The sequence below is a fragment of the Frateuria defendens genome, from assembly GCF_001182895.1.
Classification (GTDB): Bacteria; Pseudomonadota; Gammaproteobacteria; order Xanthomonadales; family Rhodanobacteraceae; genus Frateuria_B; species Frateuria_B defendens.
The window spans coordinates 1-54,707 of the sequence record NZ_LFQR01000058.1; the positions used below are offsets into that span (position 1 = coordinate 1).

The window sequence follows — 54,707 nt, forward strand, 5'->3', positions numbered from 1 at the left end:
CTGCCGCCCAGGCTCCTAGGCGATTCGGCCAACCTGTTCTCCACGTCGCGCCACTTGGTGCAGACCACCTCCCTCCTGCGCTATCCGGTATTCGTCAAGGACGACGATTACCGTGGCTCCCCAGATATGACCAAGCATCCGCTGCTGCGGAAGTACCTGCTGGAGCACTTCGCGGCGGAAGTCGAAGAACTGAAGGATGCCGTGTTCGTTGGCCTGGGGCCGCAGGTCCAGAAGGTGCTTGATGCTTGATCGCCTGATCCAGGAGCGGGTTCTGAAACCCGACCGGGTGATTGGCGGCATGCTGCACCCATCCGGCAACTGCACCTACCGGATCAATTACCTCATTGGGGACAGAAGCGCGCCGGTCCCCCACGCCACCAACCCTGTGCCTTACGACCAGGGCCGGCGAGCATTTCGGGAGCGGTTCGTCACCGCCTGATCGAACGTCGGATGAGTGGATGCGGACGCGGGTTCAATTCCGCAAATGGGAATCGAACTGGCGTCCTGTCTGATGCACTTGGCTGGTGACCCCGGCCGGGCAGAACTGGTAGGATTGTTGGCAGTTGGGGCTGGATTCCGCACCTTTCCGCAGGAGTTCGCAGCGGTTCTAAGGCGCTGAGTTACATAGGTTTGGCGCAGGGTTCCACCCCACCACCAATCCCAAGGCCCTTGCACTGCAAGGGCCTTTTTTTCATGGAAGCGCCTCGGATAATTCCTACACGACGCAGGGGCGTCCGCTGCCAGACCGCCAGTGGAACGAACGGGCAAAGTGACCGCGGGTTCCTTGCCCGTCGTTCGTCCAACGACAGGAAGTGTGGCGAAGGCAGGACGCCTGGCGTGGACGCGGCGAGGTCCCAACCTTCTGGACGCTCAGCCCCCGAGCGGACCGTGGCATCTTTCGGCGCCGTTCTGCGGCGCCTTTTTCTTTGTGACGCAAACGTACTAGGATGCCCGGCCTGCCGGGCGGCGGGGCCTTTGCTCCGACACGTCCCGATGAACCGGCCCAGGTGGCGAAACTGGTATACGCAAGGGACTTAAAATCCCTCGGCCTCGCGGCCATGCGGGTTCGATCCCCGCCCTGGGCACCACGTCTCATGGGTCGCCGGCGCCCGGCCTGCGCGGCGCGGAAGGAGGCTGTGCGGTTGATGCGTCCGGGCGCGCCGGAGCGCCGCCCGTCATCGCCAGGATTGCCGGCCGCGTGGATCAGGCCGAACGGTTGTGCGCGCGCATGGTGCGCTGCTTCTCGCGCTGCCAGTCGCGTTCTTTCTCGGTGTCGCGCTTGTCGTGCGCCTGCTTGCCGCGGGCGAGGCCGATCTCGACCTTCACCTTGTTGCCCTTCCAGTACATCGCGGTGGGCACCATGGTGTAGCCCTTGCGCTCCACCGCGCCGATCAGCTGGTCGATCTCCTCGCGATGCAGCAGCAGCTTGCGGATGCGCCGGTCGTCCGCGACGACGTGGGTGGAGGCGCTGATCAGTGGCGGGATCGAGGCGCCGAACAGGTAGATTTCGTTCTGCCGGACGATCGCGTAGCTGTCGCCGAAGTTGATCCGCCCGGCGCGCAGTGCCTTCAGCTCCCAGCCCTGCAGCGCCACGCCGGCCTCGTAGCGCCGGTCGATGTGGTACTCATGGCGGGCGCGCTTGTTCAGCGCGATGGTTCCGCCGGCGTGTTTGTCCTTGTCCTTCGCTTTGGCCATGTCCGGTAAACTTCGGGCCTTGTTGCCCTGTGCAGATCCGGCTCCGCGCACATGCGGGAGGAGCCGGACCTGTTGATGATGAAGAAGAGGCTATCGTGATCGAAATCCGCCGCAGCGCATTGGTGGGGTACACGCCGGCGCAGATGTTCGAGCTGGTCAACGACGTTGAAGCATACCCAAAGCGCTTCGGCTGGTGTTCCGGCGCGCAGGTGCTCGAGCGCGAAGGCAATGTGCTGGTGGCCCGGCTCGATCTCAAGTTCGCCGGGCTGCGGCACAGTTTCACGACCCGCAACACCCTCGATCCGCCGCAGCGCCTGAAGATCAGCCTGGTGGAAGGGCCGTTCCACAGCCTGGAGGGGCTGTGGGAGTTCGTGGCGCTGGGCGATCGCGGCTGCCGGATCAGCGTGGCGCTGGACTTCGCCTATTCGGGCCTGGCAAGCGGTGCCCTCAAGCTCGGCTTCCAGGGCCTGGCCAGCCGCATGGTCGAGGATTTCTGCCGCGCGGCCGAGCGCATCTATGGCTGAGCGGGTGGGCGTGGAGGTCGTGCTTGCCTTGCCGGATCGCCAGCTGTCGTGGCGCGGGCAACTCGATGCCGGCGCCACTGTGCGGGATGCGGTCCAGGCTTCCGGCTTGGCGGCGGAGCAGGGCGATGCGGTCGACCTTTCGCGGGTAGGCGTCTTCGGTCGCCGCGTGGAGCCCGATCAACCGCTTCGCGACGGCGACCGCGTCGAAATCTACCGCCCGCTGGCGCTGGATCCGAAGGAGGCCCGCCGGCAGCGGGCCCGTCGGCCCTGAGCGTCAGGGCTTGCTCGCCCCCGAGTCGCTGCTGCCGCTGCTGTTGCCACTGCCACTGCCACTGCCACTGCCACTGCCACTGCCACCACTGTCGCTCCCGCTCCCGCCGTTGCCGCCGGAAGTGTTTTTGTCGCCGCGGGTTTCGTTGACCGGATAGTCGGTGTGGTACTTCTTGCTGTCCTTGAGCAGCTGGGCGTTGTCCTGGGCGAAGAAGTCGCCTTCCTGGCGCACCAGGGCGTCGTTGTTGAAGGTCAGCGTGAGCGTGCGGATCTTCACCGGGCCGCCGCGATGCTGCTGGGTGGAGACGTAGTCCCAGCGATCCTGGTCGAACGGCGAGCTCACCGACGGCGAGCCGAGCAGTACCAGCACCTGGCGCTTGGTCATGCCGGGCTTGAGCTGATCGACATTCTTCTTGTCGAGCAGGTTGCCCTGCTGCACGTCGGGGACATAGACCAGGCGGCAGCTGGCGAGCGACAAGGCCAGCATGGCGAAACCCAGCGTGCGAATCAGCTTTTGCATGCGTGTTGCGTCCGGATCGTGAAGAGGGTCGATGATACACTAACGCCTTGCTGGCGCTGTCGTTGCGGGGTGGTCGGATGGAACAGGAATCGAGAGAATTGCGCCGAGCCGGGCTCAAGGTCACCCATCCCCGCATGCGCATCCTGCAGTTGTTCGAAGAGGACAATGCGCGCCATCTCACCGCCGAGGATGTCTACAAGAGACTGCTGGCCGACCAGGAGGACATCGGCCTGGCCACGGTCTATCGCGTGCTGACCCAGTTCGAGGCCGCCGGCATCCTCATCAAGCACAACTTCGAAGGCGGGCAGGCGGTGTACGAGCTCGATCGCGGCCAGCACCACGATCACATGATCGATGTGGACAGCGGAAAGGTGATCGAGTTCGTCAGCGAGGAGATCGAGCGCCTGCAGCACGAGATCGCCGACCGCTACGGCTACATCATCGAGGACCACAGCCTGGTGCTGTACGTGCGGCCCAAGAAGCGCGGCTCGTTATAAAGGCGGATCGGGCGGAGCGGCGGCGAAGCGGCCGGATTCGCCGCCAGGGAACTCGACCTACGGCCGAAAGGCACATAACGCCGGTGCTCCGGCAATCGCTATGGGCATGGGCAAGAAAAAAGCCGCAAGCGGACTCCTGTCCACCTGCGGCTGACCCCGGAGCCCGCGATGCCCGGCACTGGCGAGTTGCTCGCACTGCCTGGCGGCATCCTGACCCGGCGGAACGGCATCCTGCCGTTCTTCGGGGCTACCGTCCCCACGGTAGCCCCGGCTCATCACCTCGCGGTGATGGCTCCCCCACATCGATGGGTCGATCCTAAACGAGTCTTTCACGTCTTCGGTATTGGAAAAATTCCTATGCCAGGCGGCCGGCATCCGAGGTGCCGTGATTGCTGCGCAGCATGATGCGAAGGTGCGTGCCCTGGACGCCCGGTCGCAGCCGGAACAGGCCGCCGAGCGAGGTCACCCGGTCGCGCATGCCTTGCAGGCCATGCCCGCCGCGGGGCAGCCGCGGTGGCAACCCGATGCCGTCGTCGCGGATGTCGAGCAGGGCCAGCATGGTCCCGTGCCGCGGGCCGATCCGCAGTCGCAGCCGGAACTCGCTGGCCCGGGCATGCTTGACCGTGTTGGTGGCGCTCTCCTGCACCAGGCGATAGATCGCCGTGCGGGTATCGTCGTCGAGCAGGCGCGGGTCGCCGTGGAAGTCGGTGACGAAGACGATGCCGGCCGTGGCCAGCAGGTCGCGGATGGGGCCTTCGTCGAGGGCGCGGAACAGGCCGAACTCGTCCAGCACGGCGGGGCGCAGGTCGTCGAGCAGGCGGTGCAGCGCGCGGCGCATGTGGGCCAGGATGAGGTTGAGCGAGAGGCTGACGTCCTCCAGGCCGGCGTTCTTCATCCGGGCCTGGGCCAGCTTGATGTGGGTCTGGATGGCGGTGATGTTCTGCCCCAGTTCGTCGTGCAGCTCCGCGGCCATGTGGCGACGCTGGGTTTCCTCCGCATGTAGGTTGCCGCGGGCGGCGTCGCGCAGCTGCCGGGCCAGTTGGTCCAGCCGACGGTTGACGGCGCCCAGGTAGACGTTTTGTTCGCTCACGCGCTCGCTGCTGCGGCGGAGCGCGTCGCTGGCGGAGCCAAGCATCAGGGCGCCGGTGCCGGCCACGGCCAGGAACAGGTAGCTGGTGGCGCTGGGCGCGACCTGGTGCGTTTCGAAATCGGCCACGGCCATCGACAGGTTGGTGACCAGCAGGGACAGGCAGGCGCCGCGCCAGCCGTGGCGGAAGGCGAAGAACAGCACTGGGGCCAGCGAGAGCACCCGGGCGAACTGGGGCTGCGGCGCGGCGTGCCGGGACAGCATCAGCAGTATCGCGATCGCCGGCAGCATGACCAGCATGCCGTCCATCACCAGCGAGGCCAGGGCCTTGTGGGAGGGCGGCGCGCGCAGCAGCATGACCAGCAGCGGCGCCACCAGCAGCACGCCCAGGTAATCGCCGAGCATGGACTGGCCGAGCATCTGAGCCATCGCCCCCGAGGTCTCCGCATCGTGCAGCAGCGACAGCAGCACCGCGTCCGTGGCGGTGGTGGCGGCCACCACCAGGACCGCCGACAGCAGCAGGCGGGTGGTGTCTTCCGGGGTGCGCAGGCTGGCGTGCAGGTTGGCCCGGCGCAGCAGCCCCAGGCCGATCGCGACCACCAGCGGCTGCGGCAGATCGCCGGCCAGGAATTCGATCCAGCCCAGCGGCATGCCGGCGTGCAGATCGATGACTGCGGTGGCGGCGATCTCCGGCCCGAGCAGCCAGAACCACTGGCGCATCGGCACCAGCAGCAGGGCGCTGAAGCGCAGGCCGAACGGCAGGATCCAGTAGAGGTGCTCGGTCGGCCGCAGCAGCAGCCACAGGGCGACGTAGGCCGCGCCGAGCAGCGGGCCCGACTCGGGCAGGGTGAGGGTTCTCGGTTGCATGCGCGGATGGTACATGGGCATGCTCGGGGGTATGGCGCATGGCGCGCATGGGTAGATATGGACATGTACAGCATCGTTCTTGTCGACGATCACGCGATCGTCCGCGAGGGCTTCAAGCGCTTGATCGAGATGGAGCCGGACCTGGAGGTCGTGGCCGAATGCCGCTGTGCGGACGATGCGGTGGAGGCGGTCAACCAGCGCCATCCCGACCTGGTCGCACTGGACCTGTCCCTGCCCGACGGCAGCGGCCTGCCGTTGATCGAGCACTTGCGCAGCGTGTCGCCGCAGACGCGCATCGTGGTGCTCAGCATGCACAACGGCGAGCCGTACGTGTCCGAGGCGCTGCGCCGCGGCGCCAGCGGCTACGTGACCAAGGGCGTGGCGCCGGAGGAACTGGTAGCCGGCCTGCGCGCGGTGATGGCGGGCGAGTGCTACTTGAGTTCCGACCTGCGCCAGCGGCCGAGCGACGCGCTGGACCCGCTCAGCCGGCTCACCGTGCGTGAGCGCGAGGTGTTCCTGCTGCTGGCGGCGGGGCGGGCACCCAAGCAGGTGGCGGCCGAGTTGGGGGTGGGGCAGAAGACCATCTACATCCACCGCGCCAGCTTGATGGGCAAGCTGGGCGCGGGGTCGGAGCTGGATCTCTATCGCATCGCGGCGGCGCGTGGCTTGCTGCCGGCGCGGCAGTGAGACGGATCGCTGCGGACGGCGCGCAGCGATCCGCTGTCCATGGCGCTGTTGCACCATGGCGACCAGCAGAACCCACATCGACACAGCCGTCCGTCATGCCGGCGCAGGCCGACATCCCGTGACGTTGCACTGACGAGGCGGCGACGGCGCCACGGCACTTGGCTGGATCGGGGCGACAAGGCATCCCGCGGCAGGCATCTGCCAGCCCCTTCGGATGGCCGCCCGCATTCAGGCCGTCTGCGCGCGTTCCAGCATCTGCTTGGCGTGGGCGCGCGTCTCGCGGGTGATCTCCACGCCGCCGAGCATGCGCGCCAGCTCGTCGCGGCGGCCCTGGGCGCTCAGCTTCTCGATCGCGGTGCGGGTGCTGTCGCCGTCGCTTTGCTTGACCACGCGCAGGTGGGCATGGCCCTGCGCGGCCACCTGTGGCAGGTGGGTGACGCACAGCACCTGGCGGCTGCCGCCCAGCGCGCGCAGTTTCTGGCCGACCACCTCCGCCACGGCGCCGCCGATGCCGGTGTCGACCTCGTCGAAGACCATGCTGCCCACGGTGTCCTTGCCCAGCGTGGCGACTTCGATCGCCAGGCTGATGCGCGCCAGCTCGCCGCCGGAGGCGACCTTGCGCAGCGGCCGCAGCGGCTGGCCCGGGTTGGCGCTGACCAGCAGCTCGCAGCGCTCGCGGCCCTGCGCATCCGGTTCGTCGCCGTCGACGGTTTCCAGCGAGGCTTCGAGCCGGCCGCCGGCCATGCCCAGCTCCGCCATCAGCGCGCTGACTTCCTCGCCGAGGCGGGCCGCCGCCGCATGCCGTGCCTGGGACAGCGTTCCGGCGGCCTTGGCGTAGTCGTGCCGGAGGCGCTCGCGCTGCGCCTCGACCTGTAGCAGCGCCTCGCCCGCGCCTTCCAGCTCGGCCAGTTCGGTGCGCAGGGCGGCCAGCTTGTCGTGCAGTTCGTCCACCGGCAGCCGGTGGCGGCGACCCAGTTCGTGCAGGTGCGCGAGGTGGGTGTCGACCTGGGCGTAGCGCTCCGGGTCGAGGTCCACGTCCTGCGCGTAGCGGCCGAGGCCGTCGGCCGCTTCGGCGAGCTGGATCTCGGCGCCGGCGAGGAGCTCCTGCAACGGGGCGAGCCGGTCGTCGAGCGTCGCCAGCTTGCCGAGCTCGGCCTGGGCGCGGCCCAGCGCGCGGCGCAGGGCGAATTCGCTGTCGCCGTCGAGCAGCTCGACCACGCCGGCCGCGCCTTCGGCCAGCCGGCCGGCGTTGGCGAGGCGCTTGTGGCTGGTTTCCAGCTCGGCCAGCTCGGCGGGCGGCAGTGCCCACTGCTCCAGCTCGTCCAGCTCGTGGCGGAGCAGCTCCAGGCGCTGCCCGCGGTCCTCGCCGCCGCTCAGCTTGCGGACGCGCGCGCCGAGCTCTCGCCACTGTGTGGCCAGTTCGCGCACCTGGGCGACCAGGGTCTCGTTGCCGGCATAGGCGTCGAGCAGGGCGAGCTGGTGGGCGCGCGCGAGCAGGGCCTGGTGCTCGTGCTGGCCGTGGATCTCCAGCAGCAGCGTGGCCAGCTCGCCGAGCTGGCTGGCGTTGGCCGGGCGGCCGTTGATCCAGGCGCGCGAACTGCCTTCGGCGCGGATCACCCGCCGCAGCTGGCAGGCGCCGTCTTCGTCCAGCTCCTCGCGGCGGAGCCAGTCGCGGGCTTCCGGCAGGCCGGCGAGGTCGAACTCGGCGGCGAGTTCGGCGCGGTCGCTGCCGGCGCGCACCATGCCGCTGTCGGCGCGGGCGCCGGCCAGCAACATCAGGGCGTCGACCAGCAGCGACTTGCCGGCGCCGGTCTCGCCGCTGACTACGGTGAGGCCGGGGCCGAAGGCGATCTCGGCTTCTTCGACGACGGCGAAATGGCGGACGTAGAGCGAGGTAAGCATGGCTCGGGATACGTTGGGGTCGGTGGATTGTAAGGGGCGGAGGCGTTTTGCAGGAGGTCGCCGTGGCGCCCGGAGGCGGCCCGCCGGCCGCGTCCCCGGCGGGCGCGGGGGTGGTTCCTTGCAAACTTGCGTCCTACACCTTATTTCTTGCTCGTCTCACGGATTGCCACAGTGCATGTTTCCTTCCTCCGGCCCTGAACTCGACGCCCGCGCCCGGCGCCTGCTGCGCACGCTGATCGCTCAATACCTGGTCGATGGCGAGCCGGTGGGGTCGCGCACGCTGTCGCGCTCGTCCGGGCTGGACGTGAGCCCGGCGACGATCCGCAACATCATGGCCGATCTCGAGGAGGCCGGGTTGCTGGTCTCGCCGCATACCTCGGCGGGACGGGTGCCGACGCCGCGCGGCCTGCGCCTGTTCGTCGACAGCCTGATCGAATTGCAGCCGCTGCATCCGGACGAGCGCGTGCGCCTGCAGCGCGAGCTGTCGCCGGCGCCGGCGACCACGCGCGACCTGCTTGGCAGCGTTTCCACGCTGCTGTCGGCGATGACCCATTTCGCCGGCGTGGTCAGCGTGCCGCGGCAGGCCGACTTCCCGCTGCGCCACATCGACTTCGTGCCGCTGCCGGACGCGCGGGTGCTGGTGATCCTGGTGTTCTCCGACAACCAGGTGCAGAACCGCATCGTGCAGCTGGCCAAGCCGCTGGACGGGCGTGAGCTGGAGCAGGCGGCCAACTACATCAACGAGCACTTCGTCGGCCTGCGCGTGGACGACATCCGCGCGCACCTGCTGCGCGAACTGCGCGAGGCCAGCAGCGAGCTCAAGCGGCTGCTGGCCAGCGCGGTGGACCTGGCGGCGGCCTCCTTCGCGCCGCAGGTGAAGGACGAGGACGTGCTGGTCAGCGGCCAGACCAACCTGATGACCTATGCGGAGCTGGCCGACCTGGGCCGGCTGCGCGAGCTGTTCGAGGCGTTCCAGCAGAAGAACGAACTGCTGCAGCTGATGGAGGTGTGCGCCCGGGCGCCGGGCGTGCGCCTGTTCATCGGCGAGGAATCGGGCTTCGCCGCGCTGGACGGCTGCAGCGTGGTGACCGCCAGCTACGGCGCCCAGGGCCGCATGCTGGGGGCGGTGGGCGTGATCGGGCCGACCCGCATGGCCTACGACCGGGTGATCCCGGTGGTGCAGGCCACCGCCGATTTGCTGAGCGACGCCTTGAATCGGGCGGCGACGGCCTTATAAAGCCCCGCGGGAGGCGGGATTCCCCGCATATATCGATCGTCGGCACCAGTGGCTGGCGTAGGTTTTTTGTTGGAGTGAAGGCATGCAGAACAACGATCAGCAGGCGTCCCAGGAGACGCAGACCGGCCAGCCGGCAGCGGCCGATGCCGCCGACGTGGAGGCGCTCAAGGCCCGCGTCGCCGAACTGGAAGCCAGCAACGCCGAGCTGCGCGAAACCGTGCTGCGCGAAAAGGCGGAGCTCGAGAACCAGCGCCGTCGCCTGCACCGCGACGTGGAGCAGGCGCGCCGCTTCGCCAACGAGAAGCTGCTCAATGAACTGCTGCCGGTCTACGACGGCCTAGAGCTGGGTCTGGCGACCGAGGCGGGCGACGCGGCCGCGGTGCGCGAGGGCATCAGCCTGACGCTGAAGTCGCTGCTGAAGATCGCCGAGGGCAACGGCCTGGTGCAGATCGACCCCCGCGGGCAGCCGCTCGATCCGGAGCGCCACCACGCGGTGAGCATGGTCGAGGCGCCCGGGCAGGCGCCAGGCACCGTGGTCAGCGTGCTGCAGAAGGGCTACCTGCTGAACGACCGTCTGCTGCGCCCGGCCCTGGTGGCCGTGGCGAAGGAATGACCGGAACCGCCCCGGCGACAAGCCTGAACGGGCGCCGGCGGCGGTCATTCCGGGCCCTCGGGGCCGGGCCGCGACGCGATTGAATCGACGGACGCCGGCCCCCACTTGACAAACATCGCGGTCGCAAGAGCCGCTCACAAGAATCGAATTCGGAGTAGAGAGACATGGGTAAGATCATCGGCATCGACCTGGGCACCACCAACTCCTGCGTCGCCGTGATGGACGGCAGCACGACCAAGGTGATCGAGAACGCGGAGGGCGACCGCACCACGCCGTCGATCGTCGCGTTCACCAAGGACGGCGAAGTGCTGGTCGGCGCGCCGGCCAAGCGCCAGGCGGTCACCAACCCGAAGAACACCTTCTACGCGGTGAAGCGCCTGATCGGCCGCAAGTTCACCGACGCGGAGGTGCAGAAGGATCTCCACATCGTGCCCTACGGCATCCTGGCGCACGACAACGGCGACGCCTGGGTGCAGACCTCCGACAGCAAGAAGATGGCGCCGCAGGAGATCTCGGCCAAGGTGCTGATGAAGATGAAGAAGACCGCCGAGGACTATCTCGGCGAGACGGTCACCGAGGCGGTGATCACGGTGCCGGCCTACTTCAACGACAGCCAGCGCCAGGCGACCAAGGACGCCGGCCGCATCGCGGGCCTGGAGGTCAAGCGCATCATCAACGAGCCGACCGCGGCCGCGCTGGCCTACGGCCTGGACAAGAAGGGCGGCGACCGCAAGATCGCGGTGTACGACCTGGGCGGCGGCACCTTCGACGTGTCCATCATCGAGATCGCCGAGGTGGACGGCGAGAAGCAGTTCGAGGTGCTGGCCACCAACGGCGACACCTTCCTCGGCGGCGAGGACTTCGACCTGCGCGTGATCGACTACCTGGTGGAGGAGTTCCAGAAGGACCAGGGCATCGACCTGCGCAAGGACCCGCTGGCCCTGCAGCGCCTGAAGGACGCGGCCGAGCGCGCCAAGATCGAGCTGTCCTCCTCGCACCAGACCGAGGTGAACCTGCCGTACATCACGGCCGATGCCTCGGGCCCGAAGCACCTCAACATCAAGCTCACCCGTGCCAAGCTGGAGGCGCTGGTGGAGGACCTGGTCAAGCGCACCATCGAACCGTGCCGCACCGCGCTCAACGACGCCGGCCTGCGCGTGTCCGACGTCGACGAGGTGATCCTGGTCGGCGGCCAGACCCGCATGCCCAAGGTGCAGGAGGCGGTGAAGGACTTCTTCGGCAAGGAGCCGCGCAAGGACGTCAACCCCGACGAGGCCGTGGCCGTGGGCGCGGCGATCCAGGGCGGCGTGCTGGGCGGTTCGGTGAAGGACGTGCTGCTACTCGACGTGACCCCGCTGTCGCTGGGCATCGAGACCATGGGCGGCGTGATGACCAAGCTGATCGAGAAGAACACCACGGTGCCGACCAAGGCCTCGCAGACCTTCTCCACCGCCGACGACAACCAGACCGCGGTGACCGTGCACGTGCTGCAGGGCGAGCGCGACCGCGCCAGCGCCAACAAGTCGCTGGGCAAGTTCGACCTCCAGGGCATCGAGCCGGCCCCGCGCGGCATGCCGCAGATCGAGGTGACCTTCGACATCGACGCCAACGGCATCCTGCACGTGTCGGCCAAGGACAAGAAGACCGGCAAGGAGCAGAAGATCGAGATCAAGGCCGGCTCGGGCCTGTCGGACGAGGAGATCCAGCGCATGGTCGCCGACGCCGAGGCGCACCGCGAGGACGACAAGAAGTTCCAGGAACTGGTGGGCACCCGCAACAAGGCCGACCAGCTGGTGCATGCCACCCGCAGCGCGTTGAAGGAGCACGGCGGCAAGGTGCCGGGCGACCAGCTCAGCGCCATCGAGGGCGCGCTGTCGGATCTGGAGAAGGTCAAGGACGGCGACGACAAGGCCGCGATCGAGTCCAAGATCGAGAAGCTCGAGCAGGTGGCGCAGGCGCTCTACGCCGCGGCGCAGGGCGGTGCCACGCCGCCGCCGGCCCCGGGCGAGGCGCAGGCGCATGCGGCGGCCGACGACGTGGTCGACGCCGAGTTCACCGAAGTCAAGGACGACAAGAAGTAAGTCGTCGCGATGGTCGGCACGACCGATCCATGCAGCCCGCGCCCGGAAACACCGGGCGCGGGCTGCGCGTTGAATGGGGAACGGAAGCGCGCCGGCATGCTGGCCGGCAGTGGCTTCGAATCGAGAAGTACCGATGAGCAAGCGTGATTATTACGAAGTCCTCGGGGTGGAGCGCAGCGTCACCGAGGTCGAACTGAAGAAGTCGTTCCGGCGGCTGGCGATGAAGTACCACCCGGACCGCTGCCCGGACGATCCGGCGGCGCAGGAGAAGTTCAAGGAGGCCAAGGAGGCCTACGAGGTGCTCGCCGACGCGCAGAAGCGCGGCCTGTACGACCAGTACGGCCACGCCGCCTTCGAGGGCGGCATGGGGGGCGGCGGTGGCGCCGGCTTCGGCGACGTGGGCGACATTTTCGGCGACATTTTCGGCGACATCTTCGGCATGGGCGGCGGTCGCGGCGGCCGCCAGCGGCGGGGCGCCGACCTGCGCTACATCATGGAGCTCGATCTCGAGGAAGCCGTGTTCGGCGTCGAGAAGAAGATCGAGATCCCCACCCAGGTCAACTGCCACCACTGCAACGGCAGCGGCTCGGCCGACGGCAAGACGGCCACCTGCCGCACCTGCAACGGCCATGGCCGGGTGCGCATGCAGAACGGCATCTTCTCGATCCAGCAGGGCTGCCCGACCTGTGGCGGCAGCGGCCAGGTGATCGAGAACCCGTGCAAGGCCTGCCACGGCGAGGGCCGCCTGGAGGAGGCTCGCACGCTGTCGGTGCGTATTCCCGAGGGCGTCGACAACGGCGACCGCATCCGTCTCACCGGCCAGGGCGAGGCCGGCGCCAGCGGCGCGCCGGCGGGCGACCTCTACGTCGAGGTGCGGGTGCGCGAGCACAAGATTTTCCAGCGCGAGGGCAACGACCTGCATTGCGAGCTGCCGATCCGCTTCTCGCAGGCGGCACTGGGCGCCGAACTGCAGGTGCCGACGCTGGAGGGCGACGTGGCGATCACGGTGCCGCCCGAGACGCAGACCGGCCAGCAGTTCCGCCTGCGCGGGCGCGGCGTGAAGTCGGTGCGCAGCGGCCGCCATGGCGACCTGATCTGCCGCGTGGTGGTGGAGACGCCGGTGCGCCTGACGCGCCAGCAGCGCGAGCTGTTCGAACAGCTGGAAACCACCTTCGCCGACGGCAAGGCGGAGGAGCACACCCCGCGCGCCAAGACCTGGGTGGACGGCGTCAAGCAGTTCTGGTCGCGGGTCACCTCGTGAGACCTCCGCGCGCGCCCCTTTTCGCCGGCCGTCGCCACAGGAGTCGTGCATGAGCCATCCCGTTCGCGTCGCCATCAACGGCGCCACCGGCCGTATGGGGCGGGTGCTGATCGAGCTTTTGCAGCACGACCGGCGCTTCGAGCTGGTCGCCGCGCTCGCGACGCCCACGAATGCGCTGCAGGGCACGCCGGTCGCGCCGGGCAGCGCGGTGCGCTACGCGCACGACTGGTCGCAGGTCGGGCCGCTCGACGTGGTGGTCGACTTCAGCGGCCCCGGCGGCCTGGCCGCGGCGCTGGCGCATTGCGAGGTGCACGGTGTGGCCCTGGTGTGCGGCACCACCGGCCTCGACGCCGCGTTGGCGCAGCGGCTGGACGCCGTCTCAGAGCGCATCGCGCTGCTGCGCTCGGCCAACTTCAGCCTCGGCGTCGCCGTGCTCGCGCGCCTGCTGCGCGAAGCGGCGGCGGCGCTGCGCGAGTGGGACCTGGAGATCGTCGAGGCGCATCACGGCCGCAAGGAGGATGCGCCCTCGGGCACCGCGCTGCTGCTCGGCGAGGCCGCCGCCGCGGCGCGCGGCACCACGCTGGCCGAGGCGGCGACCTATGCGCGCGAGGGCCGCACCGGTCCGCGCGAGGCCGGCACGATCGGCTTCGCCGTGGTGCGCGGCGGCGACATCGTGGGCGAACACGCCGCGATGCTGATCGGGCAGGGCGAGCGCGTGGAGCTGTCCCACCGCGCCACCGACCGCTCGATCTTCGCCCGCGGCGCGCTCGAGGCCGCGTACTGGCTGGCCGGCAAGGCGCCGGGCGCCTACGGGCTCGATGCCATGCTGGGCGATCGCATCGGGCGTTGATCCTTCGGCGCGGTGCCGCCGTCGGCCTGCTTGCCGCGGTGGGCGGCAGGCAGGCTCCCGGCCCGCTCGCCCTGTCGCGCGATGACTCGGCCGGGTACGCTGCACATTCCGCCGCCGTGAAGCCCCGAGCGCCATGTCCTGGTCCACTTTTCCGCTGCTGGCCGTCGCCGGCTCGCTCAGCCTGCTGGCGTCGGCGCTGCATGTCGCCGTCCTGTTCGGTGGGCCTGCGTGGTATCGCCGCTTCGGTGCCGGCGAGCGGATCGCGCGGCTGGCGGAGGCCGGGCATTGGTACCCGGTCGTGGTCACCAGCTTCGTGGCGTTGATGCTGCTGGTCTGGGCCGGCTATGCCTTCTCGGGCGCCAGCCTGCTGCCGCGGTTTCCGCTGCTCAAGCCGGCGCTGTGCGCGATCGCTGGCGTCTACCTCTTGCGCGGTCTGGTCATCGTGCCGATGGTGTTGTTCGCCTTCGACCGCGTGACCGGCTTCTGGGTGTGGAGTTCGCTGGTCTGCCTGATTTACGCCGCCGCCTATGGGCTGGGACTGATCCAGGCCTGGCCGCGGCTCTGAGGCGCCGCGACGGGCGGCCGTCACTTGCCGCGCGCGGAACGCCTCGCTACCATGCCGCCCGTTGTCATTGGGGAGTAGCCATCCTCACCGCGAAGGCGCATGGCCTTCGTTCCCCCGAGGAATCCGCGTCAACAGACTTGAGGCATCGCCTCATGGCGCGGATGGCCGCTGCGGCATGCTGCATGCCGCAACGCGCCCGGCGAGACCTTTGGCCGCGACGTGCTCACCCCGGCCGGGCGAGCCGCGTCGTCGCGCCAATGGTTTCCGCTCGCCCGGCCCGGTTCGTCTCATGCTGACAGCGCTCCTGTTCCTGGTTTCCGCCGGCGCGATCTATTTCGCCTGCGAGTATTTCGTCAACGGCATCGAATGGCTCGGACGTCGTTTCAACCTCGGCGCCACCGCCGTGGGCACCGTGCTGGCCGCGTTCGGCACGGCCCTGCCGGAGAGCGCGGTGACCTTCGTCGCGGTGATGCTCGGGCGCACGCCGGCGCAGCGCGACATCGGCGTCGGCGCCGCCCTGGGCGGTCCGCTGGTGCTGGCCACCATCGCCTATGCGGTGGTCGGTGTGGCGCTGTGGTGCAATCGCCGCCGCCTGCGGCGCGTCGACCACGCGGTGCGCGTCGACCACCGGCGGCTGGCGCATGACCAGTCGTGGTTTCTGGCCATCTTCGTGGTGAAGTGCGGGCTTGGTCTGGTCGCGTTCGCGGTCAAGCCGTGGTTGGGCGTGGCCTTCCTGGTCGCCTATGCGCTCTACGTATGGCGCGAATTGCGCGACGGCGACACCGCGCCGGAAGAGGAGGAGCTGGAGCCGCTCAAGTTCCAGCCGACCGCGGAGCAGCCGGCGCTGTCGCGCATCGTCGCGCAGAGCGTGCTGGCGCTGGCGGTGATCGCCGCCGCCTCGCGCCTGTTCGTGGGGCAGATCGAGGCGATCGGCGAGGCGCTCAAGCTCTCGCCGCACCTGGTGGCGCTGGTGCTGAGCCCGGTGGCGACCGAGCTGCCGGAGACCATGAACGCGCTGATCTGGGTGCGCCAGGGCAAGGAGCGCCTGGCGCTGGCCAACATCTCCGGCGCGATGATGATCCAGGCCACCGTGCCCAGCGCGCTGGCGCTGTTCGCCACGCCCTGGATGTTCGATGCGCCGCTGATCGTGGCCGGCGTGCTCACCATGGCCGCGATCGTGTACCTGCTGTGGCTGTTCCGGCGCGGTCGCGTGGATGCGCGCTGGCTGCTGCCGGCCGGGCTGATGTACGGCGTGTTCGCGGTGTTCGTGGCCTGGTATTCCGGCAGCAGGCTCTGAGGCCGAGCCTTCAGTGCATGCGGAGCAAGCCGAAGCAGGCGGCCACCAGCAGCAGGGCCAGCGCGAGCATCGAGGCCAGGCCGAGGAAAACGCCCAGGCCCATGCGGGTCCTGCCCTGCGCGAGCAGGACGATCGCCGCGACCAGGATGGCGACGAGCGGCAGCGGCAGCAGCATGCCATACAGCAACGGCACGGCCATGCCCAGCGCGACCAGCAGCACGCTGCCGCCGAGGCCGATCGCCCAGGCCAGGCCAAAGCCCTTGGCGAGGGAGCCCTTGGGGTTGCGCGGCGGGTCGCCGGGCAGGGGCGGCGGCTGCTCGCTCATGGCGCGCCTGCCCTTTCGGCGTAGTCGCGTTCGATCTCGCGGCGCAGGCGCGCGAGGGTGTCGGCCTTGCCGTCGCGGTAGAACAGGTTGAAGGTATCGAACGGCACGATGCGGCCGTCCGGCTGCGCGATGTGCACGCAGGACTTCTTCACCGCGCGCAGGTCGAAGCTGTGGGCGTCGATGAACTGCATGATCAGCACGCGGAACACGTTGCGATACGACAGGTCCGCCGGCGCCTGCACCTGCGGCAGGCAGCACAGCAGGTCCGACAGCGAGCAGGCCTGCGACGCGGGCGAGTGGTTGGTGGCGAAGAGCTCGAACACGTGCGCGCGCAGCGCCTCGTCGCGCTCCACCACGATGGTGTTGCGGCCCTTGCTCACCAGTGTCTCCGGCGAGACGAAGCGGGTCAGCGGCTGCACTTGGCCGCCGAGCTTGAGCGCGTAGGCCATCGCCAGGCAGTCCGGGTTGCACGGCACGGGGATCAGGTCATCGGGCTGGAACAGCGGGCTCTGCTCGAGGATGCGCCGGCGCACCTCGCTCAAGGTCAGCCGGTCGTGTGCCGGATCGTAGCCGTCCAGGCGGCCGGCGGCCTGGATCGGCTGGAAGGTGACGCCCCGCACGCAGGGCTGGGTCAGGGCGAAGTCGATGATCTCGCCGAGCTCGTGGTCGTTGAGCCCTTTCTTCACCGTTACCACCAGCGTGGTGGAGATGTCGTGGGTTGAGGTGTTCCAGCGCCTTCAGCCGCACCTCGCGCAGCCTGGCGCCGCGCAGGTCGCGGTGCACCGCCTCGCGCAGGGAGTCGAATTGCAGGTAGAGCTCGAAGCCTGGCTGGTAGTCGGCCAGGCGGGCGGCGAAGTCCGGCTCCCTGGCAATGCGCAGGCCGTTGGTGTTGACCATCAGGTGGTGGATCGGCCGCCGCCGCGCCGCGTCGAGGATGGCGAAGAACGCCGGATGCAGGGTGGGCTCGCCGCCGGAGATCTGCACTACGTCGGGCTCGCCCTCGTTCGCCACCACGGCGTCGAGCATGCGCTCCACCGTGGCGAGGTCGCGGAAGCCCGGCCGGTGCGGGCCGCTTTCGGCGTAGCAGATCGGGCAGCGCAGGTTGCAGTGGTCGGTGATCTCGACCAGGGTGAGGCAGGAGTGCTGCATGTGCTCGGGGCACAGGCCGCAGTCGTAGGGGCAGCCGAAGTGCTGCGGCGTGTTGAAGCGCTGCGGCAGCTCCGGCGGCTTGACGTAGACCTCGCGGCATTGCCGGTAATACGCCGCGTCGTCGGCCAGCAGCACGCGCTCGCGGCCGTGCTGGGGGCACCATTTCTCCAGGTAGACGCGTTCGTCCTTGATCAGGATCTTCGCCTCCACCCGCCGCAGGCAGGTGGCGCAGACCGACACCGCGCTGTCGTAGAACAGGTACGGCCTTACCTTGGCTCCCATGCCTTGCGCCCCCTCGTGCGCAGCGATGCGGCGATACGCGGAATGTCGCGACGGTAATAGCACAGCCCGGCCAGGCAAAGCAGTTGCAGTCCGGACAGGGCGCCGACATAGGCGTAGGGCAGGGGCTTGATGAACTCGACCAGCAGGCGGAAGGCCAGGTAGCCGATCATGAAGGCACGGAAGCGGTCGCCGGGGTGGCCCAGCGCGTGGCGGTAGCGGTGGATCAACCCGTATTGCGCGAGCAGGAAGGCGATCTCGTAGAGCTGGGTGGGATGCCGCGCCACTCCGTCGCCGAAATCGACACCCCACGGCAGCGAGGTCGGGTTGCCGTAGGTGTGATCGTCCAGCCCGGCGAGGAAGCAGCCGATGCGGCCGATGCACATGCCCACGGTCAACGGAAGCACGAAGGCGTCGCCGGTCGAGCGCCGCACGCCGGCGATGCGCTTGGCGAGCTCCACGCCCACCAGGCCGCCGAGCAGGGCGCCGATGATGGACTTGCCCTCCAGCAGGTGGCCGAGATCGGGAAAATCGGCGAAGGCCCGCAGCGGGTCGTCCAGCCAGAACGCGAGCTTGGCGCCCAGCGCCGCGCCCACGATGGCGCCGACGCCGACCGACACCACGTCGTCCTCGCGCTCGAAGGCGGCGGGCGCCAGCCGCTTGCGGGTCCACAGGAAAGTGCGCAAGCCGGCCGCGTAGGCCAGCATCTCGAACACGGTATGCAGGGCGACGGGCGGCATCGGCGCGCCCGGGTCAGTCCCGGTGCGCGGCGTTACGGTCGCGGTCGGCGCCGAAGCGGCGGTCCAGCGAGCCGAACAGCTTCTTGAAGACGCGCGAGAACTTGCCGCGCTTGGTCTTGCGCAGCTTCTCCTCCTCGCTGGTGAGCCAGGCCACCTGGATCACCCGGCGCTCGCCCTCGTAGGGCAGGTGGCCGTGGAAGGAGTTGTCGCAGCGCTTGAACACGGCGAACTCGCCGTACAGCGGCTTGAGTTCGGGCGCCAGCAGGGCGTCGATGTCGTCGATCTTGCCGAGGAAGCGCAGGCAGCCGTCGCTGCTGTCCGGCCACATCGGGTTCAGGTAGAGCAGGGCGGTGGCGACCTTGGAGCGGCTGTCGGTGTGGATGGTGCCGTGGCGCTTGTTGAGCGAGCGGCACAGCGTCACCAGGGTCGGGTAGTCGCCGAGGTTGGCGATGCCCAGGCGCTTGCCGATCGCGTCGGCGAACTCGGGCGCGGTCAGGCCTTCCACCAGCGCGTTGACCGAGGGGCCGCAGTCGCTCGGGTCGTAGGGGAAGAAGCCGGCGCCCGCATAGCGGGGAAAGTCGCGGTCCAGGTCGCTGCGCGCCTCGTCCGGCAGCTGGCCGTGCGCCACCAGGAACGGGAACGGCTCCAGCCGGACCTCGGTGTCGGGACGATCGAGGCGGGCGGGGTCGAGCAGTACGGTGGCGAGCATGGAGTGTCGGTATCCGGCACGGAAATCGGGGGCAGTTTAACGCCATTGTCATGCCGGGGCGTTTTCGCGCGTTGGCGGCGGCTGCGACCGCGTGTTCATGCTCCATCCGGTGGACAAAAAGGGGCGTCGCACCTATCATTGTTTCCCGCCCGAGACTTCCACGACCCAAGGTCCACAAGCCTGCTTCCGCAGCGGCTTGCGGACCTTGCTGTACCTAAAAGGCGGCCATCCCCATGCCCATTTCCGCTCTGCTCGCCCTCGAAGACGGCAGCGTGTTCCACGGCCACGCCGTGGGCGCTACCGGCGAAACCGTCGGCGAGGTGGTGTTCAACACCGCGATGACCGGCTACCAGGAGATCCTCACCGATCCCTCGTACGCGCGCCAGATCGTCACCCTCACTTACCCCCACATCGGCAACACCGGCGTCAACGCCGTCGATGCCGAATCCACCGCGGTGCATGCCGCCGGCCTGATCGTGCGCGACGTGCCGCGCCTGGCCAGCAACTGGCGCAGCACGGAAAGCCTGCCCGATTACTTGAAGCGCCACGGCATCGTGGCGATCGCCGGCATCGACACGCGCCGGCTCACCCGCATCCTGCGCGACAAGGGCGCGCAGAACGGCTGCCTGGTGGCCGGCGAGAACCTCGACGTGGAGGCCGCGCTGGCCAAGGCGCGCGCCTGCCCGGGCCTGAACGGCATGGACCTGGCCAAGGTGGTCAGCGTCGACAAGCCCTACGGCTGGACCGAGGGCGTGTACGACCTCGACCGCCAGGCCTTCAACCAGCCCGGGCGCCGCTTCAAGGTGGTGGCCTACGACTACGGCGTGAAGCACAACATCCTGCGCCTGCTCGCCGAACGCGGCTGCGACATCACCGTGGTGCCGGCGCAGACGAGCGCCGCCGAGGTGCTGGCGATGGCCCCCGACGGCGTGTTCCTCTCCAACGGCCCCGGCGACCCGGCGGCCTGCGACTACGCCATCGAGGCCACGCGCGTGTTCCTCGACCGGAAGATCCCGCTGTTCGGCATCTGCCTGGGCCACCAGATCATGGGCCTGGCCGTGGGCGCCAGGACGCTCAAGATGAAGTTCGGCCACCACGGCGCCAACCATCCGGTGAAGGACCTGGACGACGGCCGCGTGCTGATCACCTCGCAGAACCACGGCTTCGCGGTGGACCCGGGCACGCTGCCGGCCAACGTGCGCGTCACCCACACCTCGCTGTTCGACGGCTCGCTGCAGGGCTTCGCACTCACCGACCGCCCGGCGTTCTGCTTCCAGGGCCATCCGGAAGCGAGCCCCGGCCCGCACGACATCGATTACCTGTTCGACCGTTTCGCCACGCTGATGCAGGAGACCCGCTGAGATGCCCAAGCGCCATGACATCAAGAGCATCCTGATCATCGGCGCCGGCCCGATCGTGATCGGCCAGGCGTGCGAGTTCGACTATTCCGGCGCGCAGGCCTGCAAGGCGCTGCGCGAGGAGGGCTACCGGGTGATCCTGGTGAACTCCAACCCGGCCACCATCATGACCGACCCGGAGATGGCCGACGCCGTCTACATCGAGCCGATCACCTGGCAGGTGGTCGAGCGCATCATCGCCAAGGAGCGCCCGGACGCGGTGCTGCCCACCATGGGCGGCCAGACCGGCTTGAACTGCGCGCTCGACCTCGCCGATCACGGCGTGCTGGAGAAGTACGGCGTCGAGCTGATCGGTGCCTCGCGCGAGGCCATCCGCATGGCCGAGGACCGCGAGCTGTTCCGCGTGGCGATGGGCGAGATCGGCCTGGAGTGCCCGCGCGCGGAGACCGTGCGCAGCTTCGAGGCGGCGGTGGAGGCGCAGGCCAAGGTCGGCTATCCGACCATCATCCGCCCGAGCTTCACGCTCGGCGGCTCCGGCGGCGGCATCGCCTACAATCGCGAGGAGTTCGAGGAGATCGTCAAGCGTGGCCTCGAGCTCTCGCCGGTGCACGAGGTGCTGGTCGAGGAGTCGGTGCTGGGCTGGAAGGAGTTCGAGATGGAAGTGGTCCGCGACAAGGCGGACAACTGCATCATCGTGTGCTCGATCGAGAACCTCGACCCGATGGGCGTGCACACCGGCGACTCGATCACCGTGGCGCCGGCGCAGACGCTCACCGACAAGGAATACCAGCGCCTGCGCGACGCCTCCATCGCGGTGCTGCGCAAGATCGGCGTGGACACCGGCGGCTCCAACGTGCAGTTCGGCATCGACCCGGCCAACGGCCGGGTGGTGGTGATCGAGATGAACCCGCGCGTGTCGCGCTCCTCCGCGCTCGCCTCCAAGGCCACCGGCTTCCCGATCGCCAAGATCGCGGCCAAGCTGGCGGTGGGCTACACGCTGGACGAGCTCAAGAACGACATCACCGGCGGCCTCACGCCGGCCTCGTTCGAGCCGACCATCGACTACGTGGTCACCAAGATCCCGCGCTTCGCCTTCGAGAAGTTCCCGCAGGCCGACGCGCGCCTCACCACGCAGATGAAGTCGGTGGGCGAGGTGATGGCGATCGGCCGCAGCTTCCACGAGTCGCTGCAGAAGGCGCTGCGCGGGCTGGAGATCGGCAAGACCGGCCTCAACCCCACCGGGCTGGACCTGTCCAGCAACGAGGATCTGGCCACGCTGCGCCGCGAACTGCGCGAGCCGCGGCCCGAGCGCGTGTTCTACCTCGCCGATGCGTTCCGCGCCGGCCTCTCGCTGGAGGAAGTGCAGGGCTTGAGCCACGTCGATCCATGGTTCCTGGCCGCCTTCGAGGACATCGTGCTGGCCGAGGCCGAGGTGAAGGAACAGGGCCTCACCGCGCTTGACGCCGCGCGCCTGCGCGAGCTCAAGCGCCTGGGCTTCTCCGACGGGCGCCTGGCCGAGCTGGCCGGCACCGACGAGGCCGCCATCCGCCACCTGCGCCATACGCTGGGCGTGCGCCCGGTGTACAAGCGCGTGGACTCCTGCGCCGCCGAGTTCGCCACCACCACCGCCTACATGTATTCCACCTACGAGGAGGAATGCGAGGCGAACCCCACCGACCGCGAGAAGATCATCGTGCTCGGCGGCGGTCCCAACCGCATCGGCCAGGGCATCGAGTTCGATTACTGCTGCGTGCACGCGGCGCTCGCCCTGCGCGAGGACGGCTTCGAGACCATCATGGTCAACTGCAACCCGGAGACCGTCTCGACCGACTACGACACCTCCGACCGCCTGTACTTCGAGCCGCTGACGCTCGAGGACGTGCTCGAGATCATCGCGCTGGAGAAGCCCAAGGGCGTGATCGTGCAGTACGGCGGCCAGACGCCGCTCAAGCTGGCGCGCGCGCTGGAGGCGGCCGGCGCGCCGATCATCGGCACCTCGCCGGACTCGATCGACCTGGCCGAGGACCGCGAGCGCTTCCAGCACATGATCCAGAAGCTCGGCCTCACCCAGCCGCCGAACCGCACCGCGCGCAACCCCGACGAGGCGCTGGCGCTGGCGCGCGAGATCGGCTACCCGCTGGTGGTGCGCCCGAGCTACGTGCTGGGCGGCCGCGCGATGGAGATCGTCTACGGCGACGCCGACCTCGCGCGCTACATCCGCGAGGCGGTGCAGGTGTCCAACGATTCGCCGGTGCTGCTGGACCGCTTCCTCGACCACGCGGTCGAGGTGGACGTGGACATCATCGCCGACATCGAAGGCAACGTGCTGATCGGCGGCATCATGGAGCACATCGAGGAGGCCGGCGTGCATTCGGGTGACTCCTCCTGCTCGCTGCCGCCGTACTCGCTGTCGCCGGAGGTGCAGGACGAGTTGCGCCGGCAGGTCGGCCTGATGGCGCGCGAGCTGAAGGTGATCGGCCTGATGAACACCCAGTTCGCCATCCAGGGCGACACCGTGTTCGTCCTGGAAGTGAACCCGCGCGCCTCGCGCACGGTGCCGTTCGTGTCCAAGGCCACCGGCGTGCCGCTGGCCAAGATCGCCGCGCGCGCGATGGCCGGCCGCTCGCTGGTCAGCCAGAACGCGACGAAGGAAGTGATCCCGGGCTACTACTCGGTGAAGGAGGCGATCTTCCCGTTCCTGAAGTTCCAGAACGTGGACCCGATCCTCGGCCCCGAGATGCGCTCCACCGGCGAGGTGATGGGCGTGGGCCGCAGCTTCGGCGCCGCCTTCGCGCGCGGCCACGACGCCGCCGGCATCAAGACGCCGACCCAGGGCAAGGTGTTCGTCTCCGTGCGCGACGCCGACAAGGACCGCCTGTTGCCGGTGGCGCAGGACATGGTCGCCCGCGGCTTCACCCTGGTGGCCACCGCCGGCACCGCGTCCTACCTGGACGGCCACGGCGTCGTCTGCGAGCGCATCAACAAGGTGCTCGAGGGGCGGCCGCACGTGGTCGACCTGATCAAGAACGGCGAGCTTGCCTACATCGTCAACACGACCGAGGGCAAGCAGGCGATCGCCGACTCGTTCTCGATCCGCCGCGAAGCGCTGCAGCATCGCGTCACGTATTCCACCACCGTTGCAGGCGCGCGCGCCCTGGTGCATTCGCTGGATTTCCACGGCGCCGGCGAGGTGAACAGCCTGCAGGAACTGCACAAGGAGTTGAGCGCATGAATCGCGTCCCCATCACCAAAGCCGGTTCGGAACGCCTGCGGGCCGAGCTGGATCGACTGAAGTCCGTCGAGCGCCCGCGCATCATCGCCGCCATCGCAGAGGCGCGCGCGCACGGCGACCTGAAGGAAAACGCCGAGTACCACGCCGCGCGCGAGCAGCAGAGCTTCACCGAGGGACGCATCGCCGAGCTGGAAGCGGCGCTGTCCACGGCGGAAGTGATCGACGTGGTGCGCCTGGGCGCGGGCAGCAAGGTGGTGTTCGGCGCCACCGTGGAGCTGGAGGACGAGGACAGTGGCGAGACGGTGACCTACCAGATCGTCGGCGACCTCGAGGCCGATATCAAGCGGCGCATGATCGCGGTGTCCTCGCCCATCGCGCGCGCGATGATCGGCAAGACCGAGGGCGACAGCTTCGAGTTCCAGGCGCCGAACGGCGTGAAGCATTACGGCATCATCGGCGTGCGCTACGAGTGAGCGGGCGGGGCGCGGAGCCTTCGGGCTTCGCGCCTGGCCGAGCGGGCGGTCGCCGCACCGGACTTGCCGCCATCGCCGGGCAAACGCCGGGCAACAAAAAAGGGCCGCTCTCGCGGCCCTTCTTCGTGGCGCATCGCAGCTGTGATCAGCGCTGACGAGCCTTGAAACGCGGGTTGCTCTTGCAGATCACGAACACCTTGCCGCGACGGCGCACAACCTTGCAGTCGCGATGCCGCTGCTTGGCGGACTTCAAAGAGGAAAGCACCTTCACGGCCAGCTCCTAAGAACAAATAGGGAAAACACAAGCTGGCTAGTATAGCCGGCCCATTGACAGCTCACAAGCCCATGGCGGCCTTGGCGCCGCTCAGGGTCTCGAGGAAGCGCGCCACCACCGCCGAGTCGTCGTCGCGGCGGCTCGCCGCGGCGAGCAGGAGATAGGCGTCCGGGTCCTCCAGCGGCACGTAGCTTACTCCGGCCAGGCGCACGACTTGCATGGTGGCGGGCACCAGTGCCAGGCCCATGCCGGCGGCCACCAGGGCGATCACGCCGTTGAGCTGCTGCGCCTGCTGGTGGATGTGCGGGTGGAAGCCGGCCCGGGCGGCCAACTGCACCAGGCGGTCGTAGAGCGTCGGGGCCAGCTCCCGCGGTTGGATCACGAAGCCCTCGCCGGCGGCTTCGTCCAGGCGCAGGCTGGAGCGCCCGGCCAGCGGATGTCCGGAGGGCAGGGCGAGCAGCAGGCGTTCGCGGTCGATCATGTGCAGGCGCAGGGCGCGCGCATCCGCTTCGTGGCGGGGGAGGTCGCGGACGAAGCCAAGGTCGATCTCCCCGGCGCGCAGCGCGGCGAACTGGTCCTCCGTGTACATCTCGTGCAGCCGCACGCGCACGTTGGGCGCCAGCTCGCCGAAGCGCAGCAGCGTTCGCGGCAGGGTCGGGTGGAACGACACCGAAACGGTGTAGGCGAGCCGCAGCTGTCCGTTGAAGCCGGCGGCGGTTTCGCTCACCAGGCTGCGCATCTCCTCCGCCTTGGCGAGGATCTGCCGCGCCTGCTCGAGCAGCACCGAGCCGGCCTCGGTCAGCGCCACGTTGCGCCGGTCGCGGTCGAACAGCCGCACGCCGAGGTCGAGCTCCAGCGCCTGGATCTGCTGGGAGAGTGGCGGCTGCGAGATGTGCAGGCGCTGCGCGGCGCGGGTGAAGCTGAGCTCTTCCGCGACCGTCACGAAGTAGCGCAGTTGGCGGAGATCGAACATATATAAATTTCGGATAAATGCTCGGGGAAATATATATTGGATTCGAGGCCGGGGCGCTCTTATCCTTTGTTCGTCCCGCCACTCCCCCTCCCCCTTGGTGGCGGTGACCCTCGCCCCGTCGGCGACGCTCTTCCCCCGGTACTCGGCTTTCCCCCTCCCCCTTGGCCAGTACCGATGCGTCGTCGGCGGGGCGCTTCCCTATCTGCGCCCTGCCGCAAGGTCGCCTCACAGCGTCGCGGCGAGGCGCGTGCCCTGGTCGATGGCGCGTTTGGCGTCGAGCTCCGCCGCCACGTCGGCGCCGCCGATCACGTGCACCCGCCGGCCGCCGGCGATCAGCGCATCGGCCAGGTGGCGATCCGGCACCTGGCCGGCGCAGATCACCACGTTGTCGACGGGCAGCAGCTGCGGCGCCCCGTCCACCGTGATGTGCAGCCCCTGCGCGTCGAAGCGTTCGTAGGCGACGCCGCCCAGCATCGCCACGCCCTTGGCCTTGAGCGTGGTCCGGTGCACCCAGCCGGTGGTCTTGTTGAGGCGGGCGCCGGGGCGCCCCTCGCTGCGCTGGAGCAGCCAGAGCTGACGGGCCGGCGCTTCCGGCTGCGGCGGGGCAAGGCCGCCACGCTGCGCCAACTGCGTATCCACGCCCCATTCGCGGCTCCAGCGGGCGACGTCGGTGGTCGGCGAAGGCGCGCGTTCGACGAGGAACTCGGCCACGTCGAAGCCGATGCCGCCGGCGCCGATGATCGCCGCCCGTGCGCCGACCGGTGTGCCATGGGCCAGCACGTCGAGGTAGCCCAGTACGCGCGGATCGTCGCTGCCCGGAAAGCTCACGCGCCGCGGCGTCACGCCGGTGGCCACCACGATCTCGTCGTAGCCTTCGCCCTGCAATTGAGCGGCATCGACCCGGCGGCCCAGTTGCAGCGTGACCTTCAGTTCGGCCAGCTGGTGGCGGAAGTAGCGCAGGGTCTCGTGGAACTCCTCCTTGCCCGGAATCCGCTTGGCGTAGTTGAACTGGCCGCCGACCTCGGCCGCCTGGTCGAACAGCGTCACCGCATGGCCGCGTTCGGCGAGCGCGGTCGCGCAGGCGAGGCCGGCCGGGCCCGCGCCGATCACCGCGACGCGCTTGCGCCGTGCGGCCGGCTCCAGCGCGAGTTCGGTTTCGTGGCAGGCGCGCGGGTTCACCAGGCAGCTGGCGCGGCGGTTCTGGAACACGTGGTCGAGGCAGGCCTGGTTGCAGGCGATGCAGGTATTGATCGCCTCGCTGCGGTCCGCGCGCGCCTTGGCCGGCCACTGCGGGTCGGCCAAGAGCGGGCGCGCCATCGACACCATGTCGGCCTCGCCCGCGGCCAGCACCCGCTCGGCCACCTCGGGCATGTTGATGCGGTTGGTGGTGATCAGCGGGATCGCCACCTCGCGCTTGAGGCGCTGGGTGACCCAGCTGAAGCCGGCGCGCGGCACGCTGGTGACGATGGTGGGCACGCGCGCCTCGTGCCAGCCGATGCCGGTGTTGATCAGGCTGGCGCCGGCGGCTTCGATGGCCTTGGCCAGGGCGACGATCTCGTCCCAGTCCTGGCCGTCCTCGACCAGGTCGAGCATCGACAGCCGGTAGATGATGAGGAAGTCTGGCCCGACCGCCTCGCGCATGCGCCGCACGATCTCCACCGCGAAGCGCATCCGCCTCGCGGCGTCGCCACCCCAGGCGTCGCTGCGGCGGTTGGTGCGCGCGGCGATGAACTGGTTGATCAGGTAGCCCTCCGAGCCCATCACCTCGACGCCGTCGTAGCCGGCCTCGCGAGCCAGCTGGGCGCAGCGGACGAAGTCGCGCAGCGTGCGCTCCACGCCGCGGGCGGACAGCGCGCGCGGCGTGAACGGCGTGATCGGCGACTTGAGCCGGGAGGGCGCCACCGAGAGCGGGTGGTAGCCGTAGCGGCCGGCATGCAGGATCTGCATGCACAGGCGCCCGCCTTCCGCGTGCACGGCGCGGGTCAGCTTGCGGTGCCGCGCCACGTGCCAGGGCATCGACAGCCGTCCGCCGAAGGGCTTCAGCCAGCCCTCGACGCTGGGCGCGATGCCGCCGGTGACGATCAGCCCCACGCCACCGCGCGCACGCTCGGCGAAGTAGGCGGCGAGCTTGTCGTAGTCGGCGGCCTGGTCCTCCAGCCCGGTGTGCATAGACCCCATCAGGATGCGGTTGGGCAGGGTGAGGTGACCCAGCTCGAGCGGGGCGAACAGGTGCGGATAGCGCATGCGGGGGAGGCTCATTCAAACGATTGTATGAATGTGGAACCTGGTCGGCCGAGGCGTCAAGGTGCGGCGCAGCGAGTGCGGCCGGGGTGACTCGTGGCGTGCGTGGGCCGCCCGCCGCCGACGCGCTACCATGTCGGTTTGCCTTGCCCGCCAGGAGAAACCATGAACCGTGCCGCGCCCGTTCCCGTGCTGACCATCGACGGCCCCTCGGGGTCGGGGAAGGGGACCGTGAGCCGGCTGGTGGCCGAGCGGCTGGGCTGGCGGATGCTGGATTCCGGTGCGCTGTACCGCGCGATCGGCTACGCCGCGGGCATGGCCGACCTGGACCTGTCCGACGCCGAGGCGATGACCCGCTGCGCGCAGACCACCAAGATCCGCTTCCATCCCAGCGCGGACGGCCACGACACCCATATCTTTGTCAACGGCCACGACGCGACCGACGAACTGCGCACCGAAACGGCCGGTGCGGCGGCCTCGGCGATCGCCTCGATTCCCTCGGTGCGTCAAGCACTTGTGGAGCTTCAGCTGAGTTTCCGCAAGGCGCCGGGGCTGGTCGCCGACGGGCGCGACATGGGCACCGTGATCTTCCCCGACGCGCCGTTCAAGGTGTTCCTCACCGCCAGCGCCGCCGAGCGTGCGCGCAGGCGGCATAAGCAGTTGAAAGAAAAGGGGCTCAAGGTTACACTTACAGACCTTCAGCGCGAGATTGAAGCGCGTGACGCCCGCGATGCATCGCGGACCGTGGCGCCGCTCAAGCCCGCCCCCGACGCGGTACTGCTGGATACCACCGGCATGCCGATCGAGGACGTGGTCGCGAACGTATTGACCGTCGTGCAGCGGTAACCTGGCCGCCGACGGACTTGGTGCCCCTGCCGCGGCAGGGGAGCGTGGTAACGGTGCCGATGGGGCCAGCCCCCGAGACACCCACAACCGGTGGGCCGCTTTCCCTTTGCGCATACATCCGACGGCGCGCATCGGGCACGGCCTTTTCTCATTTCTGGAATCAACATGACCGAAAGTTTTGCCGAGCTGTTTGAACAGAGCCAGCAGGCCATTGCCAAGCTGAAGCCGGGTGCCATCGTCACCGGCATCGTGGTGGAAATCCGCAACGACGTCGTCGTGATCAACGCCGGCCTCAAGAGCGAAGGCATCGTCCCCATCGAGCAGTTCAAGAACGAGGACGGCTCGCTGGAAGTGCAGGTAGGCGACGAGGTGAAGGTTGCCCTCGACGCCCTGGAGGACGGCTTCGGCGAGACCAAGCTCTCCCGCGAGAAGGCCAAGCGTTCCATGGTGTGGGACGAGCTGGAAGAGGCCTTCGACAAGGAGGCGACCATCTCCGGCAAGATCTCCGGCAAGGTCAAGGGCGGCTTCACCGTCGACATCAAGGACGTCCGCGCATTCCTGCCGGGCTCGCTGGTCGACGTGCGTCCGGTCCGTGACCCGGTCTACCTCGAGGGCAAGGACCTCGAGTTCAAGATCATCAAGCTGGACCGTAAGCGCAACAACGTGGTGGTCAGCCGCCGCGCCGTCGTCGAGACCGAGTTCTCCGAGGAGCGCGAGAAGCTGATGGAGCGCCTGACCGAGGGCGCGGTGGTCAAGGGCGTGGTGAAGAACCTCACCGACTACGGCGCGTTCGTGGACCTGGGCGGCATCGACGGCCTGCTGCACATCACCGACATGGCGTGGAAGCGCGTGCGCCATCCGTCCGAGGTGGTCAACGTCGGCGACGAGCTGGAAGTGCGTGTGCTCAAGTACGACCGCGAGCGTAACCGCGTGTCGCTGGGCCTCAAGCAGCTGGGCGACGATCCGTGGGTCAACATCTCGCGTCGCTACCCGGTCGGCAGCCGCCTGTTCGGCAAGGTCTCCAACGTCACCGACTACGGCTGCTTCGTCGAGATCGAGCCGGGCGTCGAGGGCCTGGTCCATGTGTCCGAGATGGACTGGACCAACAAGAACGTCAACCCGGCCAAGGTGGTGCAGGTCGGCGACGAGACCGAGGTGATGGTGCTGGACGTGGACGAAGAGCGTCGCCGCATCTCGCTGGGCATCAAGCAGACCCGCTCCAACCCGTGGGAAGCCTTCGCCGCCATGCACAAGAAGGGCGACAAGGTCTCCGGCCAGATCAAGTCGATCACCGACTTCGGCATCTTCATCGGCCTGGACGGCGGCATCGACGGCCTGGTGCACCTGTCCGACATCTCCTGGCAGGCCTCCGGCGAAGACCTGGTGCGCAACTTCAAGAAGGGCGACGAGGTCGAGGCCGTGGTGCTGGCGGTGGATCCGGAGCGCGAGCGCATCTCGCTCGGCATCAAGCAGATGGAGCAGGACCCGCTCGGCCAGTTCATGGCGCTCAACACCCGCGGCACCATCGTCAACGGCACCGTGAAGGAAGTGGACGCCAAGGGTGCGCTGATCGACCTGGGCGAGGGCGTGGAAGGCTATCTGCGCGCCAACGACATCGCCAAGGAGCGCATCGACGACGCCACCCAGCACCTGAAGGTGGGCGACAAGGTCGAGGCCAAGTTCATCGGCACCGACCGCAAGAGCCGTCAGCTGCAGCTCTCCATCCGCGCCAAGGACGAAGAGGAACTGCAGGACGCCATGGCCGAATACTCCTCGGCCAGCGGTGGCACGACCAAGCTCGGCGCGCTGCTCAAGGAGCAGCTCAACAAGGCCGACTGACCGTCGGTTCGCAAGAAGCCTGAAGCGGGGCGGCGGTCGTTCGCCGCCCCGCTGTTTCACGTCAAGGACATAGGGGACCATGACCAAATCCGAATTGATCGAGGCGCTCGCGCGGCGTCAGACCCATCTTGCATTTGGTGACGTGGAGCTCGCGGTCAAAAGCCTGATTGAGCAGATGAGCCAGGCCCTGTCGCACGGCGAACGTATCGAGATTCGTGGTTTCGGCAGCTTCTCCCTGCATTACCGGCCGCCGCGCATGGGGCGCAACCCCAAGACCGGCGATGCGGTGGCCTTGCCCGGCAAGCATGTCCCGCATTTCAAGCCCGGCAAGGAACTGCGCGAGCGCGTGAACCAGTCGGTGCAGCTCCAGGACGCCTGAGTGTCCGTTCCGAATTATCCGAGGCAGGCGGCGCGAGCCGGTCCTGCCTTCTTTTTTGTCCGTCGCGCGGCGCTTGGCGGGCCGGGCAGCGCCTGTGCCGGTCTTCCGCATTCGGGTAAAGTCCGCTTCTATGCGACTGCTTGCCTTGCTCATTCTCCTGTTGTCGATCGGCGCCGGCGTGGTGGTCGGCGCGCTCAATGCCGATCTCGTCGGCTACGACCTCGCCTTTGCGCAGGTGCAGTGGCCCAAGGGCGCGGCCTTGCTGGTGGCGCTGGTGTTCGGATGGCTGCTCGGCGGGCTGACCGCCTGGCTGGGCACCCGCCTCGGCCATCGCCGTGCCCGCCGCCGGGCGCGCCGGGCCGAGTCGGGCAACGGTACGTCGGCGGGTCCATGACGGCGCTCTATGTGATGGCACTGCTGGTGCCGGTCGCGTTCCTCAGCGGCTGGTTCGGCGCCCGGCGGGCGGTCGCGCACCGCTCGGGCATGCGCGTGAGCGAGTTTTCCTCGGACTACTTCCGCGGCTTGAACTACCTGCTCAACGAAGAGCAGGACAAGGCGATCGAGGTGTTCCTGCGATTGGCCGAATACAACCGCGACACGGTGGAGACGCATCTCGCGCTCGGCAACCTGTTCCGCCGCCGCGGCGAGGTGGACCGGGCGATCCGCCTGCACCAGCACCTGGTGTCGCGTCCGGGCCTGACCGACGCGATGAAGACGGTGGCGCTGCTGGAGCTGGGCGAGGACTACATGCGCGCCGGCCTGCTCGATCGCGCCGAGGCGCTGTTCTCCGACCTGGTGGCGATGGACGCGCACGCACCCTCGGCACTGCGCCACCTGGTGGCGATCTACCAGCACGAGCGCGACTGGCACAAGGCGATCGACCACGCGCGCCGGCTCGAGGCAATGACCGGCGAGAGCGAAGCGCCGATGATCGCGCAGTTCTACTGCGAGCTGGCCGACCGCGCGCGGCAGCACGGCGCCCGCGCCGAGGCGCGCGAGCACCTGCAGCAGGCCTTCCAGTGCCAGCCCGACTGCGTGCGCGCCTACATGCTCACCGGCCGCCTGCATGCGGAAGCGGGCGAGCACGTCGAGGCGGCGGAGGCCTACGAAGCGGCGGTGGCGGCCGACGTCGCCTTCGTGCCGGAGATCTTGCCGCCGCTGCTCGACAGCTACGCGCGCACCGGGCAGATGGCGCGGGCCGAGCGCTTCCTGCGCGACATCCTGACCCGCTACCACGGCATCTCGCCGGTGCTCGCGCTGGCGCACCTGTACGAACAGCGCGACGGCGAGCGCACGGCGGTCGAGTTCCTCACCTCGCAGTTGCGCCAGCGTCCTTCGGTGCGTGGCCTGATGGCCCTGATCGATGCCACCATGGACAAGGTGGAGGGCGAGGCGAGGGAGAACTTCCTGATCCTGCGCGATCTCACCCGCAAGCTGCTCGAGGGCCAGGCGATGTATCGCTGCAGCCGATGCGGCTTCGGCGCCAAGGCACACCACTGGCAGTGCCCGAGCTGCAAGAGCTGGGGCACGATCCGGCCGATCCATGGCGTGGCGAATGAGTGAGGCGGTGGCTTTCGCCTGGCCGCTGACGGGATGGCTGCTGGCAAGTTTCCTTCTCGCGCTGGTGTGCGTGCGCGGCGCCATCGCCTATGCCCATCGACGCGGCATGCTGGACCAGCCGGGGCAGCGTCGCTCGCACACGGTGCCGACGCCGCGCGGCGGCGGCATCGGCGTGGTGGTCGGCATGTTGCTGACGGCGCCGTCGGCATTGGTGTTCCTGGGCGCGGCCTGGCCGGTATCGGTGGCCGCCGCGCTGGGCGCGGCACTGCTGCTGGTGGCGGCCGTCGGCTGGTGGGACGACCACCGGCCGCTCGGCGTGCGCCTGCGGCTGCTGGTGCAACTGGCGGCCACGGCCTTGTTCTCGCTGGCGCTGTTGCGGGCCACCGAGGGCGCATGGCTGTGGCTGCCGCTGCTCGTGCTGGCCGGCGCCTGGAGCATCAACCTGCACAACTTCATGGACGGCATCGACGGCCTGCTGGCCCAGCAAGCCATTTTCGCCAGCGCGGGGATGGGCCTCCTGGCCTGGTTCGCCGGGCAGCCGGCGCTGGCGGCCGCGAGCTTCTGCCTGACTGCGGCGAGCATGGGCTTCTGGCTGTACAACCGGCCGCCGGCGAAAATTTTCATGGGCGACGTGGGCAGCGGCAGCATCGGCCTGTTGCTGTTCGCGTTCGCCGCGATGCTGTGGCGCGCGGCTTCGCATCTGCTGTGGCCGGCCCTGCTGCTCTGCTCGGCCTTCGTGGCGGACGCCAGCCTGACCCTGCTCACACGCTTTCTTCGCGGCAGGCGCTGGTATGCTGCGCACCGCGAGCACCTCTACCAGTGGGTGGTGCGCAGTGGCCGCAGCCATGCAGGGAGCGATCGCCTTTATCTGTATTGGAATCTGCTGATCGCGGCGCCGGCCGCGGCCATCGCGGCGTGCGTGCCGGCAGCGGGATTGCCGCTCTGCGTGCTGGGCTATGCAACGGCCTTCATCGTATGGATAAGTAGCAAGCGGTATATCTTGCGTCGTTTGCGACGCCGCCGTCCCAGGGAGAGGCATGTCACTGCGTAAATACATCGGAACCATTCATCCGCGTGCGGCGGTCGTGCTCCACGACCTGACCATGGCGGCGCTTGCATGGTGGATCGCCAAGGACCTGCGCTACGCGATGATTCCCGACGAGGCGCTCGGGTTCCAGCTGCTGGAGTTCCCCCTGGTACTGCTGGTGCAGGGCCTGGTGTTCACCTGGACGGGCCTCTACAAGGGCCTGTGGCGCTTCGCCAGCCTGCCCGACCTGTGGAACATCCTGCGCGCCGCGGTGGTGGGCGCGGCCATCACCGGCCTGGTGCTGTTCCTGTATGGCCGCCTGGACGGCGTGCCACGTTCGGTGCTGCTGCTGTATCCGGTGGTGCTGGTGGTGCTGCTCGGCGTGCCGCGGCTCGCCTACCGTTTCTGGAAGGACAGCCGCCTGGACCTGTTCCAGACCCAGCAGGTGAAGCGGGTGCTGATCGTGGGCGCCGACCCGGCCGGCGAGGCGCTGTCGCGCGACCTGCGCCGCGACGGGCATTTCAGCGTGGTGGGCTTCGTCGACGACCGGCCGAGCCTGCGCGGCGCCAGCATCAACGGCCACCCGGTGCTGGGGCGGCTGGAGCAATTGCCCGAACTCACGCACGAGGCGGCCGTCGAGATGCTGCTGATCGCGCTGCCCGGCGCCACCACGTCCGAGATGCGCCGGGTGGTGGAGCTGTGCGACGGCACCGGCCTGCCGTACCGCACGGTGCCGCGGCTGGAGGACGTCGTGGCCGGCCGCGCGCAGTTCAACGAGATCAAGGAGGTGGCGATCGAGGACCTGCTCGGCCGCGACGCGGTGGAACTGGACTGGACCGCCATCCGCGAGTCGCTGATGGGCCGGCGCGTGCTGGTCACCGGCGGCGGCGGCTCGATCGGCTCGGAGCTGTGCCGGCAGGTGGCGTGCCTGGGCATCGCCTCGCTCACCGTGGTCGAGCACAGCGAGTACAACCTCTACCGCATCAGCCAGGAGCTGCGCTCGCAGTTCCCCGAACTGCTGTTCGAGAGCATCCTGGCCGACGTCGGCGACCCGGTGGCGATGCGCCGGCTGTTCGCCAGCCAGCGGCCGCAGGTGGTGTTCCATGCGGCGGCCTACAAGCACGTGCCGATGCTGCAGGGCCAGCTGCGCAGCGCCTTCCGCAACAACGTGCTGGGCTCGCGCACGGCCGCGGACCTTGCCGACGAATTCCACGCCGAATGCTTCGTGCTGATCTCCACCGACAAGGCGGTCAACCCCACCAGCGTGATGGGCGCCTGCAAGCGCGTGGCGGAGATCTACTGCCAGAACCTCAACGCGCGTTCGCAGACGCACTACATCACGGTGCGCTTCGGCAACGTGCTCGACTCGGCCGGCTCGGTGGTGCCGCTGTTCCGCGAGCAGATCCGCAGCGGCGGGCCGGTGACGATCACGCATCCGGAGATCTCGCGCTACTTCATGACCATTCCCGAGGCCTGCCAGCTGATCCTGCAGGCGGCCAGCCTGGGCAAGGGCGGCGAGATCTTCGCGCTGGACATGGGCGAGCCGGTGAAGATCCGCGACCTCGCCGAGCAGATGATCCGCCTGGCCGGCAAGAAGCCGGGCACCGAGGTGCCGATCATCTACACCGGCCTGCGCGCCGGCGAGAAGCTGTTCGAGGAGTTGTTCCACCCGCTGGAGAACTACAGCGCCACGACCCACGCCAAGATCTTCCTCGCCCAGCATCGCGAGGTGGCGTGGGAGCTGCTGCTGGCGCTGCTCGCCAAGGCGGCCGAGGCGGTGACGGTGTTCGACGAGGACGAACTGCGCCGCTGCGTGTCCAGCCTGCTGCCGGCCTTCCGCTGGAGCGATACGGCCCAGCCGGCCGACGTGATTTCCATCCGACGCAACGACACGAAGTAAGGAGAAAGATTGGTGAGCAAGCCCCTGCGCAAAGTGGTGTTTCCGGTGGCCGGCCTCGGCACGCGCTTCCTGCCCGCGACCAAGGTGGTGGCCAAGGAAATGCTGCCGGTGCTCGACCGCCCGCTGATCCAGTACGCCGTGGACGAGGCGGTGGAGGCCGGCGCCGATACCCTGGTGTTCGTCACCAACCGCTACAAGCACGCCATCGCCGACTACTTCGACAAGGCCTACGAGCTGGAGGCGAAGCTGCAGGAGAAGGGCAAGGACGAGCTGCTCAAGCTGGTGCAGGGCACCTTGCCCAAGCACGTGCGTGCGATCTTCGTCACCCAGCCCGAGGCGCTCGGCCTCGGCCACGCCGTGCTGTGCGCCAAGCCGGTGGTGGGCGACGAGCCCTTCGGCGTGATCCTGCCCGACGACCTGATCTGGCATACCGCCAAGGGCGCGCTGCGCCAGATGGCGGAACTGGGGCAGGCCGAAGAGGCCGGGGTGATCGCGGTGGAGGAAGTGCCGGCGGACGAGACGGACAAGTACGGCGTGGTCGACGCCACGCCGGTGGACGAGCGCAGCGCGCGCATCCGCCACATGGTGGAGAAGCCCAAGCCGGCCGAAGCGCCCTCCAACCTCGCCGTGGTCGGCCGCTACGTGCTGCCGGGGCGCATCTTCGAGCTGCTGGAGGCGACCACGCCGGGTGCCGGCGGCGAGATCCAGCTCACCGACGCCATCGAGGCGCTGCTCAAGGAGCAGGGCAAGGTGCTGGCCTACCGCTTCGAGGGCACGCGCTTCGATTGCGGCAACAAGGCCGGCCTGGTGCGCGCCACCATGCACATGGCGATGCAGGATCCCAAGCTGGCGCCGGTGGTGCGGGAGTTCGCGGGCAAGCTCTGACCGCGGCCGATGCGACAGGGGCCGGCCTCGTCGAGGCCGGCCTTTTTTGTTTTGCGCAGTGGGTTTGTTTGCACAGCGGGCCGTGGCCCTCTTGCATGGCGGCCGTCGTGTCCGTTTGCGTCTGATCGACCGATGCGCGTCGGGCTCGGCCTGCATCTGCCGATGTGTCCCGCTCCTTGGCGGCCGGCGCCTTGGCAGGGAGGCGAAGAAGCAGAGTGGGCGGCTGATCGTCATCAGCAGTCGGCCCGATCCACCCACCTGGCGCTATGCTGGGGCCGTCTCCCCCGTTATTGCGCACGCCACCACCGTGATCATGCAGCCGCCGGCGGACGAGTCCTACTACCGCGCCACCGCCGCACCCTATGAACCCTACGTGCCGCTTCGCGGCAGCCATGAGGCGCGCGTGGCGATCGTCGGCGGCGGCTTCGCGGGGCTCAATACCGCCCTGGGGCTGGCCGAACGCGGCTGGCCGGACGTGGCGGTGCTCGAACGCGAGCGGATCGGCCACGGTGCCTCCGGACGCAACGGTGGTTTCGTGTTCGCCGGCTACTCGCTGGGCGAGCAGGCCTTGCTCGCCCAGCGCGGCGAAGCGCAGGCGCATGCCCTGTTCGGGCTCACCGTCGAGGGCGTGCATCGCATCCGCCGGCGCATCGCCGAGTACGGCATCGCCTGCGGCGCGGTCGATGCCGGCGTGATCTGGGCCAACTGGTTCCGCGACCCAGAGGTGCTGCGCCGGCGCCAGCGGCTGCTGGCCGAACGCTATGGCGTGGCCTGGGAGTGGCTGCCGGAGGCGCAGCTGCGCGAGATGGTGCGCAGCGCGCGCTACCACGACGGCTTGTTCGAGCGTGATGCGCTGCACCTGCACCCACTCGACTACGCGCTCGGCCTGGCGCAGGCTGCGGCGGCGCGCGGCGTGCGCCTGCACGAGCACAGCGGCGTGCGGCGGCTCAAGCGCGAGGGCGCGCACTGGCGCATCGAGACGGCCGAGGGCACGCTGCGCGCCGAGCAGGTGGTACTGGCCTGCGGCGGCTATCTCGCCGGGCTGGAGCGGCGCATCGACCGCGCGGTGCTGCCCATCGCCACCTACGTGGTGGTCACCGAGCCGCTAAACGAGCGCCTGGAGGCGTGCCTTGCCACGCGCGCCGCGGTCTACGACACGCGCTTCGCCTTCGACTATTACCGGCCGCTGCCCGATACGCGGCTGCTGTGGGGCGGGCGCGTCTCCATCCGCGAGCGCTCGCCGCAGGCGGTGCGGCGCCTGCTCCGACGCGATTTGCTGCGCGTGTTTCCCCAGCTCGAAGGCGTGCGGATCGATTACGCCTGGTCCGGCCTGATGAGCTACGCGCGGCACCTGATGCCGCAGCTCGGCGGGCGCGGGAACGGCCTGTGGTGGGCGCAGGCCTTCGGCGGGCACGGCTTGAGCTCCACCTGCGCCGCGGGCGAGCTGCTGGCGGCGGCGATCGTCGAAGGCGACGAGGGCTGGCGGCAGTTCGCCGCCTACGGCCTGGAGAGCGCCTGGCGCCCGTTCGGCTTCCTCGCCGCGCAGGCCGGCTACTGGCGCGCCGAATTCAACGATTGGCTGAAGACGAGACTGGAAGGATGAGCGAACCGAACAAGGACTACGGCGAGATCGGCTGGGACGATTTCGAGAAGGTGCTGATCGTCGCCGGCACGGTGACGCGGGTGGAGGCCTTTCCCGAGGCGCGCAAGCCGGCCTGGAAGGTGTGGGCCGACTTCGGCCCCTATGGCGAACGCAAGACCAGCGCGCAGATCGCCGCGCTCTACCGGCCCGAGGACCTGCTCGGCCGGCAGATCGTCGGCGTGATCAATTTTCCGGAGAAGCAGATCGGGCCGTTCCGCTCGCAGTTTCTGCTGACCGGCTTTCCCACCGGCGAGGGCGTGGTGATCACCCGCCCGGAACGCGCGGTGCCCAACGGCACGCGCCTGGCCTGACGGCGGCTGCGCCGCGCGGTGACTCTGTCCCGCGCGGCTGCGTGTGCCAAAGGGTCGATGTGGCCCATGCCGTGTGGTGCGATGTCCAAAAACTTCCGCGTGATCACGTGCCCGCGATTCGCCCGCGGCGCGCCATGCCGGCCGCCACCGCGGCCGCTAGCCTTGGAGTGCTTTCCATCGAGGCATTCCCGCATGAGTCGCACGATCCGTCTGCTTGGCCTGGGTGCCGTGCTCTGCCTGTGGCAGCCGTTCGCCCAGGCGCACCTTCCAGCTGGACCCAGCCGCACACGCCCTTCCGCCTCTACGGCAACACCTGGTACGTGGGCACACAGGGGCTCTCGGCCATCCTCGTCACCTCGCCGCAGGGGCATGTGCTGATCGACGGCACGGCGACGGAGAACGCGGCGATGATCGAGGCCAACATCCGCGCGCTCGGCTTCCGCGTGGAGGACGTCCGGCTGATCCTCGACTCGCATGCCCATGCCGATCATGCCGGCGCGATCGCCCGGCTCGCCAAGGACAGCGGCGCCGTGGTGGGCGCGAGCGTGGCCGGCGCCAAGGCGATCGAAGCGGGCGGCGACGATCCGGACGATCCGCAACACGGCGAGGCGCCGCGGTTTCCGGCGGCGGCCGGGGTGCGGCGCATCGCCGACGGCGAGCGGGTGCAGGTCGGGCCGCTCGCGCTGACCGCGCACTACACGCCGGGCCACACGCCGGGCAGCACCAGCTGGACCTGGCAGTCGTGCGAGCGGGGGCGCTGCCTTGCCATGGTCTATGCCGACAGCCTCACGCCGCTCAGCCGCGAGGGTTTCCGCTATGGCGACGACGCCCGCCGCGTGGCCGGCTTCCGGCAGGCGATCAAGGCCGTGGCCGGGCTGCCTTGCGACATCCTGATGACCCCGCACCCCGACGCCAACGGCCTGCTCGACCGGGCTGCGGCCCGCGACCGCGGGACGCAGCCGGATCCGCTGGTCGACCGCGAAGCCTGCCGGCGCTATGCGGCCAGGAACGCGGCCGCGCTCGATGAGCGGCTGGCGAAGGAGCATTCGCCGCCGCGGTGAGCGCCTTCAGCGGACCGCGTTCTGCGCCTGCGCGTTGCCGTCGCTGTGCGCCTCGCGGTCGAGCCACACCTCCAGCCCCTGCGTGTTGAGCTCGATGTCCATGCCGAGCAGTTCCTTCAGCCGCTTGCGGCCGCCGCTCCAGCCGTGCGCGGCGGCGCGGGCGCCGTAGTAGTCGGTGAGCGCGTCGGACAGCCAGGCGTGGCGGTCGCGCTTGCTGGCCGCGGCGTGTGCGAAGGCCACCATGGCGTCGATCTGTTCGTGCAGGTCGCCGGCGAGCCGCTGCACCGGTTCCACGCGGCCGTAGTGGGTGGGATACACGGCTTCGGGTTCGAGCGCCGCCAGCCGGTCGATCGAGGCGTGCAGGGCGACCGGGTCGAACTGCACCGGCGAGGTGGTCGGCAGGACGAAGGGGCCCTTGGCGGTGTCCAGTTCGCGGTAGGAGAGGCCGAAGGTGTCGCCGGTGAAGCACACCTTCGCCCGCGCGTCGTGCACGCTGAGGTGGTGGCGGGCGTGGCCGGGCGTGTCGAGGCAGCGCAGCGGCCGGCCGGCCAGGTCGATCACGTGGCCGTCCGCCGCTTCCACCACGCGCCCGGCGGGCACCGGGCGCAGCCGTCCGTAGGTGTGTTCCATGGTCGCCTCGCCATACACCGCGCTGGCGCCGGCCCACAGCTGCGAGGGGTCGATCATGTGCCGCGCCCCGCGCGGATGCACCGCCAGCTTCGCCTGCGGCAGCCGCGCCAGCAGCTCGCCGGCGCCGCCTGCGTGGTCGAGGTGCACGTGGGTGAGGATCAGCCAGTCCACATCCGCCGGCGCCAGGCCGGCCCCGGCCAGGGCCTCCAGCAGGCGCAGCACCGAATGGTTGGTGCCGCAGTCGATGAAGGCGCCGCGGCCGCGCTCGACCACCAGGTAGGCCGCGTCGAACTGCGGGCGGACGAAGCCGGTGTCGATGGTGTGGATGCCGTGCGGGGAGTCCATGGCAAGCCCTCGCCATTTGGGGATGGCGGGAGCCTAGCAAGGCGCCGCACGGCGATCTGTTCCACCTTGGTCGAGCGCGGCCGGTTGCCGCAGCGCCGGCTCAGCGCGATGGCGCGGCCGCGCCCGGCAGGCCCCAGCCGTAGGACTCCATCGACAGCACGCCGTAGGTGATGCCGCCCTCGATCACCTCGGCCGCCTCGCCGTCGCGGCTGGCGCCGAGCGCGACCAGCAGCGGCAGGAAATGTTCCTCGGTGGGATGGGCGCGCTCGGCGGCGGGTGCCAGGTGCCGGTAGTCGCGCAGGCGCAGCGCGTCGTGCGCCAGCACCGCCTCGCGCACCCAGCGCGTGAAGTCGCGGGCATACGGCGCCTCGCTGTGGGCGCCGATCTCGTACAGGTTGTGCGTGAGGCTGCCGGAGCCGACGATCAGCACGCCGCGTCCGCGCAGCGGCGCCAGCGCCCGGCCGAGGCGCAGCGCGCCGGCGGTGTCGAGATCGTGCGGCAGGGAAACCTGGAACACCGGCACGCGCGCGGCGGGCAGGAGGTGCAGCAGCGGCACCCAGGCGCCGTGGTCGCGGCCGCGCGCCGCATCCGGCGTTACCGCGAAGCCGGCCTCGGCCAGCAGCGCGGCCGCTTCGCGCGCCAGTTCCGGCGCGCCGGGCGCGGGGTATTGCAGCGCGTACAGCGGCTCGGGGAAGCCGCCGAAGTCGTGCACGGTCGAGGGCACCTGCGCCGTCATCACCTTCACGCCGCGGGTGCTCCAGTGCGGCGACACCACCAGTACGGCGCGGAGGCCGTCGAGCCGCCGCCCCAGCGCGGCCAGGCGCGGGCCGAGTTCGCCCGGATCGAGCGCGAAGGTGGGCGCCCCGTGCGAGACGAACAGGACGGGGGCGGTCGAGGGCGCGGCGGCGGTCGAATCCATGCGTGCAATCTAAGGCCGGCGGCCGTGGCGATAAACGCACGGTGGGGAGACGCAGTGTTGCCTGGAACGGACAGCGGCGCGTGGGCCGTGCCCGCGCAGCGGGGTTGTGCACGCCGTTGGGAGCGGCGAACGGAACCGTCGCCGCCTGCGAAGCCGAGGCGTGGCCCGGGGCCGCACTCCCACGCCACGAATGGGGCGGGGAGTCGCGCTCGTGGACTGCGAGCCGGCCCTCAGGCCGCGCGCGCCGCCTGCCGGCGGAACTTCATCACGCCCATCGTCGCCAGCCCGCCCACCAGCCCCCAGAACGCCGAGCCGATGCCGCCGAGGGTGAGGCCCGACGCGGTGACGAGGAAGGTGACCAGGGCGGCCTCGCGGTCCTGTTCCTTCGCCACCGCGGTGGCGAGGCCGTTGCCGATGGTGCCGAACAGCGCGATGCCGGCAATGGCCATCACCAGCTCACGCGGCAGCGCGGCGAACAGCGCCGCCACGGTGGCGCCGAACAGGCCGATCAGGATGTAGAACGCGCCGGCGGCGACCGCGGCCACATAGCGGCGGCGGTGGTCCTCGTGCGCCTCGTGGCCCATGCAGATGGCGGCGGTGATCGCGGCGAGGTTGAGCGCGTAGGCGCCGAACGGCGCCAGCAGCAGGGTGGCGAGGCCGGTCCAGCCGATCAGCGGCGAGGTGGGCGTGTCGCCGTAGCCGTGCGCGCGCAGGATCGCCACGCCCGGCACGTTCTGCGAGGCCATCGTCACCACGAACAGCGGCAGCGCCGCGCCGACGATCGCGGCGAGGGAGAAGTGCGGCATCACGAACACCGGCGAGGCCATCGCCAGGTGCAGGTGCTCCGCGTGCAGCGAGCCCTGCGCTGCGGCCACCAGCAGGCCGATCGCCAGCGTGACCATCACCGCGTAGCGTGGCAGCCAGCGCCGCGCCAGCAGCCAGCCGGCGAACATGGCGAGCACCAGCGCGAGGCGATGCTGCATGGCCACGAACACGTCCAGCCCGAAGCGCAGCAGCACGCCGGCCAGCATGCCCGAGGCCAGCGCCACCGGCAGCTTGCCCATGGCGCGCTCGAACCAGCCGCTGAAGCCGAACACGGTGAGCAGCACCGCGCTCACCACGAAGGCGCCGACCACGTCGGCCAGCGGCAGCCCGGCCACGCTGGTGATCAGCATCGCCGCGCCCGGCGTGGACCACGCCGTCACCACCGGCACCCGGTAGCGCAGCGACAGGCCGATGCAGGTGAGGCCCATGCCGAGGCCGAGCGCCCACATCCACGAAGCTGTTTCCGCCTCCGAGGCGCCGGCCGCGTGCGCGGCCTGGAACACGATCACCGCCGAGCTGGTGAAGCCCACCAGCACCGCCACGAAGCCCGCCACCACGGCGGAGAAGGAAAAGTCGCGCAGCAGCGACATCGGCGCATCCCCTCAAGATCGAACGCAACCGTGCGAGCATGCCGCAGTGGCGGATGCTGCGCCAGCACAAGCATGCAGCTATCGACGGCGACGGAGATCCCCGCGGGGCGTTGTGCGTAGCGATAGTGCGATGGCGTCGCGCGTCGCGCCTGATCGACGCCCCGCCGCCGCGCCGGAGGTCAGAACGACACGCACGCCGCCGAGCGCACGCGCAGCACCGCCTCCTGCTCGTAGCGCCGCTTGTAGGTCTCGGCGATCTCCACGATGGCGGCGTCGCTGGCCGCGTCGTCCGCATGCACCAGGGTCAGCACGTAGGAAGGCTCGCGCCCGATCACGCCCTTGGCGTTGCGCCACTGGCCGTCGGCCGCCGTCACGGTGAGCCCCTGCGGGAAGCGCGGCGTCACGGTGTCGTCCAGGAAGGCGCGCCAGCGTTCCGGCGTGACGTCGCCGTGCGGCGTGTGGATGCCGAAGTACAGCACGTCCTGCACCTGGACCTGCAGGCCGGCCTTGCAGGCGCCGCCGGAGGCGCCGGGCGCAGGCAGGTGCGCGCAGGCGGCGAGCGAGAAGGCGAGCAGGGCGAGGGCGGGCGGGCGGAAGGCGGAGATCGGCATGGCGGTCCGGTACTGGCAGTGGATGTCGCACACGAGTGTGCCCGGCATCGCGGGCGGCCGACAGGGGGCGGCGGCGCCGTGCGGTGCGTCGAGACGCCGCGCCCGGCGCGGCGTATCCTTAAGCGAGGTCCCGCCTTCGGGGTCGCCGGGGCGGGTGTGGCACGGCAGCCTTGCCGTGCGGCATGGGGCAAGGCTGCAACCGTCAGCGGAGGTAATCCCCATGGCAACACTGGCACGCTGGAATCCGTTCAAGTCGGTCGTCCGCATGGACCCGATGACCACCTTCGACGACCTGATCCGCGGCATGGCCGCGCGCCCGCTGTGGCGCGAGATGGAATCCGCCTCGGACATGCGCCTGGACGTCACCGAGGACGACGGTGCATTCCATGTCCTGGCCGACATCCCCGGCGTCGGGAAGAACGACATCGAGGTCTCGGTCGAAGGCAACCAGGTGGCGATCAGCGCCGAGATCAGGCGCGAGCAGCAGAGTCCCAACGACCAGAAGGAACTCTGCGCCGAGCGCTATTACGGCCGCATCTATCGCAGCTTCACCTTGCCCGCGGACCTGGACAACGAGCGGGCGGACGCACACTACGAAAACGGCGTACTGAGCCTCACCCTGCCGAAGAAGCACAACGGCGGCACGCGCCGGATCACCGTGAGCTGAAACGGCGGCGAGGGCCTGGCCGTGCAGGCGTAGAGGCGCGTAGCGCCGTGGTGCCCATTGCCGATGTTGCGTGCTGACGCAGCGTCGTCGACGGCGGGCCATTTCCAGCGTGCGTGGGGTGGCGCGCACGAGGGAGAAGCGCGTGCCGTTCGTTGACGGCAGGCGTCGCGGTATGGCGGCTCCTCCGCGCACCGTGGCGTCAGCGCGTCGCGGCCATGACAGGCAACCGCGGGCGCGATTTTTTAGCGTGCGGACCGTCGCCGTGGCGGCGGTCCGCACGCCGGTTTCAGTGCAGCAGCCGACGCGGCAGCCGCTCCAGGATCTCCGGCGTGGGCAGGGCGGTGAAGTTGCGCCGCACTTCGCCGACCACGCGGCCGAGCAGGGGCTTGCCGATGCAGCCGTGCAGCGCGCCGAGGAAGCGCGCCGGCGCCACCAGCACGAGCCGCTCGTAGAGGCGGTCGAGCCGGCCGCGTTCGAGCGCCGCGCTTAAGGTCCGCGCGAAGCGTTCGGTGCTCTTCTCCCGCAGCGTGGTGTGCGGCTCGATCGCATGGCGGGCGCCGCCCACGCTTTCGTCGACGCGCGGCGGGCGCTCGGTGACCAGTTCGCGGCCGGGCAGGCGGCCGTCGGGATTGGCGAAACAGGCCACTTCGCTCAGCGTGCGTCCGGGCGGCTCGCAGGCGAACAGGCGCGCGCGGCCGCCATCGGCCACCAGAATCCAGGTATTCCTCATGTCGGCCTCCTGCCCCGGGCGTGGGGCTGGCTCCCTTCGGCGCCTGCGGCCGCCGCCGGCGAGGGCGCCGGTGCGCCGGAGGTGGCGCGGCCCGATCCGATCCGATCCGATCCGGGCTACGCCGTGGCCGCCGGAGGATGTGCTCGATGCCCACTCTAGCGCGCCCGCGTGGCGTGGCGGTGACGAACGCTAGGGGCCGCGCTCGCGATGCCGGGATAGCGGCCGCCGGTGCATGGCAGAGTCCAGTCGAGCCGGCGGCGGCCGGGGCACGCACGAGCCCGCTTCTGCCGAGCCGTGCCGATGGCGTGCGCGTCGCCACCGGCACGCGCCCGGTCAGAACGTCAGCTCGGCGCCCAGCATGACGCTGCGGCCCGGGCCCGGCTCGAAGTAGCGGCCGTTGCCGTCGTTGACGATCACCGAGCCCACGTAGCGGCGGTCGAGGAGGTTGTCCACGCGCGCGCTCAGCCGCAGCGTGGCCGGCGCCAGGTTGAACACGTAGGCGGCGTCCACGCCGGTCAGTAGGTAGCCGGCGGCGTAGGCGGTGTTGGCGTCGTTCACCGGCGTCTTGCCCGCGCCGCTCAGCTCCAGCCCCTGCTGCCAGCCGAAGCGGCCGCCGTGCTCCAGGCGCAGCGAGCCGTAGCTGCCGGGCACGCCGGGCAGGTCGTTGCCCGCGCGCACCGGCTGGCCGCTGCTGGCGTAGCCCTGGCGGAAGGTGGCCTGCAGGTGGGTGTAGGCGGCGATCAGCCGCGTGTCGCCGCCCAGGTCGCCGGTGAAGGACAACTCATAGCCCTGCCGGCGCGTGTTGCCCAGGTTCTGGTAGGTGGCGCGCCCGTCGAGGGTGGCGTACACCGCCAGTTCGCCGCGGGTGTTGGTGCGGAACACCGCAGCGTCCAGCTCCACCGCGCTGCTCGGCTGCCACTTCGCGCCCAGCTCGTAGTTCTGGCTGCGCGCGGGGCGCAGGTTGAAGGCGAGGCCGGGCTCGCCGTCGGCGCGGTAGCCCAGCTCGTTGTAGGTCGGCGTCTCGAAGCCCTTGCCGTAGCTGGCGTGGAAGCGCAGCGCGTCGGTGGCGCGGAACTGCAGGCCGGCCACCGGCGTGGTGGCGCCGTAGCTCACATGGCCGCTGTCGTCGGGGTTGCCGGCGGTGATGTAGTGGTCGCGCTCCTTGAAGCGCACGGCGTCGTGGCGCGCGCCCAGCAGCATCGTCCAGCGGTCGGCGAGGTGCCAGTACCACTGCGCGTACTGGTCGAGGTTGTAGACGTTGTCGTCCTCGTTGCGGCGCAGGCGGCCGCGCACGCCCAGTTCGCTGCCGATGAAGTTCTCGTAGCCCTTGCGGCGCTGGTCCTGGTTGTCGTAGCTGGCGCCGAGCACCCATTCGTACGGGCGTCCGGCCAGCTCGCCGCGGTGCGTCCAGCGCGCGTCCAGGCCTTCGTAGTCGGTGACCGGGTAGACCACGCCGCCCGCGTGCTTGGGATTGCGCTGCGGCGCCTGCGGGATCGACAGGTACTGGATGATGCTGCGGCGGCCGCCGTAGGCGGTGAAGCGCAGGTCGTCGCTGGTCCCCAGCGACTGCTCGTACACGGCGCCGAGCTGGGTCTGGTGGGCGGCCTTGCGGGTGTCGTACTGCGTCGCCAGCGGCGCCTGGCGGCGATCGGCCTTGTACTGCGCGGCGGTGAGGCCCAGCGGGTCCTGCGCGTGCGGCAGCGCCATGCTGTTGAGCACCAGGGTGAGCTTGCCGGACTCGCCCACCGGGATGCCGAACTTGGCGTTGAGCGAGTCGCGCATCGCGCGCGAGTGGTCGCGGTAGCCGTCGGTCTGGAAGTGGCTCACACCCACGTTGTAGCTGACGCCGCCGAGCTTGCCGCTGGTGCCAAGGTGGGTGGAGAAGGTGCCGTAGCTGCCGCCGTACACGCCGATGCGCGTCACCGGCGTGTCGCCGCCCTCGGCCGTGGTCACTTCCACCACGCCGCCGGAGGAGTTGCCGTACAGCGCCGAGAACGGCCCGCGCAGCACCTCGATGCGCTCGGCGGTGGCGAGGTTGATCTGCGAGATCTGACCCTGGCCGTCGGGCAGGGTGCCGGGGATGCCGTCGGTGTACACGCGCACGCCGCGCACGCCGAAGGTGGAGCGGGCGCCGAAGCCGCGCAGCGTGAGCTGCGCGTCCTGCGCGTAGTTCTGGCGGTCGCGCACCAGCACGCCGGGCACGCCCACCAGGGCCTCGGACAGGTTCACGCCGGGCTTGCCGCCGTGGCTCGGGTCGAGCTCGACGTCGCTGATCGAGGCGGGGATGTCGAATGGCGGTATATCCATCCGGATGGCCGAAACCTGTACCGGCGCGAGATCCTTGGCCTGCGGCCCGGGCGGCGGTGTTTGCGCGGGGGCATCGGCGGCGGCGGCGCCGCCGGCGAGCGATGCGCCCAGCGCCAGCCACAGCGCGCGGCTCAGCGGCCGGTGGCGGTTCTTGTTGTTTGCGGACATAGCTTCCTCGTTGCCATCCCGTGCCGCCGCGGCGGGCGGGATGCGTAAAGCGGAGAGGGTGGCGGTCCCTCCAAATCAAAGACGGCTCCGACCCGGCCAGGGATCGGAGCCGTTTTCCTGTCGCCGGCCTGCCCTAGCGGCAGCCGGCATCGGTGCTTACTTGCCGGCTTCGTCGGGCAGCGCGTAGGCCATGATGTAGTCGCCCGAGCGGGTGCCCAGGCCACCATGGCCGCCGGCGGCGATCAGCACGTACTGCTTGCCGTTCACCTCGTACGACATCGGCGTGGCCTGGCCGCCGGCCGGCAGCCGCGCCTGCCACAGCGTCTTGCCGTTGGCCAGGTCGATGGCACGCAGGTAGTCGTCCGCGGTGGCGCCGATGAAGACCAGGCCGCCCTTGGTGACGATGTTGCCGCCGATATTGTACATGCCGGTCGGCAGCGGCAGATTGTTGTGGGTGCGGAACGGCCCGGTGTCGCGGGTGGTGCCGATCGGGCGCTGCCACACGATCTTCTTGCTGACCAGGTCGATCGCGGTGAGCGTGCCCCAGATCGGGCCCTTGCACGGCACGCCCAGCGGGTTCAGCCACGGCGAGGTGTGCGCCACGTACGGCGTGCCGAACATCGGCGACACGCCCAGGCCCGCGTCGCCCTTGGTGGGCGGCTCGTTGCCGCTGCCGTCCCAGTGCGGCACGATCACGCCGCCGTTCACCAGGTTGTCGCGCTTGTCCATGGTGATGCGGAAGGGCAGGTAGCTGGCGTTGGCGATCAGCAGCTTGCGGCTGGGATCGATGGTGGCGCCCTGCCAGTCCACGATGCCGTAGAAGGCCGGGTACACGATGGTGGGCTTGCCCAGGTGCGGCGGGGTGAACTGGCCGTCATAGGCGGAGTCGCGGAACTGGATGCGGCAGATCAGCTGGTCCAGCGGGGTGGCGCCCCACATGTCGGTTTCCTTCAGGTCGGGCGGGGTCAGCGAGGGCAGGCCCGCGGCGAACGGCTGGGTCGGCGAGACATGGTCGCCCGGCAGCACGCCGTCGGTCGGCACCTTGCGCTCCTCCACCGGGTAGCCGGGCACCAGCTGGCCGGTGCGGCGGTCGAGCACGAAGAACTCGCCGCGCTTGTTCGACTGCACCAGCGCCGGAATGCTCTGGCCGTCCGGGCCGGGCAGGTCGACCAGCGAGGGGCCGATCGGCACGTCCATGTCCCACAGGTCGTGGTGCACGGTCTGGAAGGTCCAGCGGCGCTCGCCGGTGGCGATGTCCAGCGCGATGGTGGCGCTGGAGGTGGCGTCGTCGAACGGCCGGCGCGTGCCGCCGTAGTTGTCCGGCGGCGCATTGCCGGTGGGGATGTAGATCAGGCCCAGCTTGGGGTCGGCCGTGTACACGCCCCAGGCGTTGGGGGTGTCCTTGGTGAGTGTCTCGCCCGGACCAGGGTTCCAGTTCTCCGGCGTGTGGCCGGCGTCCCACGACCACACCATCTTGCCGGTGATGGGGTCGAACGCGCGCACCGCGCCGGAGGGCTCGAAGTTGGCCTGGTTGTCGAAGATCCAGCCGCCCAGCACCACGCGGTCGTTGGCCACCAGCGGCGGCGAGGTGATGAAGTGGAAGCCGCCGGGGATGTGGCCCATGTGCTCGCGCAGCGAGATGAAGCCGTGCTCGCCGAAGTCCTCGCACGGCTGGCCGGTCTGCGCGTTGAGCGCCATCACGCGCACGTCGGCCACCGGCGAGATGATGCGCTCGGGGCAGCTGGTGGCCACGTTGGCCGGCGCCTTGTAGTACGACACGCCGCGGCAGGCGAGGTATACGTTGGCGTCGAGGTCGGCCTTGTTCGGCTTGGGGTCGTACTTCCACTTGATCTTGCCGGTGGCCGCGTCCATCGCCACCACCCAGCTGTGCGGGGTGCACATGTACAGCGTGTCGCCGACCTTGAGCGGCGTCACCTCGAGGTTGAACTCATGGCCGCTGTCAGGGCCGAGCGAGACGTCCTCGCCCGCCTGCTGGGTGTCGCCGGTGCGCGTCTGCCAGGCGAGCTTGAGGTTCTTCACGTTGACTGGCGTGATCTGCGCCAGCGGCGAGTAGCGGTCGCCGTGGGCGGTGCGGCCGTAGAAGGCCCAGTCGCCGTCGCTCACCGAGTCGTCGTGCTGGTCGGCCACCGGCGCGGTGGTGTCGGCGGAGCCCTGCACGCCGTACGGTCGGAACGCGGAGGCGCCGAGCACCAGCACCGCCAGCGCCGTGGCCGCCGCCAGCGCGAGGCTGGCCGGGCGCTGCAACGGCAACAGCTTGCGCCGCACCCACGGCAGCAGCAGCCACACGCCGAGCACGACCGGCATCACCAGCCGCACTTCCAGCGACCACAGGTCGAGGCCCACCTCGGCCAGCGACCAGGCCACGGTGCCCAGCAGCACGAGCGCGTAGAGCCAGTAGGCGAGCCGCTTGCGGGCCCAGGTCAAAAGGCCCGCGGCGAGGATGCCCAGGCCCGCCAGCAGGTAGTACCAGGAGCCGTCCAGCGTCGCCAGGCGGATACCGCCGACGGCCATGAACAGGCCGATCAGCACGAAGGCGAGACCGGTGATCACCGGTCTTGCGCGGAAGAATTGCATCGCAGTGGCCTCTGTTGGGATGAAGCGGAGGCGCGCAGCTTGCTGCGACAAGTTGCCACTGTCTAATATATGAATGATGAGTGTTGCCAACGAAAAATATATGACGTTGCGCTACCTCCGCTATTTCGTGGTGATCGCGGAGGAGCTGCACCTGACCCGCGCCGCCGAGCGCCTGCAGATGGCGCAGCCGCCGCTCAGCCAGCAGTTGCGCAAGCTCGAGCAACACGTCGGCACGCCGCTGTTCCGCCGTTACGCGCGCGGGCTGGAGCTGACCGCGGCGGGGCGCTCGCTGTACCGCGATGCGGTGCACATCCTGGAACTCTCCCAGCGCGCCACCGACAAGGCGCGCAGCATCGGCGCGGGACTGGGCGGGCGCATCGTGGTCGGCTTCTGCAGCTCCACCGTGTTCGAGCAGCGCCTGGCGGAACTGATCCGCGACTACCGCGCGCAGTATCCCGAGGTGACCCTGTCGCCGGTGGAGGACAGCTCCGTGCGCCTGGTGGAGCGCCTGCGCGAGGGCGAGCTGGACGCCGCCGTGATCCGCCTGCCGTGCGCGGGCATCGACGACTTCGCGCGGCAGGACGTGCTGTCGGAAGACATGCTCCTGGCCCTGCCGCCGGGCCACCGGCTGGAGCGGCGCAAGACCATCGCGCTCGAAGAGATGGCCGACGAGGCGCTGATCGTCTTCCCGCGCGCCACCGCGCCCTCGCTGCACGACGCCATCATCGCCAGCTGCCAGCAGGCCGGCTTCTCGCCGCGGCTCTCGCAGGAATCCTCGCAGGTGCCCTCGGCCATCAACCTGGTTGCTGCCGGCTTCGGCTACGCCATCGTGCCGCCGTCCATCCGCCACATCCGCGGCGAAGACGTGAGCTACCACTCGATCCGCCACGGGCGCATCCGCACCCACGTCACCCTGCTGCACCGCAAGGGCGGGCACGACCAGGCGGTGCTCAACCTGGCCGCGCTGATCAAGGGCAGCGCCGGCACCGGCCGCGCCGCCCGCCGGGCCTAGCGCATCGACTCGTGTGCAAGCGCTTGTGCAAAATGCTTGACGCAGCTTGACGCCTCCTCCTGTCTGCAGGGGATGGCCGGGAGGGAGTGAACCTTCGCCCCGAGGCTCAGGGGCAAGAGTTCATGCCTCCCCCTGCGGGCCTGATTAGCGTTGAATCTCAGCGGGTCTTTGCGAGCGCCTTGCCATGGCCTCACTTCCCCAGGCCGAATCCTTCTCCCCTCGGGAGAAGGTGCCGGCAGGCGGATGAGGGTTCGGCCGGAGCACAGCCCTTCGCTCCGCCCGAACCCTCACCCCCAAACCCCTCACCCGTCGGGAGCGGGGCTTCACGTCGCTGCATCGACAGCCTTTGCCACGTGCGCAGGCCATCGCTGAGATTCAACGCCAATCAGGCCATGCGGGTGCGGGCAGAGGAGGGAGCCGGGCACCGACTGGCTCCAAAAAGCCACCGCGCCGGAGGCCGTTTCGCTCACGGCACCGGATGCCCCTTGCTGGCCGTCCAGATCGCATACCAGTCTTCCGCCTCCAGCGTCACGTCCAGCGCGGCGGTAGCCTCGCGCAGTCCCTCGATGCGGCCGGTGCCGGTGATCGGGTGCGGGCGCGAGGGATGGCGCAGTACCCAGGCGAAGGCGGGCGTGGCGAGGCCGATGCCGTAGCGCGCGGCGATGGCCGTCATCTCGGCACGCACGCGCAGTGCCTGCGCGTCGTCGCCGGTGAACAGGCGGCCGCCGCCGAGCGGCGACCACACCATCGGGCGCAGGCCGAGCTGCTTGGCCTGGTCCAGCGTGCCGTTGTCCAGTGCATCCATCCGCAGCGGCGACAGTTCGAGCTGGTTGGTCTGCAACGGGTAATGCCGGTGCAGCAGCTCGAACTGGCTGCGGCTGTGGTTGGACACGCCCCAGTGGCCCACCTTGCCCTCGCGGGTGAGCGCGGCGAAGGTGCCGGCGAGCGCGGCGGCGTCCATCAGGTAATCGGGCCGGTGGATCAGCACCAGGTCCAGCCGTTCGGTGTGCAGGTGGCGCAGCGACTGCTCCACCTGCGCGCGCACGTACGCCGCGGAGGTGTCGTAGTGGTTGACGCGGTACGGGCGCTGCGCCTCGAGGACGCAGCTTCCGACCGGCGCTGATCCATCGGCAGCGTCGTGAAAAGGGGATGCCGGACGCGCGTGGTGCCTGGTGCCGCCTGCGAAGCTTGCCGCGCAACGAAAAAGTGGCGAGGGCATGCCTTCGCCACGATCCCCGCGCACGCATCGCCATGCGTGGCGATGGCTTAGTGTCTGCTGGCCAGCTTGGGAGGCTGGATCACGGCGTCGATGGCGTGGATGACGCCGTTGCTGGACGGGATATCCACGCCGACCAAGTGCGCCCCGTCGATGCTGATCTGCTCGCCCTCTTTCTTGATGTCGGCCGAGTGGCCTTGCAGCATCCTCGGGTGCGTCATGGTGCCGATGTCCGCCGATGACGCATAGCCGCGCAGCACGTGGTACTTGAGCACGGAAAGCAGCTCCGCCTTGTTCTGCGGTTTCAGCCAGTTCTCAAGGGTGCCGTTCGGCAGCCTGCCGAAGGCTTCGTCGGTCGGCGCGAACACGGTATAGGGCCCGGTGCCTTGCAGCACGTGGGTCAGCTCTGCGGCATCCAGTGCCTTGCGCAGCGTGGTGAAGGAGCCATGGGCGGCGGCGGTGGCGATGAGATCGGTGGCCGGAAGCTGGGTGACGGGCTTGTTCATGGGTTGCCTATGCGTAGAGATCCGCAGTTGCAGATCCTGGGCGGCCGAAACCGCAACCCCGGTATTGCGCGGGGAAGTTCTCAGTGGCGTTAGGGAGAGAACCGCAAAGCTGAGGCGCCGAACAACGGAGAACATTCGAGACGCCAAGCGACTATGCGCGGGATGGTGTTATGCCGGTGTAACGCACGGCGCGGCCATGATCCAAAGAGCGACGCGGCTCTCAGAGCCTGTTCAAAGTCTCTCGCACCTGCACCTGCAGGGGAGGGTTGGGGAGGCGCCAAGCCGCGTCAACGGCAAGACTTTGAACAGGCTCTAACGCCGGACACGTGGCGGCCCGCAAGGCTCTTGCAGGTGCGCCGTGGCCGGCCCGCAAACACTGCCGTCACCGCCATTACAACCATCTAATGCCCAAGCGCGCACATTGGTTGCAGGGGTAAACACGTTCGTTGCAAGTCGACGAGCGACGAAGCATTGCCGAGGACATGATCATGACCGCTCACGCCACATCGCTGTCTCGCGCCCCCCCGCTGTTCAAGGTGTGGCTGGAGCGCGTCATCCGCACCGCCCGCCACATGAGGCTCATCGAGCCGGCTCCCGTGCCCGCCCCCCTGACACGCAGGCAGGAGTTGATGATGGCCCAGGATCAGAGGACGGCCGAGGAGCGCGCACGAAGGCTCGCGCTTCTACGCCAGGTCAGGAATCCAGGCCGGTTTTGACCGTTACCTTTAGGAATGGGCTGCATCGTCATGCAGCCTCGTCCAGCCATCTGTCCGAAGCGATGGTGTGTCTCCTCACGGCAATGCGGTGGCGCCGCCCCCTTTGAACCATCGCGGCCAAGGCCGCCAAAGAGCATGCGCGCATGTCGGCAATCATCGTAGAGACGTGGACGGACGGCCCGAACGCAGCGGGCCAGTGGCGTGGTCGCTGGCATCTGTCCAGCGAAGGCGAAACCATTCGCGGTCGATTCGGCGTCACGCCGCATTGGTATGGCCTGGAGAGCGATGCGCACAGCGCGGCCGCCGATATGGCGAACGCGGATCGCCGGAATTTGCCCGATAGGGCGCGCGTTCTCGGATTCCACCGCAGGCCGGATGCGTGAACAGGAGGGCGCCGCCACGATTCCACGATGCGTAGACTTCGACCGGCTGCATGCGCGGACGGCCACGTGCTGCGGGGCATGAGGCACCGTTGAGCTTCGTTGTCCCATGTCACGGAGGAAGGCTCGCTCCTGCTCAAGGGGCATCGTGGAAGATGATGCCCAGCGTATGGCGCTGTCCGTCGCGCAACGTGCTCACGCCATGCCGCAGATTGACGCGATGGATGCTCCCGGCCGCTCCGCAGGGGGCGGTGGTGCACGGCGAAGACCACGGCGTCGCCCTGGCGCAGCGGCACCACCTGCGGCCGCGACTGCATGCGGGGGCGCTGCTCGGTCAGCACGAATTCGCCGCCGCTGAAGTCCCGCTCCGGCTCGGACAGCAGAATCGCCAGTTGCAGCGGAAACACGTGCTCGCCGTAGAGGTCCTGGTGCAGGCGGTTGTAGTCGCCCGGCCGGTAACGCAGCAGCAGGGGCGTGGGGCGCCGCTGGCCCGCACGGTGGCAGCGGGCCATGAAGCCCGCGTGCGCGGCCGGGTGGCGCACGTCGATGCCCATGGCCGCGTTCCGGGCATCGGCGAGCGGCGCCAGATGCGGGTAGACGGCCGCGCGCAGGTCTTCGACGAGATCGGGCAGCGGGTAGCGAAAGTACTGGTACTCGCCGCGGCCGAAGCCGTGGCGTGCCATCACCACGCGGCGGCGGAAGTGTTCGTCGTGGTCGTAGAGCGCGGCGAGGGCGTCGCATTCGGCCGGGCGCAGCAGGGCGGGGAGCAGGACATAGCCGTTGCCGTCCAGGGCGGCGAGGAGGCGCGGCCAGTCGTAGCCGTCCAGGCGCGCAGCCATCGACGTCGTCGGGAGCGCCGCTTGTGGCCGTGCATTCATCGCCGTGCAACGCGCCGTGGGCGCTTCATAAGCAGGATTTATCACAGCTCAATCGCCATGGTTTGTCAGGCGTTGCCGCCGCTGGCAAAACTTGGGGCCGCATGCATCCCGTTCGGCTGTTTGCTTGCCGGAGAGACCTGCGGCCCAAGGCCCTGCCGGCAAGCCCGTGGGACCGGAGCGGGTGGCCGGGAGTGCTGGCGGGCATGGCTCCGGCAAGAACGCACCGATGGACGCTCGCCGGGCAACTACGACCGCCTGCTCGATTTCAGCAGGGCGGTGACGGGCACGCTGTTCTTCGCGCCCTCGGCGACCTTCCTCGCCAACGTGCCGGCGAAGGCCGCCGTTCCGGCGGCGGCCGGCGCCCCCGCCCCCGAGGCGGAGGCGGTCGACGAGTAAAAAAGCGCGACCCACCAACCGGGGTGTTTCCAGCCATGCAGGCATTCGATTTCTACATCA

53 protein-coding genes, 1 tRNA gene, 1 pseudogene and 1 riboswitch (1 of these 56 running past the window's edge) are annotated in these 54,707 nt (G+C 69.5%); of the genes and pseudogenes, 32 read left to right on the plus strand and 23 right to left on the minus strand.

The genetic code is table 11. The features are described 5' to 3' along the window. The 3 genes from ACH65_RS18955 to ACH65_RS09390 all read left to right on the plus strand — a co-directional run. The coding region (locus ACH65_RS18955) for a hypothetical protein (RefSeq protein WP_237561483.1) at nt 1-249 on the plus strand (249 nt) is incomplete at its 5' end. Next, nucleotides 242-439, plus strand: coding sequence for a hypothetical protein (locus ACH65_RS18960; RefSeq protein WP_082190233.1), 198 nt, complete (start codon nt 242-244; stop codon nt 437-439). The genes ACH65_RS18955 and ACH65_RS18960, both read left to right, overlap by 8 nt. Before the next feature lie 562 nt (nt 440-1,001). Beyond that, nucleotides 1,002-1,088: transfer RNA gene (locus tag ACH65_RS09390), tRNA-Leu, on the plus strand. Nucleotides 1,089-1,203: 115 nt separating this feature from the next. Here ACH65_RS09390 and smpB read toward each other — a convergent pair. Continuing rightward, nucleotides 1,204-1,695 carry an SsrA-binding protein SmpB gene (gene smpB, locus ACH65_RS09395; protein WP_049622336.1) on the minus strand — a complete coding sequence of 164 codons (492 nt, stop codon included), beginning with the start codon at nt 1,693-1,695 and terminating at the stop codon, nt 1,204-1,206. Nucleotides 1,696-1,790: 95 nt separating this feature from the next. Between smpB and ACH65_RS09400 the strand changes: the two genes are divergently transcribed. Next, the gene (locus tag ACH65_RS09400) at nt 1,791-2,219 is read left to right on the plus strand and encodes a type II toxin-antitoxin system RatA family toxin (RefSeq protein WP_082190234.1); all 429 of its coding nucleotides are present in this window, start codon (nt 1,791-1,793) and stop codon (nt 2,217-2,219) included. Continuing rightward, nucleotides 2,212-2,490, plus strand: coding sequence for an RnfH family protein (locus ACH65_RS09405; protein WP_049622337.1), 279 nt, complete (start codon nt 2,212-2,214; stop codon nt 2,488-2,490). The genes ACH65_RS09400 and ACH65_RS09405 overlap by 8 nt, the downstream gene beginning before the upstream one ends. 3 nt (nt 2,491-2,493) lie before the next feature. On the opposite strand, the gene ACH65_RS09410 is transcribed toward ACH65_RS09405, so the two are convergent. Further along, entirely contained in the window at nt 2,494-3,009 is a 516-nt protein-coding gene (locus tag ACH65_RS09410) for an outer membrane protein assembly factor BamE (protein ID WP_049622338.1), read from the minus strand. A gap of 77 nt (nt 3,010-3,086) precedes the next feature. On the opposite strand from ACH65_RS09410, the gene fur reads away from it, so the two are divergent. Further along, complete coding sequence (gene fur / locus ACH65_RS09415; RefSeq protein ID WP_049622339.1) at nt 3,087-3,506, plus strand: ferric iron uptake transcriptional regulator; 420 nt, start codon at nt 3,087-3,089, stop codon at nt 3,504-3,506. Between the two features lie 355 nt (nt 3,507-3,861). Here the strand turns inward: fur and ACH65_RS09420 are convergent, their stop codons facing one another. Further along, a complete protein-coding gene (locus ACH65_RS09420) occupies nt 3,862-5,460 on the minus strand; it encodes an MASE1 domain-containing sensor histidine kinase (RefSeq protein WP_049622397.1) in 1,599 nt (532 codons plus the stop codon). A gap of 63 nt (nt 5,461-5,523) precedes the next feature. On the opposite strand from ACH65_RS09420, the gene ACH65_RS09425 reads away from it, so the two are divergent. Continuing rightward, the gene (locus tag ACH65_RS09425) at nt 5,524-6,147 is read left to right on the plus strand and encodes a response regulator transcription factor (RefSeq protein WP_049622398.1); all 624 of its coding nucleotides are present in this window, start codon (nt 5,524-5,526) and stop codon (nt 6,145-6,147) included. 228 nt (nt 6,148-6,375) lie between these two features. Here ACH65_RS09425 and recN read toward each other — a convergent pair whose 3' ends face one another. Beyond that, entirely contained in the window at nt 6,376-8,049 is a 1,674-nt protein-coding gene (recN, locus tag ACH65_RS09430; protein WP_049622340.1) for a DNA repair protein RecN, read from the minus strand. A gap of 175 nt (nt 8,050-8,224) precedes the next feature. Here recN and hrcA point away from each other — a divergent pair, with 175 nt between their 5' ends. The 7 genes from hrcA to ACH65_RS09465 all read left to right on the plus strand — a co-directional run bounded on the left by hrcA (nt 8,225) and on the right by ACH65_RS09465 (nt 15,953). Then, the gene (gene hrcA, locus ACH65_RS09435; RefSeq protein WP_049622341.1) at nt 8,225-9,286 is read left to right on the plus strand and encodes a heat-inducible transcriptional repressor HrcA; all 1,062 of its coding nucleotides are present in this window, start codon (nt 8,225-8,227) and stop codon (nt 9,284-9,286) included. 82 nt (nt 9,287-9,368) lie between these two features. Next, nucleotides 9,369-9,899, plus strand: coding sequence for a nucleotide exchange factor GrpE (grpE, locus tag ACH65_RS09440; RefSeq protein ID WP_049622342.1), 531 nt, complete (start codon nt 9,369-9,371; stop codon nt 9,897-9,899). Nucleotides 9,900-10,063: 164 nt separating this feature from the next. Next, nucleotides 10,064-11,980 carry a molecular chaperone DnaK gene (dnaK, locus tag ACH65_RS09445; protein ID WP_049622343.1) on the plus strand — a complete coding sequence of 639 codons (1,917 nt, stop codon included), beginning with the start codon at nt 10,064-10,066 and terminating at the stop codon, nt 11,978-11,980. A gap of 133 nt (nt 11,981-12,113) precedes the next feature. Next, the gene (dnaJ, locus tag ACH65_RS09450) at nt 12,114-13,241 is read left to right on the plus strand and encodes a molecular chaperone DnaJ (protein ID WP_049622344.1); all 1,128 of its coding nucleotides are present in this window, start codon (nt 12,114-12,116) and stop codon (nt 13,239-13,241) included. Between the two features lie 49 nt (nt 13,242-13,290). Next, nucleotides 13,291-14,091 carry a 4-hydroxy-tetrahydrodipicolinate reductase gene (gene dapB / locus ACH65_RS09455; protein ID WP_049622345.1) on the plus strand — a complete coding sequence of 267 codons (801 nt, stop codon included), beginning with the start codon at nt 13,291-13,293 and terminating at the stop codon, nt 14,089-14,091. 133 nt (nt 14,092-14,224) lie between these two features. Then, nucleotides 14,225-14,656 (plus strand): hypothetical protein, encoded by a 432-nt coding sequence (locus tag ACH65_RS09460; protein ID WP_049622346.1) that lies wholly within the window; start codon nt 14,225-14,227, stop codon nt 14,654-14,656. Nucleotides 14,657-14,713: 57 nt separating this feature from the next. Further along, a riboswitch (yybP-ykoY riboswitch) is annotated at nt 14,714-14,854 on the plus strand. A gap of 91 nt (nt 14,855-14,945) precedes the next feature. Then, complete coding sequence (locus ACH65_RS09465) at nt 14,946-15,953, plus strand: sodium:calcium antiporter (RefSeq protein WP_049622347.1); 1,008 nt, start codon at nt 14,946-14,948, stop codon at nt 15,951-15,953. A 10-nt stretch (nt 15,954-15,963) separates the two neighbouring features. On the opposite strand, the gene ACH65_RS09470 is transcribed toward ACH65_RS09465, so the two are convergent. The 5 genes from ACH65_RS09470 to ACH65_RS09485 are packed head-to-tail and all read right to left on the minus strand — an operon-like array spanning nt 15,964 to nt 19,155. Then, nucleotides 15,964-16,278, minus strand: coding sequence for a hypothetical protein (locus ACH65_RS09470; protein WP_049622348.1), 315 nt, complete (start codon nt 16,276-16,278; stop codon nt 15,964-15,966). Beyond that, on the minus strand, nt 16,275-16,820 hold the full coding sequence (locus ACH65_RS20560) for a hypothetical protein (protein WP_202594181.1): 546 nt from the start codon (nt 16,818-16,820) through the stop codon (nt 16,275-16,277). Before ACH65_RS20560 ends, ACH65_RS09470 begins: the two co-directional genes overlap by 4 nt. Next, entirely contained in the window at nt 16,765-17,709 is a 945-nt protein-coding gene (locus ACH65_RS09475; protein ID WP_202594182.1) for a radical SAM protein, read from the minus strand. Before ACH65_RS09475 ends, ACH65_RS20560 begins: the two co-directional genes overlap by 56 nt. Further along, the gene (locus ACH65_RS09480) at nt 17,694-18,446 is read right to left on the minus strand and encodes a prolipoprotein diacylglyceryl transferase (RefSeq protein ID WP_049622349.1); all 753 of its coding nucleotides are present in this window, start codon (nt 18,444-18,446) and stop codon (nt 17,694-17,696) included. Before ACH65_RS09480 ends, ACH65_RS09475 begins: the two co-directional genes overlap by 16 nt. A gap of 13 nt (nt 18,447-18,459) precedes the next feature. Continuing rightward, nucleotides 18,460-19,155, minus strand: a complete 696-nt coding sequence (locus tag ACH65_RS09485; protein WP_049622350.1) for a 2OG-Fe(II) oxygenase — start codon at nt 19,153-19,155, stop codon at nt 18,460-18,462. Nucleotides 19,156-19,388: 233 nt separating this feature from the next. Between ACH65_RS09485 and carA the strand changes: the two genes are divergently transcribed. Genes carA through greA form a run of 3 tightly spaced genes read left to right on the plus strand, consistent with a single transcriptional unit; the run spans nt 19,389 to nt 24,218 of the window. Further along, the gene (carA, locus tag ACH65_RS09490) at nt 19,389-20,516 is read left to right on the plus strand and encodes a glutamine-hydrolyzing carbamoyl-phosphate synthase small subunit (RefSeq protein ID WP_049622351.1); all 1,128 of its coding nucleotides are present in this window, start codon (nt 19,389-19,391) and stop codon (nt 20,514-20,516) included. Nucleotide 20,517: 1 nt separating this feature from the next. Further along, nucleotides 20,518-23,745 carry a carbamoyl-phosphate synthase large subunit gene (gene carB, locus ACH65_RS09495; RefSeq protein WP_049622352.1) on the plus strand — a complete coding sequence of 1,076 codons (3,228 nt, stop codon included), beginning with the start codon at nt 20,518-20,520 and terminating at the stop codon, nt 23,743-23,745. Beyond that, nucleotides 23,742-24,218: a transcription elongation factor GreA gene (gene greA / locus ACH65_RS09500; RefSeq protein ID WP_049622353.1), complete on the plus strand. Its 477-nt coding sequence runs from the start codon at nt 23,742-23,744 to the stop codon at nt 24,216-24,218. The genes carB and greA overlap by 4 nt, the downstream gene beginning before the upstream one ends. Before the next feature lie 145 nt (nt 24,219-24,363). Here greA and ykgO read toward each other — a convergent pair whose 3' ends face one another. The 3 genes from ykgO to ACH65_RS09515 all read right to left on the minus strand — a co-directional run bounded on the left by ykgO (nt 24,364) and on the right by ACH65_RS09515 (nt 27,709). Beyond that, nucleotides 24,364-24,489 carry a type B 50S ribosomal protein L36 gene (gene ykgO, locus ACH65_RS09505; RefSeq protein WP_008215056.1) on the minus strand — a complete coding sequence of 42 codons (126 nt, stop codon included), beginning with the start codon at nt 24,487-24,489 and terminating at the stop codon, nt 24,364-24,366. Nucleotides 24,490-24,553: 64 nt separating this feature from the next. Beyond that, complete coding sequence (locus ACH65_RS09510; RefSeq protein WP_049622354.1) at nt 24,554-25,465, minus strand: LysR substrate-binding domain-containing protein; 912 nt, start codon at nt 25,463-25,465, stop codon at nt 24,554-24,556. Nucleotides 25,466-25,690: 225 nt separating this feature from the next. Then, nucleotides 25,691-27,709 (minus strand): NADPH-dependent 2,4-dienoyl-CoA reductase, encoded by a 2,019-nt coding sequence (locus ACH65_RS09515; RefSeq protein ID WP_049622355.1) that lies wholly within the window; start codon nt 27,707-27,709, stop codon nt 25,691-25,693. Between the two features lie 162 nt (nt 27,710-27,871). On the opposite strand from ACH65_RS09515, the gene cmk reads away from it, so the two are divergent. From cmk to bla, 11 genes are all read left to right on the plus strand, one after another. Next, nucleotides 27,872-28,552: a (d)CMP kinase gene (gene cmk / locus ACH65_RS09520; protein WP_082190235.1), complete on the plus strand. Its 681-nt coding sequence runs from the start codon at nt 27,872-27,874 to the stop codon at nt 28,550-28,552. A 165-nt stretch (nt 28,553-28,717) separates the two neighbouring features. Beyond that, nucleotides 28,718-30,391 carry a 30S ribosomal protein S1 gene (gene rpsA, locus ACH65_RS09525; protein WP_049622356.1) on the plus strand — a complete coding sequence of 558 codons (1,674 nt, stop codon included), beginning with the start codon at nt 28,718-28,720 and terminating at the stop codon, nt 30,389-30,391. Between the two features lie 79 nt (nt 30,392-30,470). After that, nucleotides 30,471-30,770, plus strand: a complete 300-nt coding sequence (locus ACH65_RS09530) for an integration host factor subunit beta (RefSeq protein ID WP_049622357.1) — start codon at nt 30,471-30,473, stop codon at nt 30,768-30,770. Between the two features lie 130 nt (nt 30,771-30,900). After that, complete coding sequence (locus ACH65_RS09535) at nt 30,901-31,164, plus strand: LapA family protein (RefSeq protein WP_049622358.1); 264 nt, start codon at nt 30,901-30,903, stop codon at nt 31,162-31,164. Then, nucleotides 31,161-32,333 carry a lipopolysaccharide assembly protein LapB gene (gene lapB, locus ACH65_RS09540; protein WP_049622359.1) on the plus strand — a complete coding sequence of 391 codons (1,173 nt, stop codon included), beginning with the start codon at nt 31,161-31,163 and terminating at the stop codon, nt 32,331-32,333. Before ACH65_RS09535 ends, lapB begins: the two co-directional genes overlap by 4 nt. A 4-nt stretch (nt 32,334-32,337) precedes the next feature. Further along, a complete protein-coding gene (locus ACH65_RS09545) occupies nt 32,338-33,381 on the plus strand; it encodes an MraY family glycosyltransferase (RefSeq protein ID WP_237561484.1) in 1,044 nt (347 codons plus the stop codon). Continuing rightward, nucleotides 33,368-35,257, plus strand: a complete 1,890-nt coding sequence (locus ACH65_RS09550; protein WP_049622361.1) for a polysaccharide biosynthesis protein — start codon at nt 33,368-33,370, stop codon at nt 35,255-35,257. The genes ACH65_RS09545 and ACH65_RS09550 overlap by 14 nt, the downstream gene beginning before the upstream one ends. Before the next feature lie 12 nt (nt 35,258-35,269). Beyond that, nucleotides 35,270-36,142, plus strand: a complete 873-nt coding sequence (galU, locus tag ACH65_RS09555; RefSeq protein ID WP_049622400.1) for a UTP--glucose-1-phosphate uridylyltransferase GalU — start codon at nt 35,270-35,272, stop codon at nt 36,140-36,142. A gap of 313 nt (nt 36,143-36,455) precedes the next feature. Next, nucleotides 36,456-37,745, plus strand: a complete 1,290-nt coding sequence (locus ACH65_RS09560) for an NAD(P)/FAD-dependent oxidoreductase (protein ID WP_049622401.1) — start codon at nt 36,456-36,458, stop codon at nt 37,743-37,745. Continuing rightward, nucleotides 37,742-38,095: a tRNA-binding protein gene (locus tag ACH65_RS09565; protein ID WP_049622362.1), complete on the plus strand. Its 354-nt coding sequence runs from the start codon at nt 37,742-37,744 to the stop codon at nt 38,093-38,095. Before ACH65_RS09560 ends, ACH65_RS09565 begins: the two co-directional genes overlap by 4 nt. A gap of 239 nt (nt 38,096-38,334) precedes the next feature. Next, the gene (gene bla / locus ACH65_RS09570; protein ID WP_237561485.1) at nt 38,335-39,156 is read left to right on the plus strand and encodes a subclass B3 metallo-beta-lactamase; all 822 of its coding nucleotides are present in this window, start codon (nt 38,335-38,337) and stop codon (nt 39,154-39,156) included. A gap of 6 nt (nt 39,157-39,162) precedes the next feature. On the opposite strand, the gene ACH65_RS09575 is transcribed toward bla, so the two are convergent. The 4 genes from ACH65_RS09575 to ACH65_RS09590 all read right to left on the minus strand — a co-directional run bounded on the left by ACH65_RS09575 (nt 39,163) and on the right by ACH65_RS09590 (nt 43,124). Next, nucleotides 39,163-40,131: an MBL fold metallo-hydrolase gene (locus tag ACH65_RS09575; protein ID WP_049622363.1), complete on the minus strand. Its 969-nt coding sequence runs from the start codon at nt 40,129-40,131 to the stop codon at nt 39,163-39,165. A 100-nt stretch (nt 40,132-40,231) separates the two neighbouring features. After that, entirely contained in the window at nt 40,232-41,050 is an 819-nt protein-coding gene (locus tag ACH65_RS09580) for a dioxygenase family protein (RefSeq protein ID WP_049622364.1), read from the minus strand. A gap of 230 nt (nt 41,051-41,280) precedes the next feature. Then, a complete protein-coding gene (locus tag ACH65_RS09585) occupies nt 41,281-42,465 on the minus strand; it encodes a benzoate/H(+) symporter BenE family transporter (protein WP_049622365.1) in 1,185 nt (394 codons plus the stop codon). Between the two features lie 179 nt (nt 42,466-42,644). Beyond that, nucleotides 42,645-43,124: a DUF3574 domain-containing protein gene (locus tag ACH65_RS09590; protein ID WP_202594183.1), complete on the minus strand. Its 480-nt coding sequence runs from the start codon at nt 43,122-43,124 to the stop codon at nt 42,645-42,647. 172 nt (nt 43,125-43,296) lie between these two features. Between ACH65_RS09590 and ACH65_RS09595 the strand changes: the two genes are divergently transcribed. Further along, nucleotides 43,297-43,743: an Hsp20/alpha crystallin family protein gene (locus ACH65_RS09595; RefSeq protein WP_049622366.1), complete on the plus strand. Its 447-nt coding sequence runs from the start codon at nt 43,297-43,299 to the stop codon at nt 43,741-43,743. Nucleotides 43,744-44,029: 286 nt separating this feature from the next. Here the strand turns inward: ACH65_RS09595 and ACH65_RS09600 are convergent, their stop codons facing one another. The 3 genes from ACH65_RS09600 to ACH65_RS09610 all read right to left on the minus strand — a co-directional run bounded on the left by ACH65_RS09600 (nt 44,030) and on the right by ACH65_RS09610 (nt 49,543). Further along, nucleotides 44,030-44,473 (minus strand): host attachment protein, encoded by a 444-nt coding sequence (locus ACH65_RS09600; RefSeq protein ID WP_049622367.1) that lies wholly within the window; start codon nt 44,471-44,473, stop codon nt 44,030-44,032. Nucleotides 44,474-44,806: 333 nt separating this feature from the next. Continuing rightward, a complete protein-coding gene (locus ACH65_RS09605; protein ID WP_082190237.1) occupies nt 44,807-46,948 on the minus strand; it encodes a TonB-dependent receptor family protein in 2,142 nt (713 codons plus the stop codon). 156 nt (nt 46,949-47,104) lie between these two features. Then, on the minus strand, nt 47,105-49,543 hold the full coding sequence (locus tag ACH65_RS09610; protein ID WP_049622368.1) for a membrane-bound PQQ-dependent dehydrogenase, glucose/quinate/shikimate family: 2,439 nt from the start codon (nt 49,541-49,543) through the stop codon (nt 47,105-47,107). A gap of 100 nt (nt 49,544-49,643) precedes the next feature. Between ACH65_RS09610 and ACH65_RS09615 the strand changes: the two genes are divergently transcribed. Further along, entirely contained in the window at nt 49,644-50,555 is a 912-nt protein-coding gene (locus ACH65_RS09615) for a LysR family transcriptional regulator (RefSeq protein ID WP_049622369.1), read from the plus strand. Nucleotides 50,556-51,021: 466 nt separating this feature from the next. On the opposite strand, the gene ACH65_RS09620 is transcribed toward ACH65_RS09615, so the two are convergent. Both ACH65_RS09620 and ACH65_RS09625 read right to left on the minus strand, forming a co-directional pair. Beyond that, nucleotides 51,022-51,774 (minus strand): aldo/keto reductase, encoded by a 753-nt coding sequence (locus ACH65_RS09620; RefSeq protein WP_082190239.1) that lies wholly within the window; start codon nt 51,772-51,774, stop codon nt 51,022-51,024. A 47-nt stretch (nt 51,775-51,821) separates the two neighbouring features. Beyond that, nucleotides 51,822-52,277 (minus strand): fasciclin domain-containing protein, encoded by a 456-nt coding sequence (locus tag ACH65_RS09625; RefSeq protein WP_049622370.1) that lies wholly within the window; start codon nt 52,275-52,277, stop codon nt 51,822-51,824. Between the two features lie 859 nt (nt 52,278-53,136). Here ACH65_RS09625 and ACH65_RS19790 point away from each other — a divergent pair. Beyond that, nucleotides 53,137-53,376, plus strand: coding sequence for a hypothetical protein (locus ACH65_RS19790; protein WP_153242545.1), 240 nt, complete (start codon nt 53,137-53,139; stop codon nt 53,374-53,376). Nucleotides 53,377-53,509: 133 nt separating this feature from the next. Here the strand turns inward: ACH65_RS19790 and ACH65_RS21170 are convergent, their stop codons facing one another. Together ACH65_RS21170 and ACH65_RS20805 are read right to left on the minus strand one after the other, a co-directional pair. Then, nucleotides 53,510-53,572 (minus strand): hypothetical protein, encoded by a 63-nt coding sequence (locus tag ACH65_RS21170; RefSeq protein WP_237561487.1) that lies wholly within the window; start codon nt 53,570-53,572, stop codon nt 53,510-53,512. 88 nt (nt 53,573-53,660) lie between these two features. Further along, nucleotides 53,661-54,251 (minus strand): annotated as a pseudogene (locus ACH65_RS20805) (2OG-Fe(II) oxygenase); the annotation flags it as partial. Nucleotides 54,252-54,682: 431 nt separating this feature from the next. On the opposite strand from ACH65_RS20805, the gene ACH65_RS09640 reads away from it, so the two are divergent. After that, nucleotides 54,683-54,707: the 5' portion of a hypothetical protein gene (locus ACH65_RS09640; RefSeq protein ID WP_049622373.1), read on the plus strand. Its footprint extends 173 nt past the window's final position; 25 of the gene's 198 nt are visible here — the first part of the coding sequence; its start codon is at nt 54,683-54,685; the stop codon falls past the right edge of the window.

What these genes read in the sequence shown, in the direction of transcription:
- ACH65_RS18960 (WP_082190233.1), top strand. Translation starts at nt 242, where the DNA reads ATGCTTGATCGCCTGATCCAGGAGCGGGTTCTGAAACCCGACCGGGTG.
- smpB (WP_049622336.1), bottom strand. Translation starts at nt 1,695, where the DNA reads ATGGCCAAAGCGAAGGACAAGGACAAACACGCCGGCGGAACCATCGCG.
- ACH65_RS09405 (WP_049622337.1), top strand. Translation starts at nt 2,212, where the DNA reads ATGGCTGAGCGGGTGGGCGTGGAGGTCGTGCTTGCCTTGCCGGATCGC.
- ACH65_RS09410 (WP_049622338.1), bottom strand. Translation starts at nt 3,009, where the DNA reads ATGCAAAAGCTGATTCGCACGCTGGGTTTCGCCATGCTGGCCTTGTCG.
- fur (WP_049622339.1), top strand. Translation starts at nt 3,087, where the DNA reads ATGGAACAGGAATCGAGAGAATTGCGCCGAGCCGGGCTCAAGGTCACC.
- ACH65_RS09420 (WP_049622397.1), bottom strand. Translation starts at nt 5,460, where the DNA reads ATGCAACCGAGAACCCTCACCCTGCCCGAGTCGGGCCCGCTGCTCGGC.
- ACH65_RS09425 (WP_049622398.1), top strand. Translation starts at nt 5,524, where the DNA reads ATGTACAGCATCGTTCTTGTCGACGATCACGCGATCGTCCGCGAGGGC.
- recN (WP_049622340.1), bottom strand. Translation starts at nt 8,049, where the DNA reads ATGCTTACCTCGCTCTACGTCCGCCATTTCGCCGTCGTCGAAGAAGCC.
- hrcA (WP_049622341.1), top strand. Translation starts at nt 8,225, where the DNA reads ATGTTTCCTTCCTCCGGCCCTGAACTCGACGCCCGCGCCCGGCGCCTG.
- grpE (WP_049622342.1), top strand. Translation starts at nt 9,369, where the DNA reads ATGCAGAACAACGATCAGCAGGCGTCCCAGGAGACGCAGACCGGCCAG.
- dnaK (WP_049622343.1), top strand. Translation starts at nt 10,064, where the DNA reads ATGGGTAAGATCATCGGCATCGACCTGGGCACCACCAACTCCTGCGTC.
- dnaJ (WP_049622344.1), top strand. Translation starts at nt 12,114, where the DNA reads ATGAGCAAGCGTGATTATTACGAAGTCCTCGGGGTGGAGCGCAGCGTC.
- dapB (WP_049622345.1), top strand. Translation starts at nt 13,291, where the DNA reads ATGAGCCATCCCGTTCGCGTCGCCATCAACGGCGCCACCGGCCGTATG.
- ACH65_RS09460 (WP_049622346.1), top strand. Translation starts at nt 14,225, where the DNA reads ATGTCCTGGTCCACTTTTCCGCTGCTGGCCGTCGCCGGCTCGCTCAGC.
- ACH65_RS09465 (WP_049622347.1), top strand. Translation starts at nt 14,946, where the DNA reads ATGCTGACAGCGCTCCTGTTCCTGGTTTCCGCCGGCGCGATCTATTTC.
- ACH65_RS09470 (WP_049622348.1), bottom strand. Translation starts at nt 16,278, where the DNA reads ATGAGCGAGCAGCCGCCGCCCCTGCCCGGCGACCCGCCGCGCAACCCC.
- ACH65_RS09475 (WP_202594182.1), bottom strand. Translation starts at nt 17,709, where the DNA reads ATGGGAGCCAAGGTAAGGCCGTACCTGTTCTACGACAGCGCGGTGTCG.
- ACH65_RS09480 (WP_049622349.1), bottom strand. Translation starts at nt 18,446, where the DNA reads ATGCCGCCCGTCGCCCTGCATACCGTGTTCGAGATGCTGGCCTACGCG.
- ACH65_RS09485 (WP_049622350.1), bottom strand. Translation starts at nt 19,155, where the DNA reads ATGCTCGCCACCGTACTGCTCGACCCCGCCCGCCTCGATCGTCCCGAC.
- carA (WP_049622351.1), top strand. Translation starts at nt 19,389, where the DNA reads ATGCCCATTTCCGCTCTGCTCGCCCTCGAAGACGGCAGCGTGTTCCAC.
- carB (WP_049622352.1), top strand. Translation starts at nt 20,518, where the DNA reads ATGCCCAAGCGCCATGACATCAAGAGCATCCTGATCATCGGCGCCGGC.
- greA (WP_049622353.1), top strand. Translation starts at nt 23,742, where the DNA reads ATGAATCGCGTCCCCATCACCAAAGCCGGTTCGGAACGCCTGCGGGCC.
- ACH65_RS09510 (WP_049622354.1), bottom strand. Translation starts at nt 25,465, where the DNA reads ATGTTCGATCTCCGCCAACTGCGCTACTTCGTGACGGTCGCGGAAGAG.
- ACH65_RS09515 (WP_049622355.1), bottom strand. Translation starts at nt 27,709, where the DNA reads ATGCGCTATCCGCACCTGTTCGCCCCGCTCGAGCTGGGTCACCTCACC.
- cmk (WP_082190235.1), top strand. Translation starts at nt 27,872, where the DNA reads ATGAACCGTGCCGCGCCCGTTCCCGTGCTGACCATCGACGGCCCCTCG.
- rpsA (WP_049622356.1), top strand. Translation starts at nt 28,718, where the DNA reads ATGACCGAAAGTTTTGCCGAGCTGTTTGAACAGAGCCAGCAGGCCATT.
- ACH65_RS09530 (WP_049622357.1), top strand. Translation starts at nt 30,471, where the DNA reads ATGACCAAATCCGAATTGATCGAGGCGCTCGCGCGGCGTCAGACCCAT.
- ACH65_RS09535 (WP_049622358.1), top strand. Translation starts at nt 30,901, where the DNA reads ATGCGACTGCTTGCCTTGCTCATTCTCCTGTTGTCGATCGGCGCCGGC.
- lapB (WP_049622359.1), top strand. Translation starts at nt 31,161, where the DNA reads ATGACGGCGCTCTATGTGATGGCACTGCTGGTGCCGGTCGCGTTCCTC.
- ACH65_RS09550 (WP_049622361.1), top strand. Translation starts at nt 33,368, where the DNA reads ATGTCACTGCGTAAATACATCGGAACCATTCATCCGCGTGCGGCGGTC.
- ACH65_RS09560 (WP_049622401.1), top strand. Translation starts at nt 36,456, where the DNA reads ATGCAGCCGCCGGCGGACGAGTCCTACTACCGCGCCACCGCCGCACCC.
- ACH65_RS09565 (WP_049622362.1), top strand. Translation starts at nt 37,742, where the DNA reads ATGAGCGAACCGAACAAGGACTACGGCGAGATCGGCTGGGACGATTTC.
- ACH65_RS09575 (WP_049622363.1), bottom strand. Translation starts at nt 40,131, where the DNA reads ATGGACTCCCCGCACGGCATCCACACCATCGACACCGGCTTCGTCCGC.
- ACH65_RS09580 (WP_049622364.1), bottom strand. Translation starts at nt 41,050, where the DNA reads ATGGATTCGACCGCCGCCGCGCCCTCGACCGCCCCCGTCCTGTTCGTC.
- ACH65_RS09585 (WP_049622365.1), bottom strand. Translation starts at nt 42,465, where the DNA reads ATGTCGCTGCTGCGCGACTTTTCCTTCTCCGCCGTGGTGGCGGGCTTC.
- ACH65_RS09590 (WP_202594183.1), bottom strand. Translation starts at nt 43,124, where the DNA reads ATGCCGGGCACACTCGTGTGCGACATCCACTGCCAGTACCGGACCGCC.
- ACH65_RS09595 (WP_049622366.1), top strand. Translation starts at nt 43,297, where the DNA reads ATGGCAACACTGGCACGCTGGAATCCGTTCAAGTCGGTCGTCCGCATG.
- ACH65_RS09600 (WP_049622367.1), bottom strand. Translation starts at nt 44,473, where the DNA reads ATGAGGAATACCTGGATTCTGGTGGCCGATGGCGGCCGCGCGCGCCTG.
- ACH65_RS09605 (WP_082190237.1), bottom strand. Translation starts at nt 46,948, where the DNA reads ATGTCCGCAAACAACAAGAACCGCCACCGGCCGCTGAGCCGCGCGCTG.
- ACH65_RS09610 (WP_049622368.1), bottom strand. Translation starts at nt 49,543, where the DNA reads ATGCAATTCTTCCGCGCAAGACCGGTGATCACCGGTCTCGCCTTCGTG.
- ACH65_RS09615 (WP_049622369.1), top strand. Translation starts at nt 49,644, where the DNA reads ATGACGTTGCGCTACCTCCGCTATTTCGTGGTGATCGCGGAGGAGCTG.
- ACH65_RS09620 (WP_082190239.1), bottom strand. Translation starts at nt 51,774, where the DNA reads ATGCCCTCGCCACTTTTTCGTTGCGCGGCAAGCTTCGCAGGCGGCACC.
- ACH65_RS09625 (WP_049622370.1), bottom strand. Translation starts at nt 52,277, where the DNA reads ATGAACAAGCCCGTCACCCAGCTTCCGGCCACCGATCTCATCGCCACC.
- ACH65_RS19790 (WP_153242545.1), top strand. Translation starts at nt 53,137, where the DNA reads ATGTCGGCAATCATCGTAGAGACGTGGACGGACGGCCCGAACGCAGCG.